Annotated in this window: 60 protein-coding genes, 2 tRNA genes and 1 riboswitch (1 of these 63 running past the window's edge); of the genes, 24 read left to right on the top strand and 38 right to left on the bottom strand. The window is 65.6% G+C overall.

All coding sequences use genetic code 11. The annotated features are described in order from the left end of the window. Nucleotides 1-1,230 carry the 5' portion of a PHA/PHB synthase family protein gene (locus U1708_RS08800; protein ID WP_332744777.1) on the bottom strand. The gene continues 483 nt to the left of window position 1, outside the view, so only the first 1,230 of its 1,713 coding nucleotides appear in the window; its start codon is at nt 1,228-1,230; its stop codon lies beyond the left edge, outside the window. Nucleotides 1,231-1,687: 457 nt separating this feature from the next. Here U1708_RS08800 and U1708_RS08805 point away from each other — a divergent pair, with 457 nt between their 5' ends. Genes U1708_RS08805 through U1708_RS08815 form a run of 3 tightly spaced genes read left to right on the top strand, consistent with a single transcriptional unit; the run spans nt 1,688 to nt 4,109 of the window. After that, nucleotides 1,688-2,896, top strand: coding sequence for an LL-diaminopimelate aminotransferase (locus U1708_RS08805; RefSeq protein ID WP_332744779.1), 1,209 nt, complete (start codon nt 1,688-1,690; stop codon nt 2,894-2,896). A gap of 11 nt (nt 2,897-2,907) precedes the next feature. Continuing rightward, nucleotides 2,908-3,684, top strand: a complete 777-nt coding sequence (locus tag U1708_RS08810) for a sulfite exporter TauE/SafE family protein (protein WP_332744782.1) — start codon at nt 2,908-2,910, stop codon at nt 3,682-3,684. Beyond that, nucleotides 3,684-4,109: an acyl-CoA thioesterase gene (locus U1708_RS08815; RefSeq protein ID WP_332744783.1), complete on the top strand. Its 426-nt coding sequence runs from the start codon at nt 3,684-3,686 to the stop codon at nt 4,107-4,109. Before U1708_RS08810 ends, U1708_RS08815 begins: the two co-directional genes overlap by 1 nt. Nucleotides 4,110-4,236: 127 nt before the next feature. Here the strand turns inward: U1708_RS08815 and U1708_RS08820 are convergent, their stop codons facing one another. Next, entirely contained in the window at nt 4,237-4,728 is a 492-nt protein-coding gene (locus U1708_RS08820; RefSeq protein ID WP_332744785.1) for a winged helix-turn-helix transcriptional regulator, read from the bottom strand. Between the two features lie 185 nt (nt 4,729-4,913). Between U1708_RS08820 and U1708_RS08825 the strand changes: the two genes are divergently transcribed. Next, nucleotides 4,914-7,019, top strand: a complete 2,106-nt coding sequence (locus U1708_RS08825) for a RelA/SpoT family protein (RefSeq protein ID WP_332744786.1) — start codon at nt 4,914-4,916, stop codon at nt 7,017-7,019. 47 nt (nt 7,020-7,066) lie between these two features. Then, complete coding sequence (locus U1708_RS08830; protein WP_332744788.1) at nt 7,067-8,089, top strand: glycosyltransferase family 2 protein; 1,023 nt, start codon at nt 7,067-7,069, stop codon at nt 8,087-8,089. 296 nt (nt 8,090-8,385) lie between these two features. Here the strand turns inward: U1708_RS08830 and U1708_RS08835 are convergent, their stop codons facing one another. After that, nucleotides 8,386-9,114, bottom strand: coding sequence for a class I SAM-dependent methyltransferase (locus tag U1708_RS08835; RefSeq protein ID WP_248522461.1), 729 nt, complete (start codon nt 9,112-9,114; stop codon nt 8,386-8,388). A gap of 30 nt (nt 9,115-9,144) precedes the next feature. Continuing rightward, a complete protein-coding gene (locus U1708_RS08840; protein ID WP_332744792.1) occupies nt 9,145-9,627 on the bottom strand; it encodes a GtrA family protein in 483 nt (160 codons plus the stop codon). Between the two features lie 66 nt (nt 9,628-9,693). Here U1708_RS08840 and U1708_RS08845 point away from each other — a divergent pair, with 66 nt between their 5' ends. Beyond that, the gene (locus tag U1708_RS08845; protein ID WP_332744794.1) at nt 9,694-11,481 is read left to right on the top strand and encodes an AcrB/AcrD/AcrF family protein; all 1,788 of its coding nucleotides are present in this window, start codon (nt 9,694-9,696) and stop codon (nt 11,479-11,481) included. 94 nt (nt 11,482-11,575) lie between these two features. Here U1708_RS08845 and U1708_RS08850 read toward each other — a convergent pair whose 3' ends face one another. From U1708_RS08850 to U1708_RS08875, 6 genes are all read right to left on the bottom strand, one after another. Continuing rightward, the gene (locus tag U1708_RS08850; RefSeq protein WP_332744795.1) at nt 11,576-12,196 is read right to left on the bottom strand and encodes a MarC family protein; all 621 of its coding nucleotides are present in this window, start codon (nt 12,194-12,196) and stop codon (nt 11,576-11,578) included. Next, on the bottom strand, nt 12,193-13,068 hold the full coding sequence (gene folD, locus U1708_RS08855) for a bifunctional methylenetetrahydrofolate dehydrogenase/methenyltetrahydrofolate cyclohydrolase FolD (protein WP_332744797.1): 876 nt from the start codon (nt 13,066-13,068) through the stop codon (nt 12,193-12,195). Before folD ends, U1708_RS08850 begins: the two co-directional genes overlap by 4 nt. An 11-nt stretch (nt 13,069-13,079) precedes the next feature. After that, nucleotides 13,080-13,376: a DUF167 domain-containing protein gene (locus tag U1708_RS08860; RefSeq protein ID WP_332744799.1), complete on the bottom strand. Its 297-nt coding sequence runs from the start codon at nt 13,374-13,376 to the stop codon at nt 13,080-13,082. Beyond that, the gene (locus tag U1708_RS08865; RefSeq protein ID WP_093398362.1) at nt 13,373-13,675 is read right to left on the bottom strand and encodes a YggT family protein; all 303 of its coding nucleotides are present in this window, start codon (nt 13,673-13,675) and stop codon (nt 13,373-13,375) included. Before U1708_RS08865 ends, U1708_RS08860 begins: the two co-directional genes overlap by 4 nt. A gap of 216 nt (nt 13,676-13,891) precedes the next feature. Beyond that, nucleotides 13,892-14,809: an acetylglutamate kinase gene (gene argB / locus U1708_RS08870; protein WP_307087712.1), complete on the bottom strand. Its 918-nt coding sequence runs from the start codon at nt 14,807-14,809 to the stop codon at nt 13,892-13,894. Nucleotides 14,810-14,958: 149 nt separating this feature from the next. Then, nucleotides 14,959-15,606, bottom strand: a complete 648-nt coding sequence (locus tag U1708_RS08875) for a queuosine precursor transporter (protein ID WP_332744802.1) — start codon at nt 15,604-15,606, stop codon at nt 14,959-14,961. 139 nt (nt 15,607-15,745) lie between these two features. Here U1708_RS08875 and U1708_RS08880 point away from each other — a divergent pair, with 139 nt between their 5' ends. Next, nucleotides 15,746-17,011, top strand: a complete 1,266-nt coding sequence (locus tag U1708_RS08880; RefSeq protein ID WP_307087715.1) for a NupC/NupG family nucleoside CNT transporter — start codon at nt 15,746-15,748, stop codon at nt 17,009-17,011. A 222-nt stretch (nt 17,012-17,233) separates the two neighbouring features. On the opposite strand, the gene U1708_RS08885 is transcribed toward U1708_RS08880, so the two are convergent. The 3 genes from U1708_RS08885 to U1708_RS08895 all read right to left on the bottom strand — a co-directional run bounded on the left by U1708_RS08885 (nt 17,234) and on the right by U1708_RS08895 (nt 19,314). Further along, nucleotides 17,234-17,788: a fasciclin domain-containing protein gene (locus U1708_RS08885; RefSeq protein WP_332744804.1), complete on the bottom strand. Its 555-nt coding sequence runs from the start codon at nt 17,786-17,788 to the stop codon at nt 17,234-17,236. 83 nt (nt 17,789-17,871) lie between these two features. Beyond that, the gene (gene dapF / locus U1708_RS08890; protein ID WP_332744806.1) at nt 17,872-18,810 is read right to left on the bottom strand and encodes a diaminopimelate epimerase; all 939 of its coding nucleotides are present in this window, start codon (nt 18,808-18,810) and stop codon (nt 17,872-17,874) included. A gap of 39 nt (nt 18,811-18,849) precedes the next feature. Next, nucleotides 18,850-19,314, bottom strand: coding sequence for a DUF6456 domain-containing protein (locus tag U1708_RS08895; RefSeq protein WP_332744807.1), 465 nt, complete (start codon nt 19,312-19,314; stop codon nt 18,850-18,852). 85 nt (nt 19,315-19,399) lie between these two features. Between U1708_RS08895 and U1708_RS08900 the strand changes: the two genes are divergently transcribed. Beyond that, entirely contained in the window at nt 19,400-19,960 is a 561-nt protein-coding gene (locus U1708_RS08900) for a helix-turn-helix domain-containing protein (protein WP_332744808.1), read from the top strand. Nucleotides 19,961-19,966: 6 nt separating this feature from the next. Here the strand turns inward: U1708_RS08900 and U1708_RS08905 are convergent. The 7 genes from U1708_RS08905 to U1708_RS08935 form a co-directional block, all read right to left on the bottom strand. Then, nucleotides 19,967-20,039, bottom strand: a tRNA-Val gene (locus tag U1708_RS08905). 63 nt (nt 20,040-20,102) lie between these two features. Beyond that, nucleotides 20,103-21,044, bottom strand: a complete 942-nt coding sequence (locus U1708_RS08910; protein ID WP_332744810.1) for a MarR family winged helix-turn-helix transcriptional regulator — start codon at nt 21,042-21,044, stop codon at nt 20,103-20,105. 99 nt (nt 21,045-21,143) lie between these two features. Beyond that, complete coding sequence (locus U1708_RS08915; protein ID WP_332744812.1) at nt 21,144-22,643, bottom strand: NAD(P)(+) transhydrogenase (Re/Si-specific) subunit beta; 1,500 nt, start codon at nt 22,641-22,643, stop codon at nt 21,144-21,146. Between the two features lie 56 nt (nt 22,644-22,699). Then, complete coding sequence (locus U1708_RS08920; protein ID WP_332744814.1) at nt 22,700-23,020, bottom strand: proton-translocating transhydrogenase family protein; 321 nt, start codon at nt 23,018-23,020, stop codon at nt 22,700-22,702. A 1-nt stretch (nt 23,021) separates the two neighbouring features. Further along, nucleotides 23,022-23,411: an endonuclease domain-containing protein gene (locus tag U1708_RS08925; protein WP_332744815.1), complete on the bottom strand. Its 390-nt coding sequence runs from the start codon at nt 23,409-23,411 to the stop codon at nt 23,022-23,024. 59 nt (nt 23,412-23,470) lie between these two features. Further along, complete coding sequence (locus tag U1708_RS08930; protein ID WP_332744817.1) at nt 23,471-24,592, bottom strand: NAD(P) transhydrogenase subunit alpha; 1,122 nt, start codon at nt 24,590-24,592, stop codon at nt 23,471-23,473. A 4-nt stretch (nt 24,593-24,596) separates the two neighbouring features. Next, nucleotides 24,597-24,719, bottom strand: coding sequence for an aa3-type cytochrome c oxidase subunit IV (locus tag U1708_RS08935; RefSeq protein WP_187503846.1), 123 nt, complete (start codon nt 24,717-24,719; stop codon nt 24,597-24,599). Between the two features lie 140 nt (nt 24,720-24,859). Here U1708_RS08935 and U1708_RS08940 point away from each other — a divergent pair, with 140 nt between their 5' ends. Next, nucleotides 24,860-26,275 (top strand): sigma-54-dependent transcriptional regulator, encoded by a 1,416-nt coding sequence (locus tag U1708_RS08940; RefSeq protein WP_332744821.1) that lies wholly within the window; start codon nt 24,860-24,862, stop codon nt 26,273-26,275. Nucleotides 26,276-26,294: 19 nt separating this feature from the next. Here U1708_RS08940 and U1708_RS08945 read toward each other — a convergent pair whose 3' ends face one another. Then, a complete protein-coding gene (locus U1708_RS08945) occupies nt 26,295-26,810 on the bottom strand; it encodes a DoxX family protein (protein ID WP_332744823.1) in 516 nt (171 codons plus the stop codon). Between the two features lie 6 nt (nt 26,811-26,816). Between U1708_RS08945 and U1708_RS20850 the strand changes: the two genes are divergently transcribed. Continuing rightward, nucleotides 26,817-27,044, top strand: a complete 228-nt coding sequence (locus tag U1708_RS20850; RefSeq protein ID WP_503676847.1) for a chromate transporter — start codon at nt 26,817-26,819, stop codon at nt 27,042-27,044. 276 nt (nt 27,045-27,320) lie between these two features. Here the strand turns inward: U1708_RS20850 and U1708_RS08955 are convergent, their stop codons facing one another. From U1708_RS08955 to glmM, 7 genes are all read right to left on the bottom strand, one after another. Further along, nucleotides 27,321-28,205, bottom strand: coding sequence for a bestrophin family protein (locus U1708_RS08955; protein WP_307087809.1), 885 nt, complete (start codon nt 28,203-28,205; stop codon nt 27,321-27,323). 67 nt (nt 28,206-28,272) lie between these two features. Continuing rightward, entirely contained in the window at nt 28,273-29,328 is a 1,056-nt protein-coding gene (gene folP / locus U1708_RS08960; protein ID WP_332744827.1) for a dihydropteroate synthase, read from the bottom strand. Nucleotides 29,329-29,449: 121 nt separating this feature from the next. Next, nucleotides 29,450-30,589, bottom strand: coding sequence for a site-specific DNA-methyltransferase (locus U1708_RS08965; RefSeq protein WP_332744829.1), 1,140 nt, complete (start codon nt 30,587-30,589; stop codon nt 29,450-29,452). Between the two features lie 175 nt (nt 30,590-30,764). Further along, nucleotides 30,765-31,403 (bottom strand): ribonuclease HII, encoded by a 639-nt coding sequence (rnhB, locus tag U1708_RS08970; protein WP_332744831.1) that lies wholly within the window; start codon nt 31,401-31,403, stop codon nt 30,765-30,767. A gap of 1 nt (nt 31,404) precedes the next feature. Further along, on the bottom strand, nt 31,405-32,328 hold the full coding sequence (gene thiD / locus U1708_RS08975; protein WP_332744833.1) for a bifunctional hydroxymethylpyrimidine kinase/phosphomethylpyrimidine kinase: 924 nt from the start codon (nt 32,326-32,328) through the stop codon (nt 31,405-31,407). A 207-nt stretch (nt 32,329-32,535) separates the two neighbouring features. Further along, on the bottom strand, nt 32,536-32,751 hold the full coding sequence (locus U1708_RS08980; protein WP_332744835.1) for a DUF1272 domain-containing protein: 216 nt from the start codon (nt 32,749-32,751) through the stop codon (nt 32,536-32,538). Continuing rightward, a complete protein-coding gene (gene glmM, locus U1708_RS08985) occupies nt 32,751-34,091 on the bottom strand; it encodes a phosphoglucosamine mutase (RefSeq protein ID WP_332745153.1) in 1,341 nt (446 codons plus the stop codon). Before glmM ends, U1708_RS08980 begins: the two co-directional genes overlap by 1 nt. A gap of 68 nt (nt 34,092-34,159) precedes the next feature. On the opposite strand from glmM, the gene U1708_RS08990 reads away from it, so the two are divergent. Then, nucleotides 34,160-35,434, top strand: coding sequence for a dicarboxylate/amino acid:cation symporter (locus U1708_RS08990; RefSeq protein ID WP_332744837.1), 1,275 nt, complete (start codon nt 34,160-34,162; stop codon nt 35,432-35,434). Continuing rightward, entirely contained in the window at nt 35,409-36,401 is a 993-nt protein-coding gene (locus U1708_RS08995; RefSeq protein WP_332744839.1) for an aldo/keto reductase, read from the top strand. The genes U1708_RS08990 and U1708_RS08995 overlap by 26 nt, the downstream gene beginning before the upstream one ends. Nucleotides 36,402-36,521: 120 nt before the next feature. On the opposite strand, the gene U1708_RS09000 is transcribed toward U1708_RS08995, so the two are convergent. Next, on the bottom strand, nt 36,522-38,315 hold the full coding sequence (locus U1708_RS09000) for a peptide MFS transporter (RefSeq protein ID WP_332744842.1): 1,794 nt from the start codon (nt 38,313-38,315) through the stop codon (nt 36,522-36,524). A 118-nt stretch (nt 38,316-38,433) separates the two neighbouring features. Between U1708_RS09000 and U1708_RS09005 the strand changes: the two genes are divergently transcribed. Together U1708_RS09005 and U1708_RS09010 are read left to right on the top strand one after the other, a co-directional pair. Further along, nucleotides 38,434-39,009, top strand: coding sequence for a nitroreductase family protein (locus U1708_RS09005; RefSeq protein WP_332744844.1), 576 nt, complete (start codon nt 38,434-38,436; stop codon nt 39,007-39,009). 38 nt (nt 39,010-39,047) lie between these two features. Beyond that, entirely contained in the window at nt 39,048-39,404 is a 357-nt protein-coding gene (locus tag U1708_RS09010) for a GntR family transcriptional regulator (protein WP_056053547.1), read from the top strand. Between the two features lie 231 nt (nt 39,405-39,635). On the opposite strand, the gene U1708_RS09015 is transcribed toward U1708_RS09010, so the two are convergent. After that, nucleotides 39,636-40,451 (bottom strand): arylamine N-acetyltransferase family protein, encoded by an 816-nt coding sequence (locus tag U1708_RS09015; RefSeq protein ID WP_332744846.1) that lies wholly within the window; start codon nt 40,449-40,451, stop codon nt 39,636-39,638. A gap of 395 nt (nt 40,452-40,846) precedes the next feature. After that, a complete protein-coding gene (locus U1708_RS09020) occupies nt 40,847-42,559 on the bottom strand; it encodes an acyl-CoA dehydrogenase family protein (protein WP_332744848.1) in 1,713 nt (570 codons plus the stop codon). Nucleotides 42,560-42,605: 46 nt separating this feature from the next. Here U1708_RS09020 and U1708_RS09025 point away from each other — a divergent pair, with 46 nt between their 5' ends. Beyond that, on the top strand, nt 42,606-43,643 hold the full coding sequence (locus tag U1708_RS09025) for an L-threonylcarbamoyladenylate synthase (protein ID WP_332744850.1): 1,038 nt from the start codon (nt 42,606-42,608) through the stop codon (nt 43,641-43,643). A 98-nt stretch (nt 43,644-43,741) separates the two neighbouring features. Here the strand turns inward: U1708_RS09025 and msrA are convergent, their stop codons facing one another. Then, nucleotides 43,742-44,284, bottom strand: coding sequence for a peptide-methionine (S)-S-oxide reductase MsrA (msrA, locus tag U1708_RS09030; protein WP_307087833.1), 543 nt, complete (start codon nt 44,282-44,284; stop codon nt 43,742-43,744). Nucleotides 44,285-44,343: 59 nt separating this feature from the next. Here msrA and galE point away from each other — a divergent pair, with 59 nt between their 5' ends. Continuing rightward, on the top strand, nt 44,344-45,342 hold the full coding sequence (gene galE, locus U1708_RS09035; protein ID WP_332744853.1) for a UDP-glucose 4-epimerase GalE: 999 nt from the start codon (nt 44,344-44,346) through the stop codon (nt 45,340-45,342). Here the strand turns inward: galE and U1708_RS09040 are convergent. Then, nucleotides 45,339-45,821, bottom strand: a complete 483-nt coding sequence (locus U1708_RS09040) for a phosphatase PAP2 family protein (RefSeq protein WP_332744855.1) — start codon at nt 45,819-45,821, stop codon at nt 45,339-45,341. The two genes, galE and U1708_RS09040, sit on opposite strands and share 4 nt — an antisense overlap. Between U1708_RS09040 and U1708_RS09045 the strand changes: the two genes are divergently transcribed. Continuing rightward, nucleotides 45,808-45,948 carry a hypothetical protein gene (locus U1708_RS09045; RefSeq protein ID WP_332744857.1) on the top strand — a complete coding sequence of 47 codons (141 nt, stop codon included), beginning with the start codon at nt 45,808-45,810 and terminating at the stop codon, nt 45,946-45,948. The two genes, U1708_RS09040 and U1708_RS09045, sit on opposite strands and share 14 nt — an antisense overlap. A 112-nt stretch (nt 45,949-46,060) precedes the next feature. On the opposite strand, the gene U1708_RS09050 is transcribed toward U1708_RS09045, so the two are convergent. Together U1708_RS09050 and folK are read right to left on the bottom strand one after the other, a co-directional pair. Continuing rightward, nucleotides 46,061-46,136 (bottom strand) — tRNA-Lys (locus U1708_RS09050). A gap of 21 nt (nt 46,137-46,157) precedes the next feature. Further along, nucleotides 46,158-46,703 (bottom strand): 2-amino-4-hydroxy-6-hydroxymethyldihydropteridine diphosphokinase, encoded by a 546-nt coding sequence (gene folK / locus U1708_RS09055; RefSeq protein WP_332744859.1) that lies wholly within the window; start codon nt 46,701-46,703, stop codon nt 46,158-46,160. Between the two features lie 22 nt (nt 46,704-46,725). Between folK and U1708_RS09060 the strand changes: the two genes are divergently transcribed. Next, nucleotides 46,726-47,466, top strand: coding sequence for a uracil-DNA glycosylase (locus U1708_RS09060; RefSeq protein ID WP_332744861.1), 741 nt, complete (start codon nt 46,726-46,728; stop codon nt 47,464-47,466). Here U1708_RS09060 and aguB read toward each other — a convergent pair. Then, nucleotides 47,454-48,302, bottom strand: coding sequence for an N-carbamoylputrescine amidase (gene aguB, locus U1708_RS09065; RefSeq protein ID WP_332744862.1), 849 nt, complete (start codon nt 48,300-48,302; stop codon nt 47,454-47,456). The genes U1708_RS09060 and aguB overlap by 13 nt on opposite strands. 197 nt (nt 48,303-48,499) lie before the next feature. Between aguB and ung the strand changes: the two genes are divergently transcribed. Together ung and U1708_RS09075 are read left to right on the top strand one after the other, a co-directional pair. After that, complete coding sequence (ung, locus tag U1708_RS09070) at nt 48,500-49,198, top strand: uracil-DNA glycosylase (RefSeq protein WP_332744863.1); 699 nt, start codon at nt 48,500-48,502, stop codon at nt 49,196-49,198. Continuing rightward, nucleotides 49,195-49,494 carry an alkylphosphonate utilization protein gene (locus tag U1708_RS09075; RefSeq protein WP_332744864.1) on the top strand — a complete coding sequence of 100 codons (300 nt, stop codon included), beginning with the start codon at nt 49,195-49,197 and terminating at the stop codon, nt 49,492-49,494. Before ung ends, U1708_RS09075 begins: the two co-directional genes overlap by 4 nt. A gap of 66 nt (nt 49,495-49,560) precedes the next feature. Here the strand turns inward: U1708_RS09075 and U1708_RS09080 are convergent, their stop codons facing one another. Then, complete coding sequence (locus U1708_RS09080; RefSeq protein ID WP_332744866.1) at nt 49,561-50,559, bottom strand: hypothetical protein; 999 nt, start codon at nt 50,557-50,559, stop codon at nt 49,561-49,563. 206 nt (nt 50,560-50,765) lie between these two features. Between U1708_RS09080 and U1708_RS09085 the strand changes: the two genes are divergently transcribed. From U1708_RS09085 to dinD, 4 genes are all read left to right on the top strand, one after another. After that, the gene (locus U1708_RS09085) at nt 50,766-51,014 is read left to right on the top strand and encodes a type II toxin-antitoxin system Phd/YefM family antitoxin (RefSeq protein ID WP_332744868.1); all 249 of its coding nucleotides are present in this window, start codon (nt 50,766-50,768) and stop codon (nt 51,012-51,014) included. Next, complete coding sequence (locus tag U1708_RS09090) at nt 51,011-51,277, top strand: Txe/YoeB family addiction module toxin (protein WP_332744869.1); 267 nt, start codon at nt 51,011-51,013, stop codon at nt 51,275-51,277. The genes U1708_RS09085 and U1708_RS09090 overlap by 4 nt, the downstream gene beginning before the upstream one ends. Nucleotides 51,278-51,335: 58 nt before the next feature. After that, a complete protein-coding gene (gene relB, locus U1708_RS09095) occupies nt 51,336-51,539 on the top strand; it encodes a type II toxin-antitoxin system RelB family antitoxin (RefSeq protein ID WP_332744870.1) in 204 nt (67 codons plus the stop codon). 301 nt (nt 51,540-51,840) lie between these two features. After that, nucleotides 51,841-52,734, top strand: a complete 894-nt coding sequence (gene dinD / locus U1708_RS09100) for a DNA damage-inducible protein D (protein WP_332744872.1) — start codon at nt 51,841-51,843, stop codon at nt 52,732-52,734. Between the two features lie 32 nt (nt 52,735-52,766). Here the strand turns inward: dinD and thiC are convergent, their stop codons facing one another. Continuing rightward, nucleotides 52,767-54,689, bottom strand: coding sequence for a phosphomethylpyrimidine synthase ThiC (gene thiC / locus U1708_RS09105; protein WP_332744875.1), 1,923 nt, complete (start codon nt 54,687-54,689; stop codon nt 52,767-52,769). Nucleotides 54,690-54,728: 39 nt separating this feature from the next. Beyond that, nucleotides 54,729-54,839: riboswitch (TPP riboswitch) on the bottom strand. Between the last annotated feature and the right edge of the window lie 283 nt (nt 54,840-55,122).

Consider the following 55,122-nt stretch of genomic DNA (forward strand, 5'->3'; position numbering starts at 1 on the left):
GGTCGTGTCACCATTCCAGTGGAGCAGGTCGAACGGCACGTAATCCTGCCCGAGCAAATAATTCTGCGTGACGTAGTTCCAGATCAGGTCGCGCCCGCGCAGCAGGTTGAACGTCGTCGCCATGTAACGCCCGTCGAGGAACCCCTCTGGCGACAGCGACGCGACCATCTTAAGCTGCTCGTCGTCGATGAAATACTGCAACTCGCCCGCCTGCGCGAAATCGACCTGTGCCGTGAAGAACGTCGCGCTCGCCACCTTTTCCGCAAGCCCGCGTGCGGTCAGCAGCGCGAGTGTCGCGGCCAGCGTCGTTCCCGCCACGCAATAGCCGATCGTATGCACCGCCGGCACGTCGAGCACGTCGCGGACGGTGTCGATCGCCTCGACCTGCGCGCCGACATAATCGTCCCAAACCACGTCCTTCATGCTCGCGTCGGCGGATTTCCAGGACACCATGAACACCGTGATGCCCTGCTCGACCGCCCAGCGGATGAAGCTCTTCTCGGGCGTCAGGTCGAGGATGTAGAACCGGTTGATCCACGGCGGAAAGATGACGAGCGGCGTCGCCAGAACCTTCTCGGTGGTCGGGCTGTATTGAATGAGCTCGTAGAGCGGCGTGCGCTTGACCACCTTGCCCGGCGTCATCGCCAGGTTGCGGCCGAGCTCGAACGCGCCCTCCGGCGTATGCGTCACCTGCCCGCGGGCGAGGTCCGCCATCATGTTCTGCAGACCTTTCAGCAGATTCTCGCCCCGCGTCTCGATCGTCTTCTCGATCACCTGCGGGTTGGTCAGCGCGAAATTGGTCGGACTCATCGCGTCGACGAACCCCTTGGTCGCGAACCGCAACTGCTCCTTCTGCTTCGGGTCGAGCCCGTCGATCGCCTCGACACCGCGGAGCATGTGATCGCCGATCAACTGATAGCTCTGCCGGATCAGGTCGAACACGGGTTCGCGCCACTGCGGCGCCTTGAAGCGCTTGTCGGTGACGGGGGCGGGCTCGGGCGCCTTGGCCGGATCGAGAAACCGCTGCCACAGAGTCAGGCTCTCACTCCAGAAATCGCGTGCGCGCTCCAGCGTGGCGGGATCGGTGAGGCCCGGGATCGCCGGGATCGCCTCGGGCTTGGGCTGCATCGCCGCCAAGCCCTGCTCCATCATCATCTGCTGCGCACGCCCCATGACCCAGGTCCAGTGCTGGAGATCGGGAAGGGTCGGGGTAGGAGGAGTTTCGGCCATGACGTCCTCTGCTTTTCCCGGAGCTTAGCCGAGCGATCGGCCAAGCGGAAGAACGAGGCGATTCAAACATGCTGCCCGTCACACCCCAACTCGTCATCCTGACGAAAGTCAGGACCCAGGGTTACGAGCGCAGGCGCTTGCGGCTCTGGGTCCTGACTTTCGTCAGGATGACGGAATTTTCTGGCGTCGCTCGTCCTCGCCAACCACCACGCCGCCTCCCCCGCGCCGCCTCGCCAACCACCGCGCCGCCTCCCAACCACCTCCCCGGCGAAGGCCGGGGTCCAATTGGGCGACGGCGCTGATGAACGATGCGCTTCGTTACCACGACCTTTCCAATTGGACCCTGGCCTCCGCCGGGGAGGTACTCGGCAAACCTTTCGCACCGGCGACGAATGAGGCGGATGACGCCCCCCCTCACCTGCGGTACAGCACCCGCTCCTCCAGCTTGAGGCTGATCATGTCCGAAGACTTCTACCGCATCAAACGCTTGCCCCCTTACGTCATCGCCGAAGTGAACGCGATGCGGGCGGCGGCGCGCGCGGGCGGGGAGGACATCATCGATCTCGGCATGGGCAATCCCGACCTGCCGCCGCCCGAGCATGTCATCGAAAAGCTCGTCGAAGTCGCGCGCAAGCCCAGCGCGCACGGCTATTCGCAGTCGAAAGGCATCCCCGGCCTGCGCAAGGCGCAGGCGAATTACTACGGCCGCCGGTTCGGCGTCGACGTCGATCCCGAGACCGAAGTCGTGGTCACGATGGGCTCGAAGGAGGGCCTCGCGAGCCTCGCCACCGCGATCACCGCGCCCGGTGACGTCGTGCTTGCGCCCAACCCGTCCTATCCGATCCACACCTTCGGCTTCATCATCGCCGGCGCCACGATCCGCGCGGTGCCGACGACCCCGGACGAGGCGTATTTCGAGAGCCTCGAGCGCGCGATGGCGTTCACCGTGCCCCGCCCGTCGATCCTGGTCGTCAACTATCCGTCGAATCCGACGGCAGAGGCAGTCGATCTCGCCTTCTACGAGCGCCTCGTCGCGTGGGCGAAGGAGAACAAGGTCTGGATCATCTCCGATCTCGCCTATTCGGAGCTCTATTACGACGGCAACCCGACCCCCTCGATCCTGCAGGTGCCGGGCGCGAAGGATATCGCGATCGAGTTCACCTCGCTCAGCAAGACCTATTCGATGGCCGGCTGGCGGATCGGCTTCGCGGTCGGCAACAAGACGCTGATCGCGGCGATGAGCCGCGTAAAGTCGTACCTCGACTACGGCGCGTTCACGCCGATCCAGGCGGCCGCCTGCGCCGCGTTGAACGGTCCGCAGGACATCGTCGAACGCAACCGCCTGCTATATCACAAGCGCCGCGACGTCATGGTCGAGAGCTTCGGCCGCGCCGGCTGGGATATCCCGTCCCCCCGCGCGAGCATGTTCGCTTGGGCGCCTTTGCCACCCGCCCTCGCGCATTTAGGTAGCCTTGAGTTCACCAAACAATTGCTGACTCACGCGCACGTCGCGGTCGCCCCAGGCGTGGGCTACGGCGAAAACGGCGAGGGCTATGTGAGGATCGCGATGGTCGAGAACGAACAGCGGCTCCGTCAGGCGGCGCGCAACGTGAAGAAATACCTCCAGTCCATGGGCGTAAACACGCCCGCGCGCGGCGCCGGCTGACCTTCGCCAGCGTGGATATCAATCCGTTATATTCGGTGGCCGGCGTGCTCGTCGGCCTCATTGTCGGGCTGACGGGTGTCGGTGGCGGGTCGCTGATGACGCCGCTGCTGGTGCTCGTCTTCGGCTTCCACCCCGCCACCGCGGTCGGCACCGACCTGCTCTACGCGTCGGCGACCAAGACGGTGGGAACGACGGTGCATGGATGGCGCGGCACGGTCGACTGGCGCGTGGTGCGCCGGCTGGCGACCGGCAGCGTCCCGGCGGCGATCGCGACGTTGCTGGTGCTAAACCACCTCGGCGAGAAATCATCCGACACCGGCCACGCGATCACCGTCGTGCTCGGCATCACGCTGATCCTGTCGGCGGTCGCGACGTTCCTCCGCGGCAAGATCGTCGCATGGCTGACCCCGCGGATCGGCACGGTCGGCGGTGAACGCCAGGCGATGCTGACGATCCTGCTGGGCGCCGTCCTCGGCGTGCTGGTCTCGCTCACCTCGGTCGGTGCCGGCGCGCTGGGCATGACCGCGCTGCTGATCCTCTACCCCTCCCTGCCGATCAACCGATTGGTCGGTTCGGACATCGCGCACGCGGTGCCACTGACGTTGCTCGGGGGGATCGGCCACTGGATCCTCGGCTCGGTCGACGTCGACCTGCTCGTGTCGCTGCTGATCGGCTCGATCCCCGGCATCATCGTCGGCAGCCTGATCGCGACGCGCGTCTCCGACCGCGTACTGGTCCCGGTGCTCGCGACCGTGCTGGCGATCGTCGGCGTCCGGCTGATCTTCTGATGCGGCCCGGTTTCGCCTTCTCCACCAAGTTCCGCGTGCGCTACGCCGAAATCGACGGCCAGCGCATCGTCTTCAACTCGCGCTATCTCGAATATGCCGACGTCGCGGTGACCGAGTTCTGGGAATGGACAGGGATCGCCGAAGCCCTGCCTGACGTCTGGCCGACCACCGAGTTCAACGTACGCCGGACCGAGATCGACTACCTCAAGCCGTTCCGCCTCGGGGATACGGTGGAAGCGTTCGTGCGGATCGAAAAGCTAGGCACGACAAGCCTGACGAAGCGCTTCGAGTTGGCGCATGCGGAGACGGGCGAACTGCACACGGTGATCACGATGGTCAGCGTCCACGTCGATCTGGAAACAGGCCGCCCGGTCGCGTTGCCAAACGCGATCCGCACAGTGCTGGAGTCGCTACCCACCCACTAACGCAACAGTCCCCCCTCCCTGAAAGGGAGGGGTAGGGGGTGGGTCGGCCCGTTGGGAGAGCGCCGGCACCAGCCCCAAGCCAACCCACCCCCAGCCCCTCCCTTCCAGGGAGGGGAGCAGAAGGGGCCTACTCCGCCGCCTCAGCCGCCGCCTCTGCCTCCACGCCATCCCCGGCAACTTCCCCAGGCAGAGCCCAGATCAAATCCCCCTTCGCCAGCACGCGCCCATCATGCGCCCGCACCGACACCGGCTGCAAAGGCCGCCGATCGCGCGCGTCGACCAGGATCGGGAACGCCGGCACGCACGTCTCCCACCGCTCGCCCCATTGCCGCAGCGCGATCATCGTCGGCAACAGCGCGAAACCCTTGTCGGTCAGTCCGTAGGCGATCTTGCGCCGATCCTCCGGGATGGGCTGTCGCTCTAGGATCCCGTGCTCGACCAGCCGCGCCAGCCGGTTCGCCAGGATGTTCCGTGCGATGCCGAGTTCCGATTGGAACTCCTCGAAATGATGCAGGCCGTTGAACGCCGCGCGGAGGATCAGGAACGACCAGCGCTCGCCCATCGCCTCCAGCGCGGCGGGCAGGCTGCATTCCAGCAATGGTTCGCGCAATTTGCCCATCACGTCATCCTCGTCCGCGGGCAAGCGTACCGCATAACCCGCAGAAGCGAAACGCCCCGGTTATCCTGCGTTATACGCCACTGACCCAACGAATGGATGACGCACCCCTTGGATGCACCCACTAGATCACAGTGATGCGACGCTTTTTGTTGCCAAAACTCCTCGTACGGCCCCATCTATGAACCGTGTTGCGCCAATATGAACTGGTCGATCGCGTCCTCGACTACGATCCCGACGCCGACGAGGCGCTGCTGAACCGCGCCTATGTCTTCTCGATGCAGGCGCACGGGTCGCAAAAGCGTGCGAGCGGCGATCCGTATTTCAGCCATCCGATCGAGGTGGCCGGCATTCTCACCGACCTGCACCTCGACGCGGAGACGATCGCCACCGCGATCCTCCACGACACGATCGAGGACACGGTCGCCACGCCCGAGGAAATCGAACGGCTGTTCGGTGCTTCGGTCGCGCGTCTCGTCGACGGCGTCACCAAGCTTTCGAAGATCGAAGCACAGACCGAAAACGAACGCGCCGCCGAAAACCTCCGCAAATTCCTCCTCGCGATGTCCGACGACATCCGCGTACTTCTCGTTAAACTTGCCGACCGCCTCCACAACATGCGCACGCTGCACCACATCGCCAAGCCAGAGAAGCGCCGTCGCATCGCCAAGGAGACGATGGACATCTACGCGCCGCTCGCCGAGCGGATCGGCATGTACGAGTTCATGCGCGAGATGCAGTCGCTCGCGTTCGAACAGCTAGAGCCCGAAGCCTCCGAATCGATCAACCGCCGCCTCGAACAGCTCAAAAAGGGCGACGGCGACCGCATCGCCAAGATCGCCTCCGGCCTCAAGCTGGTACTCTCCCGCGCCGGTGTCGAAGCGGAAATCTCGGGGCGCGAAAAACACCCCTATTCGATCTTCCGGAAGATGTCCGAACGCCACATCAGCTTCGAACAACTCTCCGATGTAATGGCCTTCCGCGCGATCGTCCCCACCGAGGAAGATTGCTACCGTGCACTTGGGATCATCCATCAGCGCTGGCCGATGGTGCCGGGGCGGTTCAAGGATTACATCTCGACGCCCAAGCGCAACGGCTATCGTTCGCTGCATACCTCGGTGATCCATGCCGACAGCGCGCGGATCGAGATCCAGATCCGCACGCCCGATATGCACGCGCAGGCCGAGTTCGGGCTGGCGGCGCACTGGGCGTACAAGCAGCAGATTAACGGCAGCGACCGGCAGGTCAGCTGGATCCGAGACCTCGTCGAAATCCTCGATACCGCCGAAAGCCCCGAAGAGCTGCTCGAACATACGCGGATGGCGATGTACACCGATCGCATCTTCGCGTTCACGCCGAAGGGCGAGCTGATCCAGTTGCCCAAGGGCGCGACCTCGATCGACTTCGCCTATGCGGTGCACACCGACCTTGGCGATCAGGCGGTCGGCGCGAAGGTGAACGGTCGGGTCGTGCCGCTGTCGACGGTGATCGAGAATGGCGACCAGGTGCAGATCCTGCGCTCGAAGGGCCAGTCACCGCAGCCGCAATGGCTGAACGTCGCGACCACCGGCAAGGCGCTCGCCGCGATCCGCCGGCATCTGCGCCAGAAGGAACGTGTCGAGCAGACCGCACTGGGCCAGACGCTGTACGAGGACATCGTCACCCGCCTGCCCGCGCAGATCGGCACCGATGCGCTGAGCCACGCGCTGAAGCGGCTCAAGCTGCCCGACGAATCGTCGCTGATGGTCGCGATCGCGCGGCGGACCTTGTCCGATGCAGCGGTGATGGAGGCGTTGATGCCGGGCTCGGCCGGTGCGGACGTGACGCATGCGCTGGCGCCGCAATCGAGCGCGATCTCTATCAAGGGGCTGACTCCCGGTGTCGCCTACGACCTCGCCACGTGCTGCCACCCAGTACCGGGCGACCGGATCGTCGGATTGCGCCGGCCGGACGCAGGCATCGAAGTCCATGCGATCGACTGTAAGGTGCTCGCCGAACTCGCCGAGCGCTCGGAGAACGAGACCGACTGGGTGGATGTCGCGTGGGGCGACGAAACCGAGGGCGCCGTCGCGCGGATTTCGGTGATGGTGAAGAACGAGCCGGGCTCGCTCGGCATCGTCTCGACGATCATCGGCGGGCACAAGGCGAACATCATCAACCTGCGGCTCGATACGCGCGACAAGAGCTTCCACACCAACGAGATCGACGTCGAGGTGCACGACGTACAGCAGCTGATGCGGCTGATGGCCGGACTGCGCGCGGCGGATGCGGTGCATACCGTGGAGCGGGTGTAGAAACATCTGTCGATGACGCCGGACGAACCCGACGCTAGACGGGGCGAATGAACCGTCCAGCGTTATCGATCGTCGTGCCCTGCTACAACGAGGCGTCGTGCCTCGACATCCTTCACGCGCGCATTTCGGGCGCGGCGAAGGTCGCGGTCGGCGACGATTACGAGATCGTCCTGATCAACGACGGATCGCGCGACGATAGCTGGCACGTCATGCAACGCCTTGCCGCTGCCGACCCGCGGCTGGTGGCGATCAACCTATCGCGTAACCATGGCCACCAGTTGGCGCTGACCGCCGGGCTGGATCTGTGCGCAGGCGAGCAGATCCTGATCATCGACGCCGATCTCCAGGATCCGCCGGAATTGCTGTCCGACATGCGTGCGGCGATGGCGGCGAGCCAGGCGGACGTGGTGTACGCGGTGCGGCGCCAGCGCGCGGGCGAGACGGTGTTCAAGAAGGCGACCGCCGCTGCGTTCTACCGGATGCTGACGCGGATGACCGATACGCCGATCCCGCTCGACACCGGGGACTTCCGCCTGATGAGTCGGCGCGCGCTGGATGCGTTCCTCTCGCTCCCCGAGCAGGCCCGCTTCATCCGCGGCATGGTCGCCTGGATCGGCTTCAAACAGGTCCCCTTCCCGTATGATCGCGCCGAGCGGCTGGCGGGCGAGACGAACTACCCCCTGGCGAAAATGATCCGCCTAGCGTTCGACGCCGTCACCGGCTTCTCGACCGCGCCGCTGCGCTTCGCCAGCCACGCCGGGCTCGCGCTGACCGGCGTGTCGCTGCTGCTGTTCGTCTACATCGCGATCGGCTGGGTCTCGGGCAGCGCGGTGCAGGGCTGGACCTCGACGATGCTTGTGACGGTGTTCCTGGGCGCGGTGCAGATGTTCGTGCTGGGGATGATCGGCGAGTATCTGGGGCGGTTGTACGTCGAGTCGAAGCGGCGGCCTTTGTATATCGTCGCAGATGTCGCGGGGCCGATCCAGGGGAAGGCGACGTTGGGATTTCGGGCGGAGCCGGTGGACGTGGTGCGGTTGCCTGACGGCTCCCTCCCGGGTCGTATCGACTGATCCTCAAACCACCCCGGCGGAGGCCGGGGCCCACTTGGAAAGGTCGCAGTAACGGAGCGCGGACCTCAGTTGGCCACGTCCCCCAATTGGGCCCCGGCCTTCGCCGGGGTGGTGCTTCCCTAAGAAATCCAGCGCGGGTATCCTTCACCCCCGCCGCACCGGATTTACCGCCAATCCTCCCCTTGCAGGGGAGGTGGCAGCGCGAAGCGCTGACGGAGGGGTGACCTGCTCTCGATAGGGCGTCACCCCTCCGTCGCTACGCGACACCTCCCCTGCAAGAGGAGGATCGAGGAGCGTTACCGCGGCACCGCTAGCGTCACGATCGAGACCCCCGGCGTCATAGGCATGCGGCCGACCAGATGCCGCTCGAGCCGGAAGATCTTTTCGAACAGCGCGTTCACCAGCTTCGGCGGCGGCGAATCGTCGCTGTCGTCGCGCCCGGTCATCCGGCCCGCGATCCGCGCCGCCGCCGCCAGCGGGAACAGCAGCGAATTGAAATAGCCGAGCTTTTCCGGTTTCAGGCCAGCCGTCTCGATGGCGGTCTTGAGCGTTGCCTTCGAGTAGCGGCGGTGGTGATGGTTCACGACGTCGTGCGCGCTCCAGAGCCAGGCATGCGCGGGGACTGCGATCAGGATCTTGCCACCGGGCGCGAGGCAATCCGCCATCGCCTTCAATGCGGCGACGTCGTCCTCGATATGCTCGACCACATCGAGAACCGCGATCAGGTCGTAATGCTTCCGCGGCACGCCGGGGAGTTCGGGCAAGGGTGCCGCGCCGACCGGCTTGCCGAGCCGCTCGCTGGCGATCTCGCGTGCCGCCGGGTCGATCTCGATCGCATCAATCTCGCCGAACTCGGCCAGCATCGGCAGGTTGTGCCCGGTGCCGCAGCCGATCTCGAGGATCTTCGCATCCTTTGGCAACGCGCCGTAGCGGGTCAGATAATCCGCCAGGATGTCGCGGCGCGCGCGGTACCACCAGTGGGTGGAATCGTGGGCGGCCATCCGGTCGTAGACGATGCGGTCCATTAAATGTCGGCCCTACGGTTGAAACTCATGTCAGTTGAAAACCCAAAGACGGTTGAGCACGAAGCTCAGGATAGCGGCAAGAAGGACGGCGGGGATCAGCGGGATCCAAGGGTGCAGATGAAGCAGAGCGGTGCCGATCCAGGTGATGACCGCGTTGAGACTCAGCCCCGCGGCCTGGACGATCACGAACTTGAAATGCCGGCCCGCCCCCGGTTCCTTCGCATGGCCCTTGAAGCTCCAGCGGCTGTGGAGGAAGAACCCGACCACCACCGCGACCGCGAACGCGAACGGCACCGCGGCCACCGCTTGGCGGGGCGGGAAGACATAGGCGGTCAGCGGCAGGTAGACGAGCGAGTACACGACGCTGGAAATGCCGCCGGCGATGCCGAAGCGCACGAGCTGGCCGAGCACGCCGCTCGCCCGCATCTGCTCCATCTGTCGCCAAATCGCCTGCATGCCCGCCTTGCTCTTTACCTCCGGCGATCGCGCCGGTGCCTTGTTCTTTACGGGCACCGCGATAGAGCGACGCTTGAGATACGCCCGCGCATCTAGAGTGCGTGCGGGCTGGAGGAAAGCGTTTTGGATCAGGCACCACTTCAGCGGCGGACGCTGCTGGACGAACTCGATCGGCATTGGATCGCGCTGACGCTGCTCGCCTGGGTGGCGGTGGCGGCGTGGTCGATGTTCGATCGCTGGGGCCAGATCCGCTGGTTGTCGCTCGGCGATACCGACGACAACATGCGCCTGATGCAGGTTCGCGCGCTGCTCGATGGGCAGGGCTGGTACGATCTGCGCAACTATCGGCTGAACCCGCCGGTCGGGTTCGACATCCACTGGAGCCGGATCGTCGACCTGCCGATCGCCGGGCTGATCCTGTTCTTCCGGCTGTTCGTGGGCAACAGCTGGGCGGAGCGGCTGGCGTGCGGGATCGCGCCGTTGCTGCCGCTGTCGATCGCGATGCTGGGGATCGGCGCGACCGTACGGCGGCTGATCAGCCCCTATGCGTGGCCGTTGGCGGTCGTGATCATGGTCGGCGCGACCGGCACGATGCTGATGTTCATGCCCGAGCGGATCGATCATCACGGCTGGCAGCTCGCCATGCTGAGCCTGACGGTCGCGGGGCTGTGCGATGCGAACGGCCGGCGTGGTGGCGCGATGGTCGGGCTCGCGAGCGCGGTGTCGCTGTCGATCGGGCTCGAGCTGTTGCCGTATGCGGCGATGGCGGGGGCGATCATTGCCTTACGCTGGGTGTGGGACCGGTCCGAAGCGGAGCGGCTGTCGATCTATGCGCTGACGTTGGGCGGAGGCAGCACGCTGGGGTTTGCGCTGTTCGCGTCGAATGCCAATCAGGCGATGCGGTGCGATGCGCTGACGCCCGTGTGGTTGAGCGTGATGATTGCGGCGGGGATGTTGCTGTTTTTGCTCGCGCGGTTCGGGCCGGCTTCGCGGGGTGTGCGGCTGGCGCTGGCGGTTGTTGCGGGTGCGGCGATCGTTGCGGGCTTTGCGTTGGTGTTTCCGCAGTGCCTGGGGCGGCCCGAGGGCATTTCGCCCGAGCTGCAGCGCAACTGGCTCGACAATGTCCGCGAGGCCAAGCCGATCTACAAGCATAGTTTCCGGGTGGGGTTCGCGTTGGCGACGCTGCCGATCATCGGGCTGATCGGGGCGATCCTTGCAGCCTGGCGTGCGCGTCGCGACGACCGGGCCGTCGGCTGGGCGGCGGTCGCGCTGTTCACCGCGTTCGCCTGTGCGATGTTGCTGTGGCAGGTCCGCGCCGGGCCGGCGGCACAGTTGCTGGCGATTCCGGGGGCGACTGCGCTCGGGTGGCTGATCCTGCCGCGGTTGCTCGGGAATCGATCGATTGCGGTGCGCGTGCTGGGGACGGTGGCGGCGTTCCTGATCGTGTCGGGCTTGTTCGCCGGGATGGTGATCAAATACCTGCCGATCGATCGGCCGAAGCCGTATGAGAAGCGCGTCAATTCGGCGACGGGCAACTGCCTGCGGACGACCGTGCTGCTCGCGCTGAACAAGTATCCGGCGCAGACGGTGTTCACCTTCGTCGACATGGGGCCGCGGCTGATCACGATCACGCATCACGACGCGATCGCGGGGCCGTATCACCGGAACGGCGACGCGATCCTCGACGTCCAGCACGCGTTCGGCGGGACGCCGGACCAGGCGCATGCGATCATAAAACGGCATGGCGCAACCATGCTACTGCTGTGCCCGAACGCGGCGGAATCGACCAACTACAAGGCGCGCAGCCCGAAGGGGTTCTATGCGCAGATGGCGAAGAACGAGGTGCCGGGGTGGCTGACGCCTCTGCCGCTGCCGGCGAAGTCGCCGTTGCGGTTGTTCAAGGTGGACTGATCACCACCCGCCGGTTCTCCTGCGAACGCAGGAGCTCAGGGTAATGAAAGACAGCGTCTGTAATCCTGGACTCCTGCATTCGCAGGAGAACAGACTAGTGCAGCACCACCGACAGGCCGTCGAGCACGAACTGTACCGCGAGCGCCGCTAGCAGTACGCCCAGCAACCGCGTGATCACCGCCTCGATCTTGGCGCCGAGGATCCGCATGATCGGCCCCGCGGCGAGCAGTGCGACCAAGGTCAGCAGCAGGATCGTCACCATCGCGCCGAGCACGACCAGCGAGCGCTCGATGCCGCTGTTGCGGCTCATCAACAGCATCACCGACGCGATCGAGCCGGGGCCCGCGATCATCGGCATCGCCATCGGGAAGATCGAGACGTCCTCGACCTCGGGATCGTTCGCGACCTTGGCGGCGCGGTCCTCGCGGCGCTCGGTGCGCTTTTCGAACACCATTTCGAGCGCGATCAGGAACAGCATGATGCCGCCGGCGATGCGGAAGCTGGCGAGGCTGATGCCGAGCCCTTTGAGCAACGCCTCGCCGAACAGCGCGAAGACGAACAGGATTAGCGCGGACACGCCGACCGCGCGGATCGCCATCGCCCGCTTCTGGAGGGACGAGGCGCTCGCCGACAGCCCGGCATAGATCGGCGCGCAGCCGGGCGGATCGATGACCACGAAGAACGTGATCAGCGACGAGATATAGAGTTCGATCACAGCGCCGCCTCATTTATAGCGACGCCTTCGCGGCGGCCTGCGGATACCAGCGTGTTACGCAGCAGGCACGCGATCGTCATCGGCCCGACGCCGCCCGGTACTGGCGTGATCGCGCCCGCGACCTCGACCGCACTGGCGAAATCGACATCGCCGACGAGGCCGGCGTCGGTGCGGTTGATGCCGACGTCGATGACGGTCGCGCCAGGCTTGAGCCAGTCGCCCTTGATCATCTGCGGAATGCCGACCGCGGCCACGACCATGTCGGCGCGGCGGATATGCGCGGGCACGTCCTGCGTGCGGCTATGGACGATTGTGACGGTGCAGCTCTCGCGGAGGAGCAGTTGCGCCATCGGCTTGCCGACGATGTTCGAGCGGCCGACGACGACCGCCTCCAACCCGCTCAAGCTCGGCAGCACGCTCTTCAGCAGCATGACGCAGCCGAGCGGCGTGCAGGGGACGAAGCCCGGCAGACCGGTCGCGAGGCGGCCGGCGTTGATCGGGTGGAAGCCGTCGACGTCCTTGTCGGGGTCGATCGCGGCGATCACCGCCTGCTCGTCGATATGTTTCGGCAGGGGCAATTGGACGAGGATGCCGTCGATCGTCGGGTCGGCGTTGAGCGTCGCGACCAGCGCGAGCAGGTCTTCAGCGGGGACGGCGGCGGGGAGCCGGTGCTCGATGCTCTCCATCCCGGCCTCGCGCGTCGCCTTGCCCTTCGATCGGACATAGACGTTCGAGGCGGGGTCCTCGCCGACCAGCACGACGGCTAGGCCGGGCGCGCGGCCTGCCTGTGCCCTGAAGGCGGTGACGCCGTCTGCGATACGGGCCCGGAGGCCGGCGGCGAAGGCCTTGCCGTCGATGATGGTCGCGCTCATGCCCGCGGTCCTTAAAGACCGGCGGCGATTTCCGCCAGCGTAGCGACGTTACCGACGATGTGCAGGCGCTTCAGGCGGGAGGTTTCGCCGGAGATTATCGTTACGGCACGCTTGGGTACGCCGAAGGTTTTGGCGACGAGGGCGACCAGCCCGGCATTTGCGGCGCCATCGACGGGAGCGGCTGCCAGTCGCGCGGCGAAATGCTCGGGCGTTCCGGCGGCGAGAGCGTCGCGACCGCCGCGCGGGGTTACTCGGACGGTGATCGCGAGGCCGTCATCGACCGCGCGCCAGGCCGACGGCCCGATCAATAGGCCGCGACGAGGTAGTTCTGCGCGATGTTCGGGATGACGATGTTGGTCAGGATGTAGAGGATCAGCAGCACGACCAGCGGCGACAGATCGAGCGCCCCGAAATCGGGCAGGATGCGGCGGATCGGGCGATACAGCGGCTCCGTGATCTTCTGCAGGGCGTTCCAGACCGTGCGGACGAAATCGCTGTGCGTGTTGATGACGTTGAACGCGATCAGCCACGACAGGATCGCCTGGATGACGATGACCCACCAGACGAGGTTGAGCAGCAACTGGACGATCTGAAGAAGGGCGATCAAGGCAAGGGTCTCCGCTGGTGTATTGCCGATATAAGGTGGCGGGGGGAGAACGAGAAGCCCTGTGGTGTCACTGGCCTGCACGCGACGATTATAGCCGCACGGGCCGCCCCGAGTCCCCGTCATCCTGGGCTTGACCCAGGATCCAGAGCCACGAAGGCTACCCGTGTGGCTCTGGATCCTGACTTTCGTCAGGATGACGGGAGTGAGAGGTGCCCCCTACCGCGAACGCCCGTTCGCGCTGACCAGCGTGCCGGCGCCCTGCTTGGTGAAGATCTCCAGCAGCATCGCGTGGGGTACGCGACCGTCGATTATTACCGCGGCATCGACGCCCGATTCGACCGCTGCGACGCAGGTGTCGAGCTTGGGAATCATGCCGCCCGTCACGGTGCCGTCGGCGCGGAGTTCGGCGATCCGCGCGGGGTCGAGATCGGTGAGCAGTTCGCCCTGCTTGTCGAGCACCCCGACGATGTCGGTCAAAAGGAAGAACCGCGCCGCGCCCATCGCGGCGGCGATGGCGCCCGCCATCGTGTCGGCGTTGATGTTGTAGGTGTGGCCGTCGGCGCCGATGCCGATCGGGGCGATCACCGGGATGATGTCGGCCTTTATCAGCGTGTCGAGGATCGTCCGGTCGACCGCGATCGGCTCGCCGACGAAGCCTAGGTCCACGTGACGCTCGATCCCCTGGAGCTTGTCGGGCTCGCGACCGTGGCCGACTTTTTGCGCGAGCACGAGGCCTGCGTCCTTGCCCGAAATGCCGACCGCGCGGCCGCCGGCCTGGCCGATCCAGCCAACGATTTCCTTGTTGATCGAGCCCGCGAGGACCATTTCGGCGATCTGCGCGGTTTCGGCGTCGGTCACGCGCAAACCGTCGACGAAGCGCGATTCGACGCCGAGGCGCTTGAGCATCGCGCCGATCTGCGGGCCGCCGCCGTGGACGACGACCGGGTTGATGCCGACCGCCTTCAACAGCACCATGTCCTCGGCGAAATCGCGCTGCAGCTCGGGGTCGCCCATCGCGTGCCCGCCGTATTTCACGACGAACGTCTTGCCGGCGTAGCGCTGCAGATACGGCAGCGCCTCGGTGAGCGTTTCCGCCTTGGCGAGCAGGGCGGGATCGGGCGTGTGATCGGTCATGCCGACCCCTTAGACAGTCAAGGGAGGTAGCGAAAGCATCACCGCGTATCACCAATTCCGTCATCCTGACGAAAGTCAGGACCCAGGATCACGAACGGGGTCCCTTGCGGCTCTGGGTCCTGACTTTCGTCAGGATGACGGAGAAAGTGTTATGCCCGGTCCAGCCGCCGCCCCAATCGCACGAAGAACGTGATCAGGAAGGGCACCAGCACGATCGACAGCACGACCTTGGTCAGCATCTGGCCCTCCATCAGCGCGAGGATCGGTCGCTCACCCAGGAACGAGATAGTGATGAACAAAATCGTGTCGATGATCTGCGAGATGATGCTCGCGATCATGCCGCGCAGCCACACCAGCTTGCCCTCGCCGCTGCCGACCTGTCCCGACAGCTTCGAGAAGATCAGCACGTTGAGCGTCTGCGAGATGCCGTAGGAGATCAGCCCGGCGATCATCATCCGCGAGCTCTGGCCGACCACGATCGGGAACGCGTCGACCGCGGGCGAGTACATCCCCGGATCATGCGGCAGCGCCAGCACCAGTTGGATCAGCGCCGCCGATACCAGCAACGGGATGAAGCCCAGGCGCACCAGGAACGTAGCGGTCTTCTGGCCGTGCAGCTCGGAAATCGCGCTGCTCAGCGCCACCAGCAGCAGGAAGCCGAAGATCCCCGCCTCGACCGCGAGCGGGCCGAGCGCGACCTGTTTCACCCCCAGCACGCCGGCGATGCACACCATGCCGCCGTACAGGACCGAGAAAACGAAGAGCGAACGCGGGAACGCGGGAAGTGGTTTGTCCATCGCGCGGGACGCTAGCGAAAACCGCCACGCCGTCAAATGACTAGACCTCAAATGACTGGCGAGTGCGGCGCTCGCGTGTCATGTCGGTCGCTTGCGCGGCCGGGGGGCCACGCGTGTCAGTCAAAAATGCAGGGCGTCCATGGAAAGACTAGTCATCGGCCTTGCAGGCATCGCCGTCATTCTGGGCATCGCTGTGCTGCTGTCGAGCGACCGCCGCGCGATCCGCCTGCGCATCGTCGGCGCGGCATTCGCGTTGCAGGCCGGGATCGCGGTGCTCGTGCTGTATTCGAGCTTCGGCAAAGTGGTGCTCGGCGAGATGTCCGGCGGGGTCGCCAACCTGCTGGGTTATTCGCAGAAGGGCACCGAATTCCTGTTCGGCAAGATGGCGACGCCCGAGATCGGCGGACAGAGCTTCGCGATCGCCGCGCTGCCGGTGATCATCTTCTTCGCCAGCCTCGTCTCGATCCTCTATTATCTCGGCATCATGCAGCTGGTGGTGCGCTGGGTCGGCGGCGGGATCGAGAAGGTCATCGGCGTCTCGAAGGTCGAATCTTTGTGCGCGGCGGCGAACATCTTCGTCGGCCAGAGCGAATCGCCGCTGGTGATCCGGCCGTATCTGGCGGGGCTGACTCCGGCGCAGCTGTTCACCGTGATGACCAGCGGCATGGCCGGCGTCGCGGGCACGATCCTCGCGGCTTATGCGTCGATGGGGATACGCATCGATTACCTGCTGGCTGCGAGCTTCATGGCCGCGCCGGGCGGCATCCTGATGGCGAAGATCATCATGCCCGACCGCGTCATGCCGCCCGAGGGCGAACTGGCGCTTGGCGATCTGCCGGGTGAATCGTCCGCCGGCGAACCGATGCCGCAGGCGACGCATGACGAGGAGAAGCCCGCCAACCTGATCATGGCCGCAGCCCAGGGCGCGCAGACCGGCGTGCGCCTCGCCGTCGCGGTCGGTGCGATGGTGCTGGCGTTCGTTGCATTGGTGGCATTGGCGAACGGGCTGCTCGGCGGGCTTGGCAACATGATCGGGCTGCCGGGGCTGAGCTTCCAGGGCCTGCTCGGCTACGTCTTCGCGCCGATCATGTTCCTGCTGAACGTGCCGTGGAGCGAGGCGGGGATCGCCGGCGGGCTGTTCGGGCAGAAGATCGTGCTGAACGAATTCGTCGCGTATATCTCGCTCGGAACGCAGCAGGGGCTGAGCGCGCGGACGATCGCGGTGATCACCTTCTCGCTGTGCGGCTTTGCCAACTTCTCGTCGATCGCGATCCAGATGGCGGTGACCGGGAGCCTTGCGCCCAACCAGCGGCCGATGATCGCCAAGCTCGGCCTGCGCGCGCTGGCGGCCGGGAGCCTGGCGAACCTGATGTCGGCCGCGCTCGCGGGTCTGCTGATCGGCTGACTTTCGATCCTCCCCTGCAAGGGGAGGTGGCGGCCGCTTGGCTGACGGAGGGGTATGCCCCTGTCGAGAGCGCGCTACCCCTCCGTCTGGCTACGCCAGCCACCTCCCCTCACAGGGGAGGAGAGTAGCCGCGAACGCAATCGGGCCCGCCACCTTCCGGCGACGGGCCCGACGAAACTGCCTCTTGGGGGGATCGAGGCAGCTATCTCGCGTAGTGCCCGATTACGGCAGCATCACCGTGTCGATGACGTGGATCACGCCGTTCGACTGCATGACGTTGGCGATCGTGACGCGGCCCTTGTGGCCCTTGCCGTCCATGATGCCCCAGCCGCTGCCGGCCTTCTTGAACATCAGCGGCTCGCCCTGCACGGTCGTGTAGGTCGCGGTGCCGCCATTCGCCTTCGCCTTGGCGGCGATGTCGGCAGCGGTGATCGTGCCGGGGACGACGTGATAGGTCAGGACGGCGGACAGCTGCGCCTTGTTCTCAGGCTTGAGCAGCGTGTCGACGGTGCCGGCGGGCAGCTTCTTGAACGCGGCGTTGGTCGGCGCGAACACCGTGAACGGACCCGGGCCCGACAGCGTCTCGACCAGGCCGGCAGCCTTCACCGCGGCGACCAGCGTCGTGTGATCCTTCGAATTGACCGCGTTCTCGACGATCGTCTTGGTCGGATACATCTCGGCGCCGCCGACCATGGGATTGGTCTGCGCGGCGACGATTGCACTGCCGCTGACGACGATGGCGGCGGCGACGATCGCGGTACGAAACACGTGATTCACGGCATGCTCTCCTGCATGGCGCCGTTCATTCGGCGCAACCGCAATAAGATACGGCCGGATCGGGATAATGATGCAGCCGTGTTTCAGATCGTTGCGAGAAGTCTGTCCCATGCCGCGATCTCATCGTCGTGACGCTTCGTTATGGTCAGATCGCTTGCCGTTGCCGTCGCGAGATCGACGTCGATCGACCCGCTCCATTCGAACGTCGCGTTACCCGACAGCGTGACCATCGCCGCTTCGCTCGCCTCGGCGCGGACCAGCCCGCCCTTGTTGAAGACGGTGGTCGGCGTGCCGTACGCGATCCGCCCGGTCAGGCACGCGGCATAGGTCGACGCCGCCATCGCGCTGCCACAACTGTCGGTGAGTCCGACGCCACGCTCGAAGGTGCGGACGAACAGGTCGCGCCCTCGAACCTCGACGAAGCTGACATTGGCGCGGTTCGGGAGCCAAGCGGGTGCTGCCTCACATGCTTCGCCGACGCGGACGAGTTCGACCTCGTCGATGGCATCCACGAACGTCACGAGATGGGGGTTCGGCATTGCTACGGCGGTGAAGGCGCGGTCCGTCGGCAAACCGGCGATCGGCGTGTCGACGACGTGATCTGCGCCGACTTCCATTGGCCAAGCCTTGACGTCGAGCGACGCCGGCCCTGCGACTTCGCGCACGGTGAAAACGCCTGCGGCAATATCGGCATCGCGCTCCACGGCCGCCTCGCTCGTCTTCAACAACGCCATCGCGGCCCCGGAGCCAGTCGCCTCGAACCCGGCGCGAGCGACGCAGCGCAACCCGTTGAGGCACGTCTCCGACTCGCTGCCATCCGAATTGAACATCCGCATGCCGAACGCGTGGGTCTCGTCGCCGGCGGTCAGCACGAGGAGTCCGTCACCGCCAACCGGTCCGTCGCGATCCGCCAGCGCACGCGCAACGGCAGCCCAGTCTGTACCGCCAAGCGTCGACACGCGTCCGTCGATCAGCGGAAAGTCGTTACCGGAGCCGTGGCATTTGATGAGGTCGAAGCGCATGCTGGCCATCTAGTCACGCCCGCGCACCAATGCGAGCGCCTATCGAATGCCGTAATGCGCGGCCAGTCGATCAAGCGCGAGCGTCAGCACCAGCCTCCCCGCCCGTGCCGGCCATTGCAACGCCTTCTCGGCCGCAGGCAGCCCTTCCCCCGCACAAACCACGCGCCACAGGATATCCGCCAGGCCCGGCCCCGCCGCCGCCAGCGCCGCGTCGAACCGACGTTTCGCCGCGATCTGGGCCGATGTCGGACCAAGCCCGTCATGCCCGCCGCCATCGACCCGCTCCGCCCAACACATCGTCACGCTCGGCGCGATCGACGCGCGTTCGTAATCGGCCCGCAACCGCTCGCCCGCCTCGAACTGCGCCAAGGTGATCAACGCGCGAGACCGCAGCCAGCCGAGCGGCGACTCCGCGAGGTTCACGGTCACGGTGCGACCACGACGCGCGCCGACCGGCTGTGGAACACCCTCCGAATCGATCGACCGCTCTTCCAGTTCGCGCATCCGCCATCTCCTGTTGTGCGTGCCGGTTGCCATAACGTCACGGTTGTAGGACAGAAGAATGACCCATCTGGTTTGGAGCCATTAGATGATCACCGCCATTCGCGAAGTCCGGCGTGCCAAGGGGTTGACGCTGGAGGACGTCGCCCGACGCTGCGATCCACCCACGACCGCCCAGACGATCGGGCGCCTGGAGACCGGCACGCGCACCGTCTCGATCGGCTGGCTCAACCGGATCGCCGCCGCGCTGGGCGTAGAGGCGAGCGACCTCGTGACCTTGCCGGATCGGGCCGATCTGCCCGTCGCTGCGATCCTCGACGGCCGCGGCGCGCATGCCCCGCCGCGACCCACGACGGCCCCACCGCCACAGGTCGCGCCCGGCCAGATCGCGATCACCGTTGCGAACGGCACGGGCGATTACCGCGCAGGCGACGTGATCTGGGCAGCGACGCTAGCCCCCGACAATTTCGCGAGTGCGCTCAACCGCGACGTGCTGGTCCCGCAACGGGCGGGGCGGTTCGCGTTCGGAAGGCTGATTGCATGCGATGGCGGCGTTACCATCCTGCCGCCGGGCGCGGGCTTGCAGTCGCCGACCATCGCAGACCCGACGTGGATCGCGGTCGCAGTCCGGCTGGTCCGCGAACTGTAGGAATGCTGGGCGATGACGGGCTCGAACCGCCGACATTCTCGGTGTAAACGAGACGCTCTACCAACTGAGCTAATCGCCCCTCTCGGGTGGACGTCGGATGCCAAAGCCGGGCGGCCGGGGCAAGCTAAAAGGGCGCGGGTCGTCAAGGAATTCGCAGGTCGGCTCGCCTGGTGGCCACAATATAGCCGCGCATCGCCTCGCTCGCGCGGTCGGAGAGCACCATAAATGCGCGGCGCCGGTCGTGCATGTCGGGGCGGCGTTCGAACAATCCGGTGTCGGTCATTCGTGCGATCCAGCGCAGTGCGGTGGTGGGCGCAACCGCGGCGGCAATGCACAGGCTCGACACCGAAACACGCCCCCGCTCCAGTTCGGCGGCGTAGAGATCGAGCAGCATATCCCAACCGGGATCCTCGAACAGCGTCGCGCCGAAGAACTGGTCGCGCAAACGCCGCGCACGAATCGCTCGACGGACATCCGTCGCGCTCGGTTCAGCCAAAGCGGGCGGCGCGCCGTAACGATTGGTACGGTCGCCGACAATCGGCGCAGCGGGTGCGTCCCCCTCGATCTCCGCTCGCGTCAGTCGAGCAAGCGCCTCGGCAATCCGCGCGACCTCGGTGTTCAATCGTTCGAGCCGCGTTCCGTCTGTCTCGCGGTGAACATCGAACACGCCCGCCGGGATACGCGCCTCCTCGGCAGCGACCACGATCGCCGCCACGCAATCGCCGACCGTCGGATCGACCAGCAGCCGCGTGCTGCCGCTCAGCGTAGCCGCAGCGACGACGTCGATTTCGTCGACGCCTAGGGCGACCACCAACCCAGCCTGCAACGTGGCCGCACGATCGACGATTCCGGGCAGGCGTTCGGCGAGCAACGCGGGATCGACCCCGGCGGCCTCGACGACGATCACTTGCGGCGCCGCATGATCGCCTGACGTTGTCTGCCAATCGAGACGGGCAACGATCCGACCGTTTAGCGCAATGAGGGCGACGGTCAGGCGGTCCGGTGCGCCGGGAGCGGCAATGAGGACCGCGTCGATCCGTGTATCGTAATTCGCCGCGTCGGGCGGGCCGTCTGGTCGGGTCATTGAGGTCTCCGCTGTGATGCGGAGACTAACCTGCGTCAGGCGAGGAGTTACACCGAACTGGATCGGGTTTCGTTGCATTTGGGAACTTTGTCCGCAAATCTAATTGAGCGCCTTGACGATATCCTCGACCATCTTCTTCGCATCCGCCAGGAGCATCATCGTATTGTCGCGGTAGAACAGGTCGTTATCGACACCGGCGTAGCCGACGCCGCCCATCGAGCGCTTGATGAACAGCACCGTCTTGGCCTTCTCGACGTCGAGCACCGGCATGCCGTAGATCGGCGAGGTCTTGTCGGTCTTGGCGGCCGGGTTGGTCACGTCGTTGGCGCCAATCACGAACGCGACGTCGGTCTGCGCGAACTCGCTGTTGATGTCCTCGAGCTCGAACACGTCGTCATACGGCACGTTCGCCTCGGCCAGCAGCACGTTCATATGCCCCGGCATCCGCCCCGCGACGGGGTGGATCGCGTATTTCACGCGCACGCCCTCGGCCTTCAGCTTGTCGCCCATCTCGCGCAGGACGTGCTGTGCCTGCGCGACCGCCATGCCGTAGCCAGGGACGATGATCACCTGTTCGGCTTGGCTCATCAAGAACGCGGCGTCCTCGGCCGAGCCGCGCTTCCACGGGCGATCGACGGCTGAGCCGCCACTTCCCGCGCCGGCATCGCTCGTACCGAACCCACCCGCGATCACGCTGATGAAGCTGCGGTTCATCGCGCGGCACATGATGTAGCTGAGGATCGCGCCCGAGCTGCCGACCAGCGCGCCGGTGATGATCATCGCGCTGTTGTGGAGCGTGAAGCCCATCGCCGCGGCTGCCCAGCCCGAATAGCTGTTGAGCATGCTGACCACCACCGGCATGTCCGCGCCGCCGATCGGGACGATCAGCAGGAACCCGATGACGAAGCTCAGCAACGTGATCGTCCAGAAAATCCAAGGTTCCTGATTGGTGACGAAATACGCGATCAGGCCGAGGATGCCGGCGAGCAGCGCGATGTTGATGATATGGCGGCCGGGCAGCATGATCGGCTTGCCGCCCATGTTGCCGTTGAGCTTCAGGAACGCGATGACCGAGCCCGAGAAGGTGATCGCACCGATCGCGACGCCGAGGCCGAGTTCGATCCGGCTGACCGGGTGGATGACCGCGAAGGGCTGGCCGATCAGCGGGATGACGAGGTCGGAAATCCCGAACGCCTGTGGGTTCAGGTACGCGGCGACGCCGACCAGCACCGCGGCGAGACCGACGAGCGAATGGAAGGCGGCGACGAGCTGCGGCATCGCGGTCATCGCGATCCGGCGTGCGGTCACGAGGCCGATCGCGGCGCCTACGCCGATCGCAGCCAGGATCTCGACGACGGTGATCCAATCGATGGTGCGCACGGCTATCGTAGGCCCGGCGTCCGAAACGAGAAGATGCTGAACGACGGGCACATGCGTCACCAGCGTCGTCACGACCGCGATCGTCATGCCGATGATGCCGAAGCGGTTGCCGCGCTGGCTCGACGCCGGGCTCGACAGTCCGCGCAGCGCGAGGATGAAACATACCCCCGCGACCAGATAGGCGAGCGATGCCCAGGGGCTGACCGTCAGTTCATGCATCGTCCGTTCCCCCTAATCCTCTCCTCCAAGGGGAGGATCGTATGTCGGCCGCCGACTCAGCCCTTCGCAACGGGCCGCTCCTTCTTCTTGTACATCGCCAGCATCCGCGCGGTGACCGCGAAGCCGCCGAAGATGTTGATGCTCGCCAGCACCACGGCGAGTAGCCCGAGTGCCTTCGCGACGCCCGACCCGGCACCGACCGCCCCCAGGACCGTCGGCGCCGCGGCGGCGATCAGCGCGCCGACGATGATCACCGACGAGATCGCATTGGTCACCGCCATCAGCGGCGTGTGCAGCGCGGGCGTGACCGCCCACACCACGAAATACCCGACGAAACACGCCAGCACGAAGATCGACAGGATCGCGATAAAGTCCATTTCATTCCTCCCCGGCACGGGGAGGGGGACCGGCCGCAGGCTGGTGGAGGGGGCTGGCCGCGGACGATACGATCATCGTCACCACGGCCTCCATATCCCTCAGCACGTCGCCTGCTGCCACTCGCAGCACCCGGTAGCCATTCTGCTCGAAAAATTGGTCGCGATCGGCATCGCGTCGAGGTCGGTCGCCGAGGTCGTGGAATTCACCATCTACCTCGACCGCGAGCTTGGCGGCAGCGCAGTAGAAGTCACAGACGTACGGCCCGATGGGATGCTGGTGGCGGAACTTGAAGCCGGTCTTCTGTCCTCGGAGATGCTCCCATAGCAGCACTTCCGGCAGGCTCATGTCCCGGCGAAATTTGCGCGCCAGCGATACTTCGGGGCGTAGCATGTGCGGGACGCCCCCTCCACCGGCTGCGCCGGTCCCCCTCCCCGTGCCGGGGAGGATTATCAAGACAGCAGCCTTGGGTTCACGATCCTGCCGCCCTGGGTGAGGCGGATCGCGTCGCCGATTTCCGTGTCGAGAACGGGCTTGCCCGCCTCCTTGTCCCAAAAGGCGTTGAGGAAGTTGAACAGGTTGCGCGAGAACAACGCGCTGGCATCTGCCGCGAGGCGCGACGGGACGTTGCGATGGCCGACGATCCTCACGCCGTTCACGACGACGACTTCGCCTGCGACCGAACCCTCGACGTTCCCGCCCTGCTCGACCGCGAGATCGACGATCACCGAGCCCGGCTTCATGCTCGCGACCTGCGCCGCCGAGATCAGCCGCGGGGCGGCACGTCCGGGGATCAGCGCGGTGGTGATGACGATGTCCTGCTTGGCGATATGCCCCGAGACGAGCTCGGCCTGCGCGGCCTGGTATTCGGGCGACATCTCGCCGGCATAGCCGCCCGTCCCCTCGCCTTCGATTCCCGCGACGTTCTCGACGAAGATCGGTTTCGCACCAAGCGACTGGATCTGCTCGCGAGTCGCGGCGCGCACGTCGGTCGCCGACACCTGCGCACCGAGCCGTCGCGCAGTCGCGATCGCCTGCAAGCCCGCCACGCCGACGCCCATCACGAACGCCTTGGCCGCGCTGATCGTGCCCGCCGCGGTCATCATCATCGGAAACGCGCGACCATATTCGGCGGCCGCGTCGAGCACCGCCTTGTAGCCCGACAGGTTCGACTGCGACGACAGGATATCCATCGACTGCGCGCGCGTGATGCGCGGCATGAACTCCATCGCCAGCGCTTCGTAACCGGCCGCGGCGTAAGCCTCGATCCGCGAACGATCGCTAAAAGGATTGAGGCTGGCGACGATCCAACCGCCCGGCGCGACACCGCCAAGAGACGCAGGATCAGGCCCCTGCACCCCGAGCACGATATCCGCCCCCGCCAGCGTCCCCGCCCGATCGCCGACCGAGGCGCCCGCATCGGCATAAGCAGCATCGGCGATCGAGGCCGTCTCGCCCGCCCCCGTCTCCACTGCCAGCGTCGCGCCCAGCGCGATGAACTTCTTCACCGTTTCCGGCGTCGCGGAAACCCGCCGCTCGCCGTCCGCTTGCTCTTTGAGGACGGCGATCTTCATGCTGTTACGAGATCAGCCAGATGACGAGCGCGACGACCAGCGCGCATCCGATTGAGCCCCATTTCATCATCCCCGTCACGCTCGAATAGGTCGCGACGTGCGCCTTCATGTCTCCGTTGCCGGCCATGGTTCGTGCCCCAATCCTGTCAGTGCCATCCTCTATAACCGAGACCTTATCGCGCGCATCCTGGATCGCCAAGCAGGACGTTTAAGTCTCCCTTTACTTGCGCTACCTATTGCACGTGCCGGAACGGGACAGGATTTGCCATGACGCGCAATGGCCAACGCCTATTATTGCTGATCGATGACGAGCCCGCGCAGCGGCGGCTGGTGGCTGCCCTCGCCGCGCGAGGCGGCTGGCGCGCGGTCTTCGCGGCGGACGACGAGACCGCGATCGCCACGCTCGGCACGCCGGACGGCATGCTGCTCGACGCGATCGTGATTGATCACTGGGCACCCGACGAGGATGCGACCACCCTGATCGCGACCCTGCGCGAACGGCGCCCGGCGCTGCCGATCCTGGTCATCACGGCGAACGGATCGGTCGCGCATGCGGTCAGTGCGATGCGCGCCGGCGCCACCGATTTCCTGGTTAAGCCGCTCGCGCCCGATCGCCTGCTAGCAGCGCTGGACGCGGCGGTGGTCGGCAAGTCGTCCGGCGAACTCCGCCCGCTGACCGAGAAGATCCCTGCGCTTCTCGCCTTCGACGAGATCGTCGGCTCCTCCCCCGATTTCCGCGCCGCACTGGCGATCGCTGCAAAGGCCGCGCGCGCGCGCGTCGCGATCCTGCTCGAAGGCGAGATCGGCGTCGGCAAGGACGTCATCGCCGAGGCGATCCATGCCGCCTCCCCGCGCGCGAAAAAACCGATGATTAGCGTCAATTGCGGCGCGATTCCCGCGAACCTGATCGAGTCGGAAGTCTTCGGCCATGAGAAGGGCGCGTTCACCGGCGCGTTCGAACGCAAGATCGGACGGTTCCACGATGCCGATGGCGGCACGCTGTTCCTCGACGAGGTCGGAGAGATGCCGCTCGAGGCGCAGGCGAAGCTGCTGCAGGTCCTGCAAACCGGTGAAGTCCTCGCAATCGGTGCTCGCCATCCGCGCGAAGTCGACGTCCGCGTGATCGCCGCCACCAATTCGCGGCTGCTGGACGAGGTCGAGGCGGGGCGGTTCCGCGAGGATCTATACTACCGCCTCAACGCGGTTCAGGTGACGATCCCGCCGTTGCGCGAACGCACCGGCGACATCCCTGCGCTCGCCCGCCACCTGCTCTCGCGGATCGCCGAGCAACCGGGACTGCGACCGTTAGGCATCACCGATTCCGCGCTCGCGCTGCTGGTCCGGTACGACTGGCCCGGCAACGTCCGCCAGTTGCAGAACGCGCTCTTTCGCGCCGCTGTGCTGTGCGAGGACACCGCGTTGACAGAAGAGGATTTCCCGGAGATCGCCGCGCTCGGCACACGCGAGCGCGCACCGGCGACGTCTGCAATTGGCGGCGGTGGCGTCACGCTGTTCCATCCCGACGGGAACCTCCGCGCGCTCGAGGAAATAGAAGCTGACGTCATCCGGCTTGCCATCGGCCACTACCGTGGTCGCATGACCGAAGTCGCCCGCCGCCTCGGCATCGGCCGCTCGACGCTGTACCGCAAGCTCGGCGAACTCGGGATCGACAACGCCGCATGATTTAATGGGTGGTTTGGGGTCAAATCCGTTCGGTTCCCGTCCGATCGGCCGCGCTTTGGTCGAGCAGGCGATCGATCGACCAACGGCCGCTTCCAACAGCGAGTAGATACAGGCATCCGAGCAGCATGGTAAGGTCGGCCCGGCTCTCGTGCTGTGCGCTCCAAAACCCGTAACGCTTGAAGTCGGGAAGACTGAATGGCCCGAACCCGTGCCCCAGCAGGATAGGAAGCTTGGTCGCGATCAGCGCCACGATCATGGTCACGATCAACGGGATTGACGCAAGCCGCGTGAACAAGCCGACGATGATGAGTACACCACAGACGAGTTCCACTCCGCCGACAAACGGTCCTATCAACTCGGGGTATGGAATGCCGATCTTTGCAAAACGGCCTGCTCCCAGAATGTCGGGGAAGACCAGCTTCTGGATACCCTCGGGGAAAAACACGACCAGTCCAACCGCCAACCGGATCAGGATGGTCCATGGGCTGGCGGTGCTATAGATGATGCGCTGGAACATGGCGCGGCCATACAGCATCCGATGATGAACGAGCAAAGGATCCTTGCCGGCGATCGTGGTAGCGTTAGCGAAGTGTTCGTCGCGTTCCTCAAGCTCGGCCTTACCTCATTCGAAGGGCCAATCGCGCATCTCGGCTATTTCCGTAAATCGTTCGTGGTGCGGCGTCGCTGGCGCATCAGATCCTGGCGCAGATCAACAGCCGTCGATATGCACGTTTCGCGGGGGCGACAGATGGTCCCACGCCATTGGTGAGCAGCCTTTACCGGGTCGAGCGCGTCACTCGTCGGTCGAAGTACGTCACGCCTAAAGGGAGCCTGATCAACCGTCGGGTAGCCGACCAAGGGTTCGAGACGCTCGACCTCACCGATACAAAGACCGAGCCGCGGCGACACACGCTGCCTATAAAGTCCTGACGTTTGTGACAACGTACTTGGCGTAACCCAACTTAAACCCCTTTTCGCCGCTCGACGAAACTATCGAGGTACGATCATCGACGTCCGACGATCGCAGCCCCGTCAGCCGCCAACTCTACCACAGCACGCCGTGCACCGGTTGCAACGGTTCGGGAGCAGGATCGCCGATCGCCTGCAACAGGTCGATCTCGACGGTCCGGCACATCGCGTTCAGCGGCACGTCGTGAATCGTGTCCGCGAACGGATCGACCAGATCGTCGCCGATCTGCAATACCGCCAGGAACATCAGGCCGGCGATCGTCGAACCGATCGGCGTCGCGAACCCCAGCGTTTCGACTAGGCCGATCGGCAACAGAATGCAGAACAGGCGCGTGAACAGGCTTGGGAAAAACCGGTACTGATTGGGCAACGGCGTGTTCTTAATCCGCTCCATGCCACCCTGTGCGTTGGCGATATCGACCAGAATCGCCTCGAACTGGGTCTGCTGAATGGTGTCGATCCAGCCGTTGCGCCGTGCGATATCGATCCGACGGCCGGTGCCGTCGAGCAGGCCGTTGGCGATGTTGGTACGATCGAGCGCGAACGAGGCCTCTTCCTTCGACAGGAAGCGCAGCACCTCGGGTGCCGCCGGTTGCTTGCGCAACTGGCACCGCAGCGCGTTCACATAAGCGATCTGGCGGAGGACGATGGTCCGCTTCATGTCGTGGCCCTCGGGCTCGGGCAGCATGTTGCGGGCCATACGCGCCAAGCTGCGCGATGCGTTGATCATCAGCCCCCAGAGGCCACGGCTTTCCCACCAGCGTTGATACGCCGAATTGTCGCGGAACCCGAGGAACAGCGCGAGGGCCGTGCCGAACAGCGTGAGTGGCAGCGCCGGCGCATGGAACGGCAGGACGTAATAGGTGATCGTGACGACCACGTCCCAGACGAACAGGCCCAGCAGCGGGCGCCAGACCTCGCTCAAAATTTGGCTGAGGCGCGGTGTTGCGGTGACGATCAAACCAAAGCTCCCTTGTTATCAAAGCTTTTAATGCGCGAAGAGGCGTTGCGCTGCAATGCAGCGATGATCAGCCGCCCACAAGCGACTGATCGCGCAGGCCGCGCCAGACCTTCAAGGCCTGGGCCGTCTCGGCTACATCGTGGACCCGCAGGATCTGGACGCCAGCCTCTGCGCCCTTGAGCGCCAGCGCGAGCGAACCGGCGAGACGCTGGTCGACCGGAGCCTCGTTCGAGAGCGCGCCGATCAAGCGTTTGCGGCTGGCCCCGAGCATGATCGGGCAGCCAAGACCGTGGAAAATTGCGAGGCCGTTGAGCAGCGCGAGGTTCTCGGCCAGCGTCTTGCCGAAGCCGATGCCGGGATCAACCATGATTCGCGACCGGTCGACGCCCCCGGCGACAACCGCGGCGATACGGGTTTCGAGCCAGTCGAACACGTCGGTAAGCACATTCGTATAGCCGCCGTCGCCGTGGCCGCCTTTCTTGGGGTCGGGCGAATGCATGAGGACGACGGGACAGCCGTTTTTCGCTACGACGTCGAGTGCGCGGTCGTCCCACAGAAGCGCGGCGACGTCGTTGACGATGTGCGCGCCGGCGGCGAGCGTCGCCTCCATCACGGCGGCCTTTCGGGTGTCGACCGAGACAATCGTGCCGGCTCGGGCAAGGCGTTCGACGACGGGGACGAGACGGGCGATCTCGTCGCCTTCCCATACCGCGGCAGCGCCGGGGCGGGTGGATTCGCCGCCGACGTCGATCATCGTCGCGCCGGCGGCGGCCATGTCGATCCCGGCGGCGGCGGCTGCGATGGGGTCGTCGACGTGCTTGCCGCCGTCGGAGAAGCTGTCGGGGGTGACGTTGAGGATGCCGGCGACGATCGGCTGGTCGAAGCGGAGCGTGCGTTCGCCGAGTTGAAGTGCGGCACGGGGCGCGGTGATGGCGGCGTGGAGGTGCTGGCCGCGGTCACCTAGCGTGGCGACTTGGGCAACAGGGATGGTGCGGCGGGCGCGGCCTTCGATTACCTCGTATGCGGTGAACCATTGCAGGCCGCCGGCGAGGCGCGCGACGCTGCCGTCTGGGTGGCCGATCGGGGTGTCGACGAACTGGACGGGGCGGAGGTGGATGATCATTCTCCTGCTCCCCTCCCTGGAAGGGAGGGGTCGGGGGTGGGTCGGCCGGTTGGTTTACGTATTGCCCGACAAGCAGCCAACCCACCCCCAGCCCCTCCCTTCTAGGGAGGGGAGCAAGACGTCAGACCGTCGTTGCCAGTAGGTACGTCTGGCGGAGATCGTCGATCGGTTTCAGGCCCTTGTCGGTTTCGTAATGCCAGAAGCTCCAGCCGTTGCAGGCGGGGGCGTTCTGGAGGGTGGAGCCGAGCTTGTGAATCGAGCCGATCGTGCCGCAGTCGCTGAGCAGCGAACCGTCCGCACGGATCGTTGCGCGCCACCGCCGCTTCGAATCAGTCAGCACCGCGCCGGGTGCGAGATACGCGTTCTCGACGAGTACGCCGAATGCGACCTTGGGTTGGGTACGCGGGCTCATCATCGTTGCCAGCGCGGACTCGTCCAGGGGGAGCGCCGCCTCGATCCGCTCCTGCGCGGCTTCGATATAATCGCCTTCACGGTCGATGCCGATCCAGCTGCGGCCGAGGCGCTTGGCCACGGCGCCGGTGGTGCCGGTGCCGAAGAACGGGTCGAGCACCACGTCGCCGGGCTTCGTGCACGCCAGCAGGATGCGGTAGAGCAGCGCTTCAGGTTTTTGAGTGGGATGCACCTTGGTGCCGTTCTTCTTCAACCGCTCAGCGCCGCCGCAGGTCGGGAATTCCCAGTCGCTGCGCATCTGGAGCTCGTCGTTGAGCGTCTTCATCGCGCGGTAGTTGAAGTGGTACTTCGCCTTCTCCCCCTTCGACGCCCAGATCAGAGTCTCGTGCGCGTTGGTGAAGCGGGTGCCGCGGAAGTTCGGCATCGGGTTGGTCTTGCGCCAGACGATGTCGTTGAGGATCCAGTAGCCGAGATCCTGCACCGCAGCGCCGACGCGGAAGATGTTGTGGTAGCTGCCAATGACCCAGAGCGCGCCGTCGTCCTTGAGGATGCGGCGCGCTTCCTTGAGCCAGGCGCGGGTAAAGCGGTCGTACGCGGCGAAGGTATCGAACTTGTCCCAGTCGTCAGTGACTGCGTCGACATGGCTGCCGTCGGGGCGATAGAGTTCGCCGCCGAGCTGCAGGTTATAGGGCGGGTCGGCGAAGATCATGTCGATGGAGTTCGACGGGAGCGCCTTCATATGCTCGATGCAGTCGCCGCGAAGGATCTGGTCGAGTGGAAGGACGGCCTGAACCGCCGGCTCCACTGTCTTCTTCGCACGCGGCCGTGCGATCGTGTCGATCAAACCCATGTTTTCCGCCCCTTGTCGCGCCCATAGCTGCGGAATTGTCCGACTCCGTCAAGCAAACTTTCGTTAACGGCGTTTCGGCCGGATTCTCGCGTTGCGGCCAATCGAGTCGCCGTCGTCCAGATGTTGAGTCGTAGGAGACTCGCGGCTCAAGCCCTTGGGGTGTGGCGCGAAAGACTCAGCTCGTCGTTTCCTTTGCGAAAAGTCCCTCACGGGCGAGATAGGCGGCGGCGACCGGGGCGAAACTGCGGCGATGAATCGGTGTGGGGCCATGGTCGCGGAGCGCTTTCATGTGGTGCGCGCAGCCATAGCCCTTGTTCGAATGCCAGTTATATTGGGGGTGCACGTCGGCGGCGGCGATCATGATGAGGTCGCGCGTGTGCTTGGCGACGATCGAGGCGGCGGCGATCGACAGCGATTTCGCATCGCCGCCGACGAGGGGCGTGGCGGGGTAGGTCCAGCGGGGCAAGCGGTTGCCGTCGACGAGGACGTGACCGGGTGCCTGGCCGAGTTCGACCGCCAGCGCGTCGACCGCGAGCGTCATCGCCTTCATCGTCGCCCAGTAGATGTTGAGCGTGTCGATCTCTTCCGGCTGGACGATGCCGATGCCGACGATCGCGCAGCCCTTCAGGCGCGCGCAGAGCCGTTCGCGTTCGGAGGCGGAGAGCTTCTTCGAATCGTCTATGCCGCGGGGGACGCCTTTTGCGGGCAGGATCACGGCGGCGGCTACGACCGGTCCGGCGAGGGGGCCGCGGCCGGCTTCGTCGACGCCGGCGACGGGGCCGACGCAGAGCTTTTCGTGTTTCATGCCGGGCATTTTAGCTCCATCGCGCGGCGAAAGCCTGCGCATCCCAGCCATCGGGGTCCATTGCCGCAAGCAGGTGGTAAAAGGGGATAGTGTCGAGCCCGTGGCCCATCGGGCCGTGCCCTTGGCCGATACCTGGAGCGGCTGCAAGTGCGGCGCGGACGAACGCGATGGCTCGATCTATTGCGTCGTCGAGCGTCATGCCCTGGGCAAGCCCCGTCGCGATCCCGCTGGCTAGGGTACAGCCCGTGCCGTGGGCGTGGCGGGTTTCAATGCGGGTGTTGGTCCACCGCATTTCGCCGGCGTCGGTGACGAGACGGTCGGTGACGGAGGGGCCTTCGGCGTGGCCGCCTTTTATGAGGACGGCTGGGTATAGTGCGCGGATGTCAGTCTCGCCGCCGAGGGCTGCTAGTTCGGGAAGGTTGGGGGTTACGAGCGTGGCGATCCGCATGAGGCGGGTGAAGGCGGCTATCGTGTCGCTGTCCGCGAGGACGGAGCCGCTGGTCGCGATCATCACCGGGTCGAAGATGATGGGGAGCCTGCGCCCCTCCACGGAAGAGAGGGGTTGGGGGTGGGTTGGTTTGGGGCTGGTGTCGCGCTCGCCCATCGGCCGACCCACCCCCGGCCCCTCCCTTTCAGGGAGGGGGGAAAGGCGTTCTAGATATGCGGCTACGGCGTTGGCGGTTTCGGCCGAGCCGATCATGCCGATCTTTACGGCGTCTAAACCGATGTCCGAGACGACGGACTCGATCTGCGCGAGGACCATGTCGGTCGGGATCTGGTGGACCGCCTGCACGCCTAGCGTGTTCTGTGCGGTGATCGCGGTGATGGCAGTCATTGCGTGGCCGCCGAGCATCGTCACGGTCTTGATATCGGCCTGAATGCCCGCGCCGCCGCCCGAGTCCGAGCCGGCTATTATGAGGATTCTGGCGGTCATCGGGGAGCGCCGGGAAAAGTGAAGTATAGGAAGTATAGACGCTCGCGTGGTTTCGTCGGGTGGCTGTTTGAGGCTGCCGAGCGGGGTTTGGCGAGGTTGGCGGTCATGGAGATCGCTATGGCATAATCGTTGGTGTGTAGGACAGAGGTTCACCCTCCTTCGCCGGGGTGGTGCCCGCACTCTGGTGGACGTTTGCGAAACCGCCCCCTAGTGCCGCCGCCCGCCCGCCGGCTTCTGCGGCGGCGCTTCGCCCAGCCGGGTCGGACGGTCCAGCAATTCGCCGCCGCAGTTCGGGCAGCGTTCGTCGAGCGCGTCGGCGCATTCCGCGCAGAAGGTGCATTCGAACGAGCAGATGAACGCTCCCGGCGCGTCCGCGGGGAGGTCGGTGGTGCAGCGTTCGCACACGGGGCGCATTTCGAGCATCAGGCGGCGGCCTTTCGCACGGCGTCGCAGATCCGGTCGACGACGCGTTCGACCTGGCCGGGGTCGTCGCCTTCGGCCATCACGCGGATCACGGGTTCGGTGCCGGACGGGCGGATCACGAGGCGTCCCGTGCCGGCGAGTTCGGCTTCGGCCTCGGCGATCACTGCCTTTACGGCATCATCATCGAGCGGTTTGCCGCCGGCGAACCGGACGTTCTTCAGCAGCTGCGGCAACGGTTCGAAGCGGTGGAGCACCTCGCTCGCAGGGGCGCCCGAGCGCTTGACCTCGGCCAGGATCTGCAGCGCCGCGACGAGGCCGTCTCCAGTGGTGGCATAATCGGTGAGGATGATGTGGCCCGACTGTTCGCCACCGACATTATAGCCGCTCGCGCGCATCTTCTCGAGGACATGACGGTCGCCGACCTTGGTCCGGACCAGCCCCAGACCCTGTGCCGCGAGATGCCGCTCCAGTCCGAGGTTCGACATGACCGTCGCGACCAGCCCACCTCCGGCAAGCCGGCCCTGCCGCGCCCAGCTTGCCGCGATCGTCGCCATGAGTTGGTCGCCGTCGACGATCGTGCCGGTCTCGTCCACCACGATCAGACGGTCCGCGTCGCCGTCGAGCGCGATGCCGATGTCGGCGCCGTTCGCGACTACGGCCTTGGCGAGCGCCTGCGGAGCGGTCGAGCCTACGCCGTCGTTGATGTTGGTGCCGTTCGGCGTCACGCCGATCGCGACGATGTCCGCACCCAGTTCCCACAGGGCTGCGGGTGCGACCTTGTAGGCGGCGCCGTTCGCGCAATCGATGACGATCCGCATGCCGTCGAGACGGAGGTTCTCGGGGAAGGTCGACTTGGCGAAGTGGATGTAACGGCCCTGCGCGTCGTCGATGCGCCGTGCGCGGCCGATGTGGCTCGACGGCACGAGCGGAATGTCACCGTCTATCAGCGCCTCGATTGCCGTCTCGGCTTCGTCCGACAGCTTGTAGCCGTCGGGGCCGAACAACTTGATACCGTTGTCGGCGTACGGGTTATGGCTGGCGGAGATCATCACGCCGATGTCCGCGCGCATCGACTGGGTGAGCATCGCCACCGCGGGCGTCGGCATCGGCCCGACCATAACGACGTCCATGCCGACGCTGGTGAAACCTGCGACAAGTGCGGATTCGAGCATATAGCCCGACAGCCGCGTGTCTTTGCCGATGACGACGCGGTGGCGGTGATTGCCGCGCTGGAAATAGGCGCCGGCCGCCATGCCGACCTTCATCGCCATGGCCGCGGTCATCGGCGAGACGTTGGTGGCGCCACGAATGCCATCGGTGCCGAAATATTTCCTTGCCATCGCGTCCGCTTTCCGTCCCGTATCGGTGTTCGACGCGTTGATAGCGCGGTCGAACACGAAGGGCGAGCATGTCGCAGACTACACGGATTCTCGCAGCCCTGATCGGCGGCATCGCGATCGGCATCGCCGCCGCCGCCTGGTCGCCCGCGAACGCGATCGCGGCGACCGCGGTGACGCAGCCGATCGGGTCGGCGTGGCTGCACGGATTGCAGATGGTGATCGTGCCGCTCGTCGTCGGGCTGCTCGTGACCGGGATCGGCGCGACCACCGAGGCGGCGCGCGCCGGGCGTATCACCGTACGCGCGATGGTGATGATCGTCGTCATACTGTGGAGCACGACGATCATGTCCGCGCTGGTCATGCCGTTGATCCTGGAAGCCTTTCCACTGCCGCATGCGCTCGGATCAGCACTACGCGCCGCGCTGACGGGCGCTGCGCCGGTCGGGCCGGTGCCGGGGATCGGCGCGTTCTTCGACACGATCGTGCCGACCAACATCGTCGCCGCCGCGTCGAGCGACTCGTTCCTGCCGCTCACCGTCTTTGCGCTGGCGTTCGCCTTTGCCGTGACAAAGCTGCCCGACGATCGACGCCGCGTGCTGACCGGTTTCTTCCAGGCGGTCGTCGATGCGTTGCTGATCATCATCAAATGGGTGCTGAAGCTCGCGCCGATCGGCATCTTCGCGCTCGCCTACGGGGTCGGGGCGCGCACTGGGACTGCGGCGTTCGGCGCGTTGCTGCACTATATCGTCTGCGTCTCGGCGATCGGCTTCATCGTCCTGCTGTCCGCCTATCCGATCGGGATGATCGGCGGCCGGGTCGGCTTCGGCCGGTTCGCGCGCGCGGTTGCGCCGGCGCAGGCGGTGGCGATCAGCACGCAGTCGTCGCTCGCCTCGCTGCCCGCGATGCTGAAGGCCTCGACCGATCTCGGCGCGTCGCCCGCCACTGCCGGGATCGTCCTGCCGCTGTCGGTCGCGGTGTTCCGCGCGACCAGCCCGGCGATGAACCTCGCGGTCGCGCTCTACGTCGCGCACTGGCTCGGGCTGCCGATCGGGCCGGGTCAGATGGCGGCGGGCGTGGCGACCGCGGCGATCACGACGATGGGGTCGATCTCGCTGCCCGGCACGATCAGCTTCGTCGCCTCGGTCGCGCCGGTGGCCTTGGCGATGGGCATCCCGCTGGAAGTGCTGGGTCTGCTCATCGCGGTGGAGACCATACCCGACCTGTTTCGCACCGTCGGGAACGTGACGATGGACACCGCCGTTACCATCTCCGTTGCAGCGCGGTCCGATCACGGGAACGGCGCTCAGGAGATTCCGCATGAAGTATCGCACGCTCGGCCCTGATTTCGAGGTTTCCGCGCTGGGTCTCGGCTGCATGCCGATGGCCGGCATCGGCAAGGGGATGTACGGCGAAGCGGAGCCGCAAGAGAGCATCGCCACGATCCACCGGGCGATCGAGCTTGGCGTGACGCTGTTCGATACCGCCGAGATCTATGGCCCGCTGGTCAACGAGGAACTGATCGGCAAGGCGATCCGGGGCAAGCGCGACGGCGTCGTGATCGCGACCAAGTTCGGGTTTCGGTATGACGAGAACGGGATGACCGGGGTGGACTCGACGCCTGCCAATGTGCGGCGGGCGTGTGAGGGATCGCTGAAGCGGCTCGGGGTCGAGACGATCGACCTGTTGTACCAGCACCGCGTCGATCCGGGTGTGCCGATCGAGGATACGGTCGGGGCGATGGCGGAACTGGTGCGCGAGGGCAAGGTTCGGCATCTGGGGCTGTCGGAGGCGGGGCTCGACACGATCCGGCGGGCTGCCGCGACGCATCCTATCGCCGCGTTGCAGAGCGAATATTCGCTGTGGGAACGCGATGTGGAGGAAGCGATCCTGCCGTTGTGTCGCGAACTCGGGATCGGGTTCGTGCCGTATTCGCCGCTGGGGCGTGGATTTCTGACGGGGCAGATTACCGCGCGATCGGATCTGCCGGAGGGCGACTATCGGCGGAACGATCCGCGGTATTCGGAGGATAACTTCGCCAAGAACATGGAGATGGTGGCGGTGGTGAAGTCGATTGCCGATGCGCATGGGGCTTCGCCCGCGCAGGTGGCGCTGGCTTGGTTGCTGGCGCAGGGGGATGACATCGTGCCGATCCCGGGGTCGAAGCGGCGGGTTACGCTGGAGGACAGCATGAAGGCGGCGGATATCACGCTGACAGCTGACGATCTGGCGAAGCTGGATGCGGCGGCGCCTCGGGGCGGGACTGCCGGGCCGCGCTATGGTGAGAAGGCGTTGTCGATGACGCGGATCTAACTCTTCTTCCCTCCCGCTTGCGGGAGGGGTCGGGGGAGGGGCGTGCCTCGCAGACCGGACGCCAGTACGTACGTCTTGCCCTCCCCTAACCCCTCCCGCGAGCGGGAGGGGAATTTCTCGTTACTGGACGCCGTGCATCCACTTCTTGATCAACGGCGAGATCAGCAGCAGCACCACGCCAATCCCGGCCGAGATCAGGCCAATCGTCCAGAACACACCGGCATAGGTATCGAGGCTCACCTTCAGATTGGTGACCTGACCGCCGACCGTCTCGACGCTCGCCACCTGCGCGACGACGCCGGCGACATATTGCGCGACCGAGATCGACAGGAACCAGACGCCCATCATCAGCCCGACGACGCGCGCGATCGACAGCTTGGTGATCATGCTGAGACCGACCGGCGAGATGCAGAGCTCGGCGAACGAGTGGATGAAATACAGCCCGGCGAGCCACCAGATCGCGACCTTGAACGTCGGCCCGACCATGGTCGCGCCCCAGACGAGGAACAGGAAGCCGATTCCGACGCCAATCAGCGCGATGCCGAACTTGACCGGAATCGACGGCTCGATGCCCTTCGCGGCGAGCTTGGTCCACAGGATCGACATCACCGGCGCCAGCGCGACGATGAAGAACGCGTTGAAGAACTGCGTCTGGCCGGCGGAGATGCTGAACAGCCCGAACACGCTGAGATCGGTGTTGCGATCCGCGAACAGGGTCAGCGACGAGCCGGCCTGCTCGAACAGCGTCCAGAACACGACGTTGAACACGATCAGAACCATCGCCGCGAGCATCATCTGGAACTCGCGACGCTCGCCGTTGACGAACGACCAGAGCAGGATGCCCGGCACCGCGATCAGGAACGTGCCGAACAGCAATTTGCCCATCAGCGACAGCGAGACGATGTAGCCGACGATCCCCGAGCCCGGTACCGGCGGCTCGGCGTTCATGAGGTTGACGAACAGCAGGTAGAAAATCGGGATGCCGAGCAGCGCAAGTGCATAGATGCCGAGCGCGCGATCGGGACCGGTGCGAACGGGCGGCTCGCCGTAACCGTTGAGCTTGCCACCATCGAACTGGATCAGCACCCACGAGAACAACATGCCGATCGCGGCGAGGCCGAAGCCCGCCCACCAGCCGACCGCGACCGCGAGGAACGGGCAAAGCAGCTGCGAGAACAGCGAACCGAGGTTGATGCCCATGTAGAAGATCGTGAACCCGGCATCGCGGCGCTTGTCGCCCTGCGCGTAGAGCTCACCGACCATCGTCGAGATGTTGGGCTTGAAAAAGCCATTGCCGACCGAGATCATGCAGAGCGCGAGCAGCATGATCGTGACGTAGACGCTGCTGCGTTCCGCGCCCGATACGAAGCCGCCCTTCTCGACCGTGCGGGCGGTCGAGCCGTCGGGTGCGAGCAGCGAGACGGTGCCGTCGTCGTTACCCTTGATCTTCAGCTTGTTCGCGCCGTCGACGAGATAGCGGACTTCGCTATCGGCCTGGTCGACGACTTCGATCGCATAGCGCTGGTTGGCGATCGTCGCGTACGGCTTGGCGGTCTCGCCGCCGAAGCAGAGGAGCAGATAGCCGAGAGCCATGATGATCGCGCCGAACTTCACGGCACGCTTCGAGCCGAGATACTGATCCGCGAGATAGCCGCCGATCAGCGGCGTCAGGTACACGAGCGCAGTGTAGCCGCCGTACAGCCCGGTCGCCTCGCGGTCGCCGAACACGAAATGCTTGGTGAGGTACAGCGTGAGCAGCGCGCGCATGCCGTAATAGCCGAACCGCTCCCACGCTTCGGTGGTGAACAGCCGCGCGAGCTGGCGGGGATGCCCGAACCAGGTTTCGCCGGACGCCGGGTTGATATGGGTGATATCCGGCTCTCGCGGGGTGTCCGCGGTCGGGGTGTCCACCATTCTTACGCTCCCTGAAACTCGTACTGGCCGCCGTCGAACCCGGGGCCGTTATGCGCGCGCAACTTAACGACAAAGCCCGGACTGTAAATATCAGACGCCAAGGCCTATTTCAGCTCACATGCTCAACGACCGCTCCACGCCGCTCTCGCTGCTCGCCACCCGTCGCTCGGGAAAGCCGCGCGACCTGATCGCGCCCGGCCCAGATTCCTATCAGTTGGCGACGATCCTGGAGATTGCGGCGCGCACGCCCGACCACGGCAAGCTGGCGCCGTGGCGGTTCGTGGTGGTCGGCGAGGAGCACCGGGCGGCGCTGTCGACGCTGATTACCGATGCCTATCTGGCGGAGCGGCCTGCGGCGTCGCGGACGGAAATCGAGTCGCTCGACCAGTTCGTGCATCAGGCGCCGACCCTGGTGGTCGTCCTGTCCTCCCCGAAGGAGAGCAAGATTCCTCTGTGGGAGCAGGAGCTTTCGGCGGGCGCCGCGTGCATGAACTTGCTTCACGCGGTCCATGCGGAGGGGTTTGCGGGCGGCTGGCTGACCGGGTGGCCGGCCTATTCGGACGTTGTGCGCGATGCGTTCGGGTCCGCGTCGGAGCGGATCGCCGGGTTCATGTTCATCGGCACGCCGTCGCGTGCGCTCGACGAACGGCCTCGCCCGGATATGGCACGGTTGGTAAGCCACTGGGGTTCCTGACCTCTCGACTTTCCGCCCGATTGCTGTATTAGAACAGCATGACAGCGCTCAGCAGCGACGACAGCCCCGTATATATTCGCCTCCGCAGCACGATCGCCGCGGGCATCCTTCGCGGCGACTATCGCGCGGGCGATCAGTTGCCGTCGGTGCGTGCGTTCGCCGCAGAGCAGGGCGCGAACCCGCTGACGGTCGCCAAGGCGTATCAGAGCTTTCAGGACGATGGGTATGTCGAGGTTCGGCGCGGCGTCGGGATGTTCGTGATGCCGGGCGCGGCGGAAGCGCTGCGAGTGGCGGAGCGCGAGAATTTCGTGACGACCCAGTGGCCTAGGATTTTGGGGCATATCGATCTGTTGGGTCTTGACGCGCATGATCTGCTGGAGCGCGAGCGGGCCTGATAGCTTGCCCGCCTTTCTTCGCTTCTCTGCCATCCGACGCTCGCCTTGCCCCTCCCCCGTTCGTCCTGAGTAGTTATCGAGTAGGCGCGAAGCCGCGTATCGAGAGGACGTATCGAAGGACAGGTTCGTGCGCGGAACCCATGCTTCGATACGCGCCCTCGATACGTCCCTGCGGGACTACTCGGGCGCTACTCAGCACGAACGGGGGGCGTAAAACGGTCCGGCTAGAATTCAGAACAATCCCAGCGCCGCGACATCCTCGACGCTCAGGTCGATGCCGAACAACAGGCTCATGCGGATGCGGTACACGCGCGGGTCGGTGATCTCGCCGACGGTCGTGTCCGTGCCGGAGCGCCGGCGGTAGTTTCTTCCGATCAGCGAGGCGAAGCCGTTGGGGAGGACGATGCTGGCGATCGCGGTGTGCGTGAAGCGGCTGGCGGGGGCGGTCGAGGTCCAGTGGTTCGACATTGCGAGGTCCGCGTCGAACACCGGTGCGAGCGTGAAGCTGTATTGCGGTTGGAAGCCTTCGCCCGAACCCCGTCCGTCCGTCGTCATCGGGTCACCGTCGCGGAACAGCATCCAGCCTTGTTCGGTTGCTTCGAGGCGGAAGCGTGCACCGTCCGGGGCCATGCCCTCGGCGCCGTCGGCTAGCGGGAGGACGGGTGTGTAGCTGCCGCCGAAGCCGGTGTCGGCGATCCAGTCCTGGCCGTCGATCGTCACCAGCGCGAACGTGTGGGTCAGCGGCGGCACGTCGGTTGCGGCGATCCAGACGCGGGCGAGCAGCGGGCGGGCGGTGAAGCCGAGTTCTTCGAGCGCATCGAGGAAGAGGCGATTATGCTCGAAGCAATAGCCGCCGCGGCGTGCGGTGACGAGCTTGGCGAAGACCGAGGCGCTGTCGATCGCGATGCCGCGGCCGAGGACGACGTCGAGATCCTCGAACGGGATTGAGAGACGGTGGGCGTGCTGGAGGCGGCCAAGGCCGATCGAGTCGAGCGTGGGGCGTGCGGGCATGGCGACGCGGAGGAGATAGGCTTCGAGGTCGAACATCGGTCGGGAAGGTCCTTGGTTGCTGGCCCCCCTTACCGTTTGGCTCGCGTCGCCGTCGAGTGGCCCGAGCTCACCCGACCGGGATGGCGCGTTATTCCGACCCTATCCCTGGCGGGGAGAGGACACGGAACCGAGGGTATACCCTTACCGCCCCCTCCGTCTGGCAAGCGCCAGCCACCTCCCCCTGGCGGGGGAGGATAGGAGTCTCGTAACAGAACGCCGCCTGGGATTCCGCGACAGCCTGTATCGCCATTCCACAAGCTACCTCCCCGGCGGAGGCCGGGGCCCAATTGGAACGTCGGATGTAACCGGGCACTACGCCTATCACAGCCGTCCCCCAATTGGGCCCCGGCCTCCGCCGGGGGGGAGGAAGCGGACGACGGTGTCGCGCTCGATCAAGCCGCGAAGAGTTCCGGTTCGATCGAGTACAGCACTGCCGCGCTCGCATTGGCCGCCGCGTTGAGGCCCATCGCTTCGGGGACGATCTGGTCGAGGTAGAAGCGCACCGCTGCCGCTTTCATCCGGCCGAAATCGTCGGTGCCGGCGACGCCGCCCTGGCGCTCCATCAGCCAGCCGCAGGTCGCGACCGACAGCATGGTGAGGAAGGGATAGCTGGCGGCGAGCTTGTCGTCCGCATCCGCGGTGGCGAGGCGGCGGCCGATCGCTTCGCAGGCGTCGACCAGGGCGAGCAGGAGTTCGTCCTTTGCTTCCGCGCGGATGTCGGCGATCAATGTGGCGAACGCGCCGCCGTTGTCGAGGCCGAGTTTGCGCCCAACGAGATCCGCCGCCTGGATGCCATTCGTGCCCTCGTAGATCGGCGTGATGCGCGCATCGCGGAAATACTGGGCGGCGCCCGTCTCCTCGACATAGCCCATGCCGCCGTGGACCTGGATGCCGAGTGACGCGACCTCGTTGCCGAGGTCGGTGCCGTGCGCCTTGGCGAGGGGCGTGACGAGTTCGAGGCGGTTGCGCGCGGCGCGGTCGCCGAGATTGGCGCGGTCGACCTGCCCGGCCGCATAGTAGACGAGCGCACGCGCCGCCTGCGTCTGTGCCTTCATCCGCATCAGCATGCGGCGGACGTCGGGATGCTCGACGATCTTGACCGAATCCTTGTTCGGCGAACCGGCACGGGCCGATTGCACGCGGTCGAGCGCATAGGCGACCGCGCCTTGGGTGGCGCCCTCAGCGACCTGGACGCCCTGGAGGCCGACGTTGAGGCGGGCGTTATTCATCATCGTGAACATCGCGCGGATGCCGCCGAGTTCGGCGCCGATCAGCTCGCCGATGCAGTCGTCGTTATCGCCGAAGCTCAGCACGCAGGTGGGCGAGGCGTGGAGGCCCATCTTGTGTTCGATCGAGACGACGCGGACGTCGTTGAAATCGCCCGGGGTGCCGTCTTCTTCGAGGCGGTATTTGGGGACGAGGAACAACGAGATGCCCTTCGTGCCCGCGGGGGCGCCGGGGGTGCGTGCGAGGACGAGGTGGACGATGTTCGGCGCCATGTCGTGATCGCCGAACGAGATGTAGATCTTGGTGCCTTTGATCGACCATTTGCCGTCGCCCAGCGGCGTCGCGGTGGCACGCAAAGCTCCGACGTCGGAGCCCGCCTGCGGCTCGGTGAGGTTCATCGTGCCGGTCCATTCGCCGGTCGCGAGATGCGGGAGGTAGAGCGCCTGCTGCTCGGGGGAGCCGTGATGCTGGAGCGCCTCGATCGCGCCGACGGTCAGCGTCGGGCAGAGCGCGAAGCCCATGTTGGCCGAGCCGAGCGTGTCGAGCACTGCCGTCTGGATCGCGAACGGGAGGCCCTGCCCGCCCCATTCCTCCTCGACGCCGATCGTGCCCCAGCCGCCTTCGACGTAATCCTTGTACGCCTGCGCAAAGCCTTCGGGCATGACCACGCCGTCCGGGGTCCACTTCGCGCCGACGGTATCGCCGGTGCGGTTGAGCGGGGCCCATTCGCCGGCCGCGAGTTGCCCGACCCCTTCGAGGACCGCGTCGACGACGTCGTCGCTGGCGGCGGCATAGCGTTCGGTGTCCGCGAGTTCGCCGATCCGGACGACATGATCGAGCACGAAACGCTGTTCGGTTGTTGCTGGAGTGAAGGCCATCGCATCCTCTTATCGCTACGGTTTGGACCCGCTATACGCCTGTGAAATGACCCGTCCACACCCTCGGATTTTACCTTACGGCACGGCCGCGATCGCGGAGGCCGCCGCGCTGATTCGCGACGGGGGTATCGTCGCGGTGCCGACCGAGACGGTGTATGGACTCGCGGCGGACGCGACGAATGCGGAGGCGGTGGCGCGAATTTATGCGGCGAAGGGGCGCCCGAGTTTCAATCCGCTGATCGTGCATGTGGCGGATCTGGCGGCGGCGGAGCGGATCGCGGTGTTCGATGCGGATGCTCGGGCGTTGGCGGTGGCGTTCTGGCCGGGGCCGTTGACGTTGGTGCTGCCGGTGCGGGGGGATTCGGGGATCGCTTCGCTGGTGACGGCGGGGTTGGCGACGATCGCGGTGCGGGTGCCGCGGCATCGGGCTATGCAGGGATTGATCGCGGCGTCGGGGCGGCCTTTGGCGGCGCCTTCGGCTAATGCGAGCGGGGGGATCAGTCCGACTACCGCAGCGCACGTGGCGGGGAGTCTGGGGGGGAACGTGCCGTTGATCCTCGACGATGGGGCTACCGAGGCTGGGTTGGAGTCGACGATCGTTGCAGGGCGGACGGTGCTGCGGCCGGGGCCGGTTACTGGGGAAGCTCTCCTAACTCACCTGCAACATCCCCCCGGCGAACGGCACCTCCCCGGCGAAGGCCGGGGCCCAGTTGGAACGTCGGATGTAACACCGCGCAACGGACATCATGACCGTCCCCCAATTGGGCCCCGGCCTTCGCCGGGGGGGAATGCGGGTGCGGTAACGGCGCCGGGGCAGCTTGAAAGCCATTATGCGCCGAGCAAGGCGCTTCGGTTGAATGCGACCGAAGCACATTCGGACGAATGGCTGATCGGCTTTGGGGCCGTGGCGGGCGACGTGACCCTATCCGCTTCAGGCGACCTCGTCGAAGCCGCCGCGAAGCTGTTCGATCTGCTCCACGCCGCCGACGCGAACGAAAGTCCGAGGATTGCCGTCGCACGAATCCCGATCGACGGTATCGGCGAGGCGATCAACGACCGCCTGCGCCGCGCCGCTCACCGATAGTCCTGTTCCCCCGCGAAGGTGGGGGTCCAGGAGCTAGGTCGGACTGCGGTATTTAGCTGGGCCCCCGCGTCCGCGGGGGAACTGCTACTGGTCCCGGCTTACGCGTTCACTGCCGCCTTCGATCGTGCGGCAAAGCTTTTCCGCAGTTTCTGCAGCTTGGGTGGGATCACTGCCATGCAGTAAGGGTTCGAGCGGCCGGACGTTTCCCAGTAATCCTGGTGATAGCCCTCGGCCTCGTACCACGTGTCCATCGGCTCGATCGTCGTGACGATCGGCTTGGGCGAGTCGGCCTGCGCCCGCTCCAGCGCCGCTTCCATCTCGGCCTTCTGCGCGTCGTCCGCCGGGAACATCGCCGAGCGGTACTGCGTGCCGACGTCGTTGCCCTGCCGGTTCAGCGTCGTCGCGTCGTGCGTCGCGAAGAAGATGTCGAGCAGGTCGCCGAGCTTCAGCTGTTCGGGGTCGAAGCCGATGCGGATCGCCTCGGCGTGACCGGTGTCGCCGCCGCAGACCTGCTTGTAGGTCGGATTGGGCACATGGCCGCCGATATAGCCGCTCTCGGCGCTCTCGACGCCGATCACATCCTTGAACACGGCCTCGGTGCACCAGAAGCAACCGCCCGCCAGCGTTACATAATCCGTCATAACGATCTCCTTTCCGCCAATGTAGGAAGTCGCTACCGCGCAACAAAGAGGAGACACGTATGATCGACGGTAAGGTTATGGTCACCGGCGGGGCCGGGTATATCGGCAGCCACGCGGTATTGGCGTTGCTCGATGCGGGTTACGAGGTGGTCGTGGTCGACAATCTCGTCACGGGATTCGACTGGGCGGTCGATTCCCGCGCGGCACTCGTCGAGGCGAACGTCGCCGACGACGCGAAGGTTCGCGCGGCGATCCGCGAGCATAACGTCAAGGCGATCATGCATTTCGCCGGCTCGGTCGTGGTGCCCGAATCGGTCAGCGATCCGCTCAAATATTACCGCAACAACACGGCCGCGAGCCGCGCGCTGATCGAAAGCGCGGTGGTCGAGGGCGTGCCGCACTTCATCTTCTCCTCGACGGCTGCGACCTATGGCACGCCTGACAAGGTGCCGATTGCGGAGGGCGATCCAACCTTGCCGATCAATCCCTACGGCATGTCGAAGCTGATGACCGAGGCGATGCTGCGCGACGTCGCGGCGGCGCACCCGATGAACTATGCTGCGCTGCGCTACTTCAACGTGGCGGGTGCCGATCCGAAGGGTCGCAGTGGGCAGTCGACGGTCGGCGCGACTCATCTGATCAAGATCGCGGTCGAGGCAGCTACCGGCAAGCGTAGCCATGTCGGCGTCTATGGCACCGACTTCGACACCCCCGACGGCACCGGCGTGCGCGACTATATCCACGTGACCGACCTGGCCGCCGCGCATGTCGCCGCGCTAGAGGTTTTGGTCGCCGACCCTGCCAAGAGCCACACGCTCAACGCGGGGTACGGCAAGGGCTTCTCGGTGCTCGAGGTTCTCGACGCGGTCGACAAGGTTACGAACATGACGATCGAACGTCGGCTGGAAGGGCGTCGCGCGGGCGATCCGGCGATGCTGATATCCGACAACAGCGCGATCCTGGAGCGACTCGACTGGACGCCGCGCCACGCAGACCTCGACGGTATCGTCCGCGATGCGCTGGCTTGGGAACGCGCGCTGGCCGAGAAGGGCCGTTAAGAGGCCGGGTCGGCAGGCGGATCGGGGGGCGGGGTGCCGAACGCATGCCGCTCGCCGCCGATCGCCTGGCGGGCGCGGGCGGTGGCGAGCCACCAGGCGAGCGCCCAGAGCGTGCCGAAGCTCCAGCCCGCCAGCACGTCGCTGGGCCAGTGGACGCCGAGATACACGCGGCTGCACCCGATCGCGCCGACCAGCAGGATCGCGACGACCAGCAGGTACCGTCGCGCCGCGCGGTGCTCGGTCACCTGCGAGGCGAGGCCCGCGAGCGTGAGGTAGACGATCGCGCTGTTCGCGGAATGCCCGCTCGGGAAGCTCATGTTCGAGACGGTGACGAGATGCTCGACGATGTCGGGGCGCGGGCGGTTGACCTGCGCCTTGACGAAATCGACGATGAGGCCACCGGTGATGCTGGCCGCCAGCGTCGCGAGCGCGGTCAGCCAGAGCCGCTGGACGATCAGCAACCCGGTGACGACGACCACGACGATCGTCAGGACGATGCCGCCGCCGAGCGCGGTGACGTCGGCGGCGACCTTCGGCAGCCAGGACGGGCCACCCCAGGCGCGCAGCCCGAGGATGATCGAGCGATCGAACGCGAACGGCCAATGACCGACCGCTAGACCGACGAGTAGGATGAGGACGATGCCGACCGCGGCAACCGATGCGCCGGCGAGAACCGCGGGCAGGCGTCGCCGCGCGCCCTCGGCGGGCGCACTGTCGATGGTGGGTCCGCCGGGGCTCGAACCCGGGACCTCTCGATTAAAAGTCGCTTGCTCTACCAACTGAGCTACGGACCCCCGCCATCGTGGACCGCGCACCTAATCGCGTGGCCGCTTTCGGTCAACCGATTGCGCCAATTGCCGTATCGTTCTGCCCGTCAGCGGATCGCGCCATGTCGGGACGAGGCCCGCGAGGGGAGCGAGGACGAAGCTGCGGGTGCGGAAGGCTGCGTGCGGCACGGTGAGGCCGGGCGACGACCATGCGCCGCCCGACCAGAGGACGATGTCGAGGTCCAGCACGCGGCTGCCCCAGCGGCGGCCGGGGCGACGGCCGAACGCGCGTTCGATACTCTTCAGGCGGACGAGCAGAGTCGCGGGGTCTTCGGGCGTTTCGATCAACGCGACGGCGTTGGCGTAGCGGCGGTTCGAGGGGCCGAGCGGTGCGCTGGCGACGGTCGGCGATCGGGCCACGACATCGCCTAGCCCTTCCAGCGCGGCGGCGATCTCACGCTCGGGGCTCCCGTGGCGGCCGCGTCGGTTTGAGCCTAGCGCGATGACGTAGGTCGCTGCGGCGGAGGTTGCGCCGGTGGTTGCGCCGGTGGTTGCGGGGCGCGCGATCGTCGGGAGCGGGGTTGCAGGCGACATTTGGTCCGCCTAGCGCACTCCGATGGATTCCACACCTTACGCTTCCGAGCTTCCCGAGCACGCGATCGACTCGGCCAACGAGATCGACGTCACGACCGTCTTCGCGCCCGTATCCGCGCTGCCCGAGACCGAGCCACCGCATGACTGCCCGCTCTGCCCGCGCCTCGTCGCGGTACGTGAGCAGCTGCGGACCGAGTTCCCGACCTGGTGGAACGCGCCCGTCCCCGCGTTCGGCGATCCCGCGGCGTGGCTTGGCATCATCGGCCTCGCGCCCGGCAAGCATGGCGCGAACCGGACCGGCCGCGCGTTCACGGGCGATTATTCGGGGCAGTTCCTGTTCGAGACGCTCGGGCGGTTCGGGCTGGCGACCGGGACGTACGGCGCGAAGGCCGAGGACGGACTGGCGCTGGACGGTGCGATCATCCTCAACGCTGTGAAATGCCTGCCGCCCGAGAACAAGCCGACGCCGGAGGAAATCCGCACCTGCCGGCCGTTCCTGGAGACGCAGGCGGATGCGGTGCCGACCGCGCGCGTGTTCGTGGCGCTGGGGCATATCGCGCACCAGTCCGCGGTGAAGATACTGGGCGGACGGCTGCCCAAGGCGCGCTTCGCACACGGCGCCGAGCATGTGATGCCCGATGGTCGCATCCTGATCGATAGCTACCATTGCTCGCGCTACAACGTGAATACCGGCGTGCTGACAGCCGAGATGTTCGACGCAGTGTTCGCGCGGGCACTGGCGCTTCGCGGTCAGATGTCCTGAACGAGGCGGCCGTACAGGTCGGGGCGGCGATCGCGGAAGAAGCCGAAGGCGGCGCGGTGGCGCTTGACGATGTCGAGGTCGATCGTCGCGGTGATAACGCCTTCGTCGTCGCGGCCTAGCTCGGCGAGGATGTCGCCGCGCTCGTCGGCGATGAAGCTGGTGCCGTAGAAGGTCTGGCCGTGCTCGACGCCGACGCGGTTGGCGGCGACGATCGGGACGACGTTCGAGACGGCGTGGCCGACCATCGCGCGGCGCCAGAGCCGGGCGGTGTCCAGCGAGGTGTCGTGCGGCTCGCTGCCGATCGCGGTCGGGTAGAAGAGGATTTCCGCGCCCATCAGCATCATCGCGCGCGCCGTCTCCGGGTACCACTGGTCCCAGCAGACGCCGACGCCGAGCTTTCCGGCTGGGTGTGGCCAGACCTTGAAGCCGGTGTTGCCGGGGCGGAAGTAGAATTTCTCCTCATAGCCGGGGCCGTCGGGGATGTGGCTCTTGCGGTAGACGCCCTGGATGTTGCCGTCGGGGCCGATCATCGCGAGGCTGTTGTAGTGATGCGGGCCGTCCGCCTCGAAGAAGCTGGTCGGGATCGTGACCTTGAGCGCCTCGGCGAGCGCCTGCATCGCGAGCACCGCCTTGTGCTCGCCGACGGGCGCGGCGTTGGCGAAGAGGCTCTCGTCCTCGACGCGACAGAAATACTCGCCTTCGAACAGCTCGGGGGGCAGGATTACCTGCGCGCCTTTCGCAGCGGCCTCGTGGACGAGGCGCGACACGTTGGCGATGTTGCGGTCGATGTTGGGCGTGAAGCCCAGTTGCAGCGCGGCGACGGTGATCTCGGTCATGGCGGCGCATATAATGAGGGGGGACGCGATGTGCGAGGGTTTCGCGCGGGACCAAAGCCCAGAAGCTGGCCGTTCCCCCGCGGAGGCGGGGGGCCAGGGTTGCGGGCGGTAGCGTTTGTGATCCTGGGCCCCCGCCTCCGCGGGGGAACGAGGAGCGGCGATTGACACTGCCCTGCCCTGTCCGACATGCGGCGGGGATGATCGACTATCCTCTCCCCCCAAGCTGGCAGGTGCTCGCAGCCGAGTTCGAGGCTCCGTACATGCGGGCGCTCGATGCGTTTCTGCAGGCCGAGCGGGCGGCGGGGGCTCGGGTGTTTCCCGAGGAGGCGGACCGGTTTCGGGCGCTGGAGCTGACGCCGCTGGATCAGGTGCGGGTCGTGATCCTGGGGCAGGATCCGTACCACGGCGAGGGGCAGGCGCATGGGCTGAGCTTCTCGGTGCGGGAGGGGGTGCGGACGCCGCCTAGCCTGGTGAATATCTACAAGGAGCTGGAGGCCGATCTGGGCATCCCCCGCGCGCGCCACGGCATGCTCGATCACTGGGCGGCGCAGGGCGTGCTGTTGTTGAACGCAGTGCTGAGCGTGCGGATGGGCGAGGCTGCGTCGCACCAGAAGCGGGGGTGGGAGCGGTTTACCGATGCGGTGATCGCGGCGGTGAACGCGCAGGACAAACCGGTCGTGTTCCTGCTGTGGGGGGCGTATGCGCAGAAGAAGGCGGCGTTCGTCAACGACATCTCGAAGGGCGGGCGGCATCTGGTGATAGCGTCCGCGCATCCTTCGCCGCTGGCGGCACGGACCGGGTTCTTCGGATCGCGGCCGTTCAGCCGGGCCAATGATTTTCTCGAAACCCATGGGCGCGCGCCGATCGACTGGGCGCTGCCGGAGACCGACCGATGAGCGAAGACTATGTGTACGACGAAGCGACTGGCGAGTGGGTTGCGGGCGGTGCGGTGACGGCTGTTGCGGCGGATGACGGTGCGGTCGTGGTGCGGGACTCGGTCGGGAACGTGCTCGCGGACGGCGATCAGGTTACGTTGATCAAGGACCTGACCGTGAAGGGTGCGGGGCAGACGTTGAAGCGTGGCACGCTGATCAAGTCGATCCGGCTGACCGGTGATGCGCAGGAGATCGACTGCCGGTACGAGGGGATCAAGGGGCTGGTGCTGCGCGCAGAGTTCGTTCGGAAGCGGTGAGGCTTTCGCGTTGATTCTGCGGGACTAATCGAAAAGAAGATTAGGCCGGGTTAGGCCAACACGCGGTCACTCTTCATCGTCGTAGTCGTCGTCGTGATTGCCGTAAGGCGACGGCGGATAGCCGGTCGGCGGTGGCGGGGCGACGCCGATCTTTGCCCATTCGAGGCGGCGGTCGAACTCTATTTCGGCCACGCGCTCCTCCTCGATGCGGTGCGATCGGTCGCGGAGGATCTGGCCGGACGCATCCTGCGGCAGGACGAAATCGGCACCGCCCAGATCCTGTATGTCCTGGAGGCGGTCGCATAGGGCCTGTTCGGTCAGCAGTGCCTCGGGATGATCGGGCGTGGCCGGTTCGAGCAGCGCGATGGCCTGCGCGACGGAGGCGATGCGCGGCGCCATCGGGCGGTCGCTGTCATGCGGCGCGGAGGTCGTGCGGTGCGCGTGGCCGTAGCGTTCGGGCATATGCGCGCGCAGGAGGAACATGATCATTCGGTCGCTATATTTGTAGCGGCACGCGATTCGGCGGCCGTTCTTGTAGAACACCGGCACCTCCACCCCGTTCATCGCGCGCTCCAGCGCGAGGTCGGCGAGCCGCGTGACGCCCGACTGCACGGCCGCGGTCCAGGCGGCGGCGAACTGTTCGGCACCGGGCGCGCGGCGCAGCGCGTAGCAACTGTTGACCGACATATCGACCTGCGTGGCGGCGGCGGTGACCGAGCCGGTATCGGCGAGGTGCTCGATGAAGATGCGCTGCTTGGCGTGGCTCCAGCCATCGGGGCGGCGCTGGCGCGGCACGGGGACCCAGACGTAATCGGCGGGATCGAAGCCTTCGAGGATCGCGCGGGGATCGTCCTCCTCGACCATGCAGGTCTGCGGGAGGTTGGCCTTGGCGGCGGGAGCGAGCGCGGGGACGGCGCGGTCGGACGTCGCCGTTTCCGGCTGCGGCATCGGCGTTGTCATTGCCCGGGCGGGTTCGCAATCGGCAAAGGCGATCGCGCGGTTGGGAGCCGGGGCGACGGCGGGGGCGACGACCGGACGGCCGCGTGGGTCTGATGCTTTGGTCATCGCGGGAGCGGATCAGACCGGGGCCGTGTAGGACAGCGCGAGGCGCCGCGTGTAGGACCGATTTGCGCGGGGTGTTGCCGTGGGGCATCCATCACGCGCGGGTATGCAAAGTCGGGCGGTCACTTTCAACGAACGGCGCTTTTCGTTGAGAGGCGATGGCCTCATCGGACATTTGACATTGGACCACCGCGGTCCATGTTTCACCCATGCAGACCGTGAGCTATTCCGAAGCACAAGAGAACTTGAAGGCGGTGCTCGACAAAGTCGTAGCGGACCGAGCCCCCGTGATGATCACGCGGCAGCGCGGTGAGAATGTCGTGCTGATCTCGGCGAGCGAATGGGCCGGGATGGAGGAGACGCTCTATCTGCTGCACTCGCCCAAGAACGCTAAACGGTTGCTGGAGGCGGTGCGTGGGTTCGAGGCCGACGATCCAGCCGCAGTTCCTTTCCCGTGAACGTAGCCTTCTGGCCTACGGCTTGGGAGGACTATCGTCACTGGCAGGAGCACGACGCGAAACTCGGCGATAAGCTGAACGCGCTGATCGAGGAATGCCGCCGCAATCCCTTCAAAGGCCCGGGCAAACCCGCACCTTTGGGCGGCAATCTGCCGGACTGGTGCTCGCGCCAGATCAGCCATGAACACCGGCTGGTGTACCGCGTGACGGGAAGCGGAGATGCGCAGACGTTGCAGGTTGCGCAGTGCCGGTATCACTATTGAGGCATATCGGTCAGTTTACTGTTCTGTAGAAGAGGCACCGATGATGTTGGCAGTTCGATTGAGCAAGCAGACCGAAGGGCGCCTGGAAGCGCTTGCCGCACGCACCGGTCGGAGCAAGACCTTCTATGCACGGGCGGCGATCGAGGCGCATCTCGATGATCTCGAAGACTTATATATTGCTGAAGACCGGTTGCACGATTGTTGTGAGGGTGACGCTATCCCGCTCAGTACGCTGAAAGCCAAGCTTGGTCTTGTCGATTGAGTTCCTGCCGAAGCGTCAAAGGAACTGTAGCTGATCGAGGAACGCCCGCGTCATCCCTTCAAGAGTATCGGCAAATTCGAATTTTAAGGCCGCCTTTTGTCGGGGGGGTGGTCGCAGGAGCAGTCATAAGTACCGCATGGTATGCCGCGTGACGGGCAGCCGCGATGCGCAGAACCCCATAATCAAGCTCGTCGATCGGTTTGCCGGCTCCGGCAAACCGATCGAGCACCAAACAGGATCGAAGTTGAGCGGATCAAGATAGTTGGTTACCATACTGACTTACGCATTCGGGAATTGATTAATGTCAGATGATCTTGCGCCTGCTTTAGCCGGAATTTCCGCATTTGAGGGCGAGAAGCTGTACAATGATCATGGAGCGGAATTTTGGAGTGCTCGTGATTTGCAACCGCTCCTCGGCTATAGTCAGTGGCGACGATTTGAAGATGCCATTCGCCGTGGCATGAGCTCATGTGAGCAATCCGGAAACACGTGTGATCATCACTTTTCCGCGGCCAGCAAACCGATATCTGGGGGCAAAGGCGCGGTTCAAGTCGTCGATGATTATCACCTCTCTCGCTTTGCCTGTTATCTGATTGCGCAGAACGGTGACCCTCGAAAGCCGGCAATTGCACAAGCACAAAAGTATTTTGCTGTCCAGACGCGGCGTCAAGAGCTGTCTGATAACCATACCGCCGACGTAGAACGGCTGGAAATGCGTAAGCAAATCAGCGAAGAATTTAAGAACCTGTCGGGTGCCGCTCGCGGTGCCGGTGTCGCCGACCGCCGTTTTGGCATCTTCCATGATGCTGGATACCGGGGAATGTATGATGGCCGTGGTGTCGAGGCTATCAAGACAGCGAAGGGTGTGCCGTCACGTGATAATCTTATGGACCGTATGAATTCGACAGAGCTGGCTGCTAATCAGTTCCGTATGACCCAGACCCGTGACAAGCTAGCCCGCGAGGGCATTCGAGGCGAGCAACGTGCTATTGACGCCCATCACAGTGTGGGACGTGAAGTGCGGGCTGCGATCACAAAGATCGGGGGAACCATGCCCGAGCATATTCCCGCCGACGAACATATTAAGCATGTGGAAAAGCGAGTTAAGATGGCGCAACCGCGTGTCGCACTCGAAGGACCTGAAGCAACCGGGTTGCTTGGCCCATCTAAGCTGGAACACGATAATAAATCGTAACGCGAAAGTAGAGCAGCCGGCGTATCGGAGGTCTACCCCGCTGCCGGCAGGTAGATTTCGCTGCCTCTTTCGCGGAATTTCTCGCTCATGTTGGCCATTCCTTTTTCGGCGTCGGCGTGGCTGCCCTTGGCGAAGATCGCTCGGTTGGTGTCGGTTTGATCGACGTCTGCCGCTAGGAACGTGTCTGCCGGGCTGTTCTGCTTCGCCGCGAAGTCCCTCACCTCTTGGGTGATCTTCATCGAGCAGAATTTGGGGCCGCACATCGAGCAGAAATGGGCGGTCTTGGCGCCTTCTGCGGGGAGGGTCTGGTCGTGGTATTGCTCGGCGGTGTCGGGGTCGAGGGAGAGGTTGAACTGGTCTCTCCAGCGGAATTCGAACCTTGCGCGGCTGAGGGCGTCGTCGCGCATTTGCGCGGCAGGGTGGCCTTTGGCGAGGTCGGCGGCGTGGGCGGCTAGTTTGTAGGTTACTACGCCGACCTTTACGTCGTCGCGGTCGGGGAGGCCTAGATGCTCCTTGGGCGTGACGTAGCAGAGCATCGCGGTGCCGTACCAGCCGATCATCGCGGCGCCGATGCCGCTGGTGATGTGGTCGTAGCCGGGGGCTATGTCCGTCGTCAGGGGCCCCAGCGTGTAGAAGGGGGCTTCGCCGCAGACCTCGAGTTGCTTGTCCATGTTCTCCTTGATCTTGTGCATCGGGACGTGGCCGGGGCCTTCGATCATGACCTGGACGTCGCTCTTCCAGGCGCGGTGGGTGAGTTCGCCGAGCGTGTAGAGTTCGCTGAACTGCGCTTCGTCGTTGGCGTCGGCGATGCTGCCGGGGCGCAGGCCGTCGCCGAGGCTGTATGCGATGTCGTACGCCTTCATGATCTCGGTAATCTCGTCGAAGCGCTCGTAGAGGAAGCTCTCCTTGTGGTGGCTGAGGCACCATTTCGCCATGATCGAGCCGCCGCGCGAGACGATGCCGGTGACGCGTTTCGCGGTCATCGGGATGTAGGCGAGGCGGACGCCGGCGTGGATCGTGAAGTAATCGACGCCCTGCTCGGCCTGCTCGATGAGCGTGTCGCGGAAGATCTCCCACGTCAGGTCCTCGGCGACGCCGCCGACCTTTTCGAGCGCCTGGTAGATGGGGACGGTGCCGATCGGGACGGGTGAGTTGCGCAGGATCCATTCGCGGGTGTCGTGGATGTTGCGGCCGGTGCTGAGGTCCATCACCGTGTCCGCGCCCCAGCGGATCGACCAGACGAGCTTGTCGACTTCGGCGGCGACGTTGCTGGCGACCGCGCTGTTGCCGATGTTGGCGTTGATCTTGACGAGGAAGTTGCGGCCGATCGCCATCGGTTCGGATTCGGGGTGGTTGATGTTGTTGGGAATGATCGCGCGGCCGCGGGCGATCTCGTCGCGGACGAATTCGGGGGTTACGAAGTCGGGGATGCTGGCGCCGAAGGATTCACCGTCTCGAACGTAGTCTTTGAGCATGGCGCGGCCGAGGTTTTCCCGGGTGGCGACGTATTCCATTTCGGGGGTGATGATGCCTCGGCGGGCGTAGTGCATCTGGCTGACGTTGGCGCCGGGTTTGGCGCGGAGGGGGCGCTTGATGGTGGCGGGGAACTGGGGGACGCCGCCGGAGCGGTCGGGGCCGAGTTGGCCGTTGTCTTCGGGGCGGAGTTCTCGGGCTTCGTAGGATTCTACGTCGCCTCTGGCTTCGATCCAGGCGCGGCGGAGTTGGGGGAGGCCGGCGTTGATGTCGATTTGCGCGCGGGGGTCGGTGTAGGGGCCGCTGGTGTCGTAGACGCGCAACGGGGGCTCGCTGCAGGACGGGTCGAGGACGATCTCGCGCATGGCGACGCGGACGTCTGGGCTGGAGGGGACCGCGACGTGGATTTTCCGCGAGCCTCGGATCGGGCCGGTGGTTACGCCGATGTCTGCTGTTGGGGTGCGTGCTTCGAAATCGGCCATGCGCTTGCTCCTAAGGGTCTCGGAGCAAGGATTGCGGTTCTGTGGCGACCGCTCCCTCCCTCCGCCGGTATCAACCGGATCAGGTTCAGCGGGTCGAAGGCTCCTGCCTTCCTCTCAAGCGCGGATAAAGCGCTCCCCCGGGGTGGGGTGAGCATAGGCGGCTTGGGGTGGGGTGCAATGGAAATTTGGCGGTCGTGGTGAGCGAGGGCGAGGCACCTGCGTTTGGGGCTTGCCCTTCGACTTCGCTCAGGGCGAACGGGAGAGGAGGCGACCGGAGGAGAGGGCATGAGTCGAGCGGGCGAGGTACCTGAGCGAGCGGAACGGGGTTGAGGCGAGCGGGTGCGCCTCGATCCCGCCCGTCGACTACGCCGTGACGGCCCCCTGCCCGTTCGTGCTGAGCGAAGTCGAAGCACCTGCGCTTGGGGCTTGCCCT

The sequence above is a fragment of the Sphingomonas arabinosi genome, from assembly GCF_036663715.1.
Lineage (GTDB): Bacteria > Pseudomonadota > Alphaproteobacteria > Sphingomonadales > Sphingomonadaceae > Sphingomonas.

Bases quoted from the DNA above. Each gene is read 5' to 3' on its own strand.
- U1708_RS08805 (WP_332744779.1), top strand. From the start codon at position 1,688: ATGTCCGAAGACTTCTACCGCATCAAACGCTTGCCCCCTTACGTCATC.
- U1708_RS08815 (WP_332744783.1), top strand. From the start codon at position 3,684: ATGCGGCCCGGTTTCGCCTTCTCCACCAAGTTCCGCGTGCGCTACGCC.
- U1708_RS08820 (WP_332744785.1), bottom strand. From the start codon at position 4,728: ATGGGCAAATTGCGCGAACCATTGCTGGAATGCAGCCTGCCCGCCGCG.
- U1708_RS08830 (WP_332744788.1), top strand. From the start codon at position 7,067: ATGAACCGTCCAGCGTTATCGATCGTCGTGCCCTGCTACAACGAGGCG.
- U1708_RS08835 (WP_248522461.1), bottom strand. From the start codon at position 9,114: ATGGACCGCATCGTCTACGACCGGATGGCCGCCCACGATTCCACCCAC.
- folD (WP_332744797.1), bottom strand. From the start codon at position 13,068: ATGAGCGCGACCATCATCGACGGCAAGGCCTTCGCCGCCGGCCTCCGG.
- argB (WP_307087712.1), bottom strand. From the start codon at position 14,809: ATGACCGATCACACGCCCGATCCCGCCCTGCTCGCCAAGGCGGAAACG.
- U1708_RS08875 (WP_332744802.1), bottom strand. From the start codon at position 15,606: ATGGACAAACCACTTCCCGCGTTCCCGCGTTCGCTCTTCGTTTTCTCG.
- U1708_RS08880 (WP_307087715.1), top strand. From the start codon at position 15,746: ATGGAAAGACTAGTCATCGGCCTTGCAGGCATCGCCGTCATTCTGGGC.
- dapF (WP_332744806.1), bottom strand. From the start codon at position 18,810: ATGCGCTTCGACCTCATCAAATGCCACGGCTCCGGTAACGACTTTCCG.
- U1708_RS08895 (WP_332744807.1), bottom strand. From the start codon at position 19,314: ATGCGCGAACTGGAAGAGCGGTCGATCGATTCGGAGGGTGTTCCACAG.
- U1708_RS08900 (WP_332744808.1), top strand. From the start codon at position 19,400: ATGATCACCGCCATTCGCGAAGTCCGGCGTGCCAAGGGGTTGACGCTG.
- U1708_RS08910 (WP_332744810.1), bottom strand. From the start codon at position 21,044: ATGACCCGACCAGACGGCCCGCCCGACGCGGCGAATTACGATACACGG.
- U1708_RS08915 (WP_332744812.1), bottom strand. From the start codon at position 22,643: ATGCATGAACTGACGGTCAGCCCCTGGGCATCGCTCGCCTATCTGGTC.
- U1708_RS08920 (WP_332744814.1), bottom strand. From the start codon at position 23,020: ATGGACTTTATCGCGATCCTGTCGATCTTCGTGCTGGCGTGTTTCGTC.
- U1708_RS08925 (WP_332744815.1), bottom strand. From the start codon at position 23,411: ATGCTACGCCCCGAAGTATCGCTGGCGCGCAAATTTCGCCGGGACATG.
- U1708_RS08930 (WP_332744817.1), bottom strand. From the start codon at position 24,592: ATGAAGATCGCCGTCCTCAAAGAGCAAGCGGACGGCGAGCGGCGGGTT.
- U1708_RS08935 (WP_187503846.1), bottom strand. From the start codon at position 24,719: ATGGCCGGCAACGGAGACATGAAGGCGCACGTCGCGACCTATTCGAGC.
- U1708_RS08940 (WP_332744821.1), top strand. From the start codon at position 24,860: ATGACGCGCAATGGCCAACGCCTATTATTGCTGATCGATGACGAGCCC.
- U1708_RS08945 (WP_332744823.1), bottom strand. From the start codon at position 26,810: ATGCTGTATGGCCGCGCCATGTTCCAGCGCATCATCTATAGCACCGCC.
- U1708_RS20850 (WP_503676847.1), top strand. From the start codon at position 26,817: ATGAACGAGCAAAGGATCCTTGCCGGCGATCGTGGTAGCGTTAGCGAA.
- folP (WP_332744827.1), bottom strand. From the start codon at position 29,328: ATGATCATCCACCTCCGCCCCGTCCAGTTCGTCGACACCCCGATCGGC.
- U1708_RS08965 (WP_332744829.1), bottom strand. From the start codon at position 30,589: ATGGGTTTGATCGACACGATCGCACGGCCGCGTGCGAAGAAGACAGTG.
- rnhB (WP_332744831.1), bottom strand. From the start codon at position 31,403: ATGCCCGGCATGAAACACGAAAAGCTCTGCGTCGGCCCCGTCGCCGGC.
- thiD (WP_332744833.1), bottom strand. From the start codon at position 32,328: ATGACCGCCAGAATCCTCATAATAGCCGGCTCGGACTCGGGCGGCGGC.
- U1708_RS08980 (WP_332744835.1), bottom strand. From the start codon at position 32,751: ATGCTCGAAATGCGCCCCGTGTGCGAACGCTGCACCACCGACCTCCCC.
- glmM (WP_332745153.1), bottom strand. From the start codon at position 34,091: ATGGCAAGGAAATATTTCGGCACCGATGGCATTCGTGGCGCCACCAAC.
- U1708_RS08990 (WP_332744837.1), top strand. From the start codon at position 34,160: ATGTCGCAGACTACACGGATTCTCGCAGCCCTGATCGGCGGCATCGCG.
- U1708_RS08995 (WP_332744839.1), top strand. From the start codon at position 35,409: ATGAAGTATCGCACGCTCGGCCCTGATTTCGAGGTTTCCGCGCTGGGT.
- U1708_RS09000 (WP_332744842.1), bottom strand. From the start codon at position 38,315: ATGGTGGACACCCCGACCGCGGACACCCCGCGAGAGCCGGATATCACC.
- U1708_RS09005 (WP_332744844.1), top strand. From the start codon at position 38,434: ATGCTCAACGACCGCTCCACGCCGCTCTCGCTGCTCGCCACCCGTCGC.
- U1708_RS09010 (WP_056053547.1), top strand. From the start codon at position 39,048: ATGACAGCGCTCAGCAGCGACGACAGCCCCGTATATATTCGCCTCCGC.
- U1708_RS09015 (WP_332744846.1), bottom strand. From the start codon at position 40,451: ATGTTCGACCTCGAAGCCTATCTCCTCCGCGTCGCCATGCCCGCACGC.
- U1708_RS09020 (WP_332744848.1), bottom strand. From the start codon at position 42,559: ATGGCCTTCACTCCAGCAACAACCGAACAGCGTTTCGTGCTCGATCAT.
- U1708_RS09025 (WP_332744850.1), top strand. From the start codon at position 42,606: ATGACCCGTCCACACCCTCGGATTTTACCTTACGGCACGGCCGCGATC.
- msrA (WP_307087833.1), bottom strand. From the start codon at position 44,284: ATGACGGATTATGTAACGCTGGCGGGCGGTTGCTTCTGGTGCACCGAG.
- galE (WP_332744853.1), top strand. From the start codon at position 44,344: ATGATCGACGGTAAGGTTATGGTCACCGGCGGGGCCGGGTATATCGGC.
- folK (WP_332744859.1), bottom strand. From the start codon at position 46,703: ATGTCGCCTGCAACCCCGCTCCCGACGATCGCGCGCCCCGCAACCACC.
- U1708_RS09060 (WP_332744861.1), top strand. From the start codon at position 46,726: ATGGATTCCACACCTTACGCTTCCGAGCTTCCCGAGCACGCGATCGAC.
- aguB (WP_332744862.1), bottom strand. From the start codon at position 48,302: ATGACCGAGATCACCGTCGCCGCGCTGCAACTGGGCTTCACGCCCAAC.
- ung (WP_332744863.1), top strand. From the start codon at position 48,500: ATGATCGACTATCCTCTCCCCCCAAGCTGGCAGGTGCTCGCAGCCGAG.
- U1708_RS09075 (WP_332744864.1), top strand. From the start codon at position 49,195: ATGAGCGAAGACTATGTGTACGACGAAGCGACTGGCGAGTGGGTTGCG.
- U1708_RS09080 (WP_332744866.1), bottom strand. From the start codon at position 50,559: ATGACCAAAGCATCAGACCCACGCGGCCGTCCGGTCGTCGCCCCCGCC.
- U1708_RS09085 (WP_332744868.1), top strand. From the start codon at position 50,766: ATGCAGACCGTGAGCTATTCCGAAGCACAAGAGAACTTGAAGGCGGTG.
- dinD (WP_332744872.1), top strand. From the start codon at position 51,841: ATGTCAGATGATCTTGCGCCTGCTTTAGCCGGAATTTCCGCATTTGAG.
- thiC (WP_332744875.1), bottom strand. From the start codon at position 54,689: ATGGCCGATTTCGAAGCACGCACCCCAACAGCAGACATCGGCGTAACC.